The organism is Colwellia sp. BRX10-4 (genome assembly GCF_014077465.1).
GTDB lineage: Bacteria > Pseudomonadota > Gammaproteobacteria > Enterobacterales > Alteromonadaceae > Colwellia_A.
In genome coordinates this window covers 1-57,671 of sequence record NZ_JACGVZ010000022.1, presented here as the reverse complement: position 1 = coordinate 57,671, position 57,671 = coordinate 1, and the positions used below count along the sequence as shown (strand labels likewise).

Here is a 57,671-nt window from a genome sequence, read left to right as displayed (position 1 = left end):
AAGCAAAGGAGTGAACCTTTGGCCACCAAGCTTCAGCTAAGTCATTATCTTCAATACGGCGAGCAGCAAATTTTTGCGTAATAGCTGATATTAGCGATGAATCTAAACCACCCGATAATAAAACACCATAAGGTACATCAGTCATTAAATGACTTTTAACCGACTCTTCTAGCGCTTCACGAATTTTTGTTTTACTGGTGGTATTATCTTTAATCGCAGAATATTGTTGCCAGTTACGTTTATAATACTTTTGTAATTCGCCAACACGACTGTCAAGAATATGGCCAGGAGGAAACTCACTCACTGTTTTACAAATTGGCATCAATGCTTTCATTTCAGAGGCAACATAAAAGTTACCGTCTTCATCATAGCCAGTGTAAAGTGGGATAATACCGATATGATCGCGTGCTATAAGGTAAGAGTTATTAGTTTCGTTGTATAAACAAAAAGCAAACATGCCTTGAAGTTTATCAATAAATTCAACACCAAATTCTTTGTATAGTGGCAGGATAACTTCACAATCTGAGCCAGTTTGAAATTGGTAATCTACCGTTAAGTTTGCTGCTAGGGCTTTATGGTTATAAATTTCACCATTTACAGCAAGAATGTTTGTTTTGTCTTCGTTATATAATGGTTGAGCACCGTGCTCAGTATCAACAATTGATAAACGTTCATGCACTAAAATAGCATGTTCGCTGCTGTAAATACCGGACCAATCAGGACCACGGTGACGTAATAAACGAGAATATTCTAGGGCTTTCGGACGAAGTGCGTCTGCACCTGTTTTTATATCTAATATACCAAAGATCGAACACATTGAAGCGCTACTCCTTTAAATTATTAACAAATTGTGAGGTACGTATAAAATTAATCGCTCATACGATAGGCCACTGTGACAGCTATAAAAATATTATCAAGTGCTATTTTGCTGAATAACTTAGATATGGTTATAAAGAGTCGTTTTTAATGTAAAAAAACGCTAAAGACTGCAGTCAATAGCGTTTTATTAATCATCAAATGTTATTGATTAAATATTGTTAGTCACATCAACCGACAATTTTATCATTTGACCAGGTTGTAAATATTTTTTGCGATTTAAACTGTTCCAGCGTTCGATATCACTAATTGAGACCCTAAATTTATTGGCAATACGTGCGAAAGAATCACCAGGTCTTACCTTGTAGGTGATATTTCGCATGATTGCCTGCTCTGGCGGCTGGTAAGACGTTGTGCTGGCTAAATTGTCTTCAGCCACAGCGGTTTTCTGCCAAATAACCAGTTTTTGGCCAAGCTTTAAAACATCGCGTGGCGCCATACCGTTCCATTTTGCAATACTTCGGCTACTGACCTTATAGGTTTGTCCTATATCCCATAAAGTATCGCCTGCTACGACAAGGTGTGTTGTTTTCTCTCCACTTCGTTGACGGTTTTTAGTTGTCGCCGTCCGTTGCTTTTGAGAAAAGACATAACTGTCGAGCGACTGAGTCGCCACAGGAATTAATAAGTGTTTGCCCGCACGAATTTGTGTGCCTCTAATATTATTAACCTGTTTAATTAACTTGATATCAGTATTAAATTTATGGGCAATTTCACCTAAGTTATCACCATCTTTAATTTTATAACGCTGCCATGCTAAACGATCTTCCTGGGGAAGTTCAGCAAGCTTCTTCACAAAATTAGCGACTTTATGGTTAGGTATCAATAAACTGTGAGGGCCATCAGGGTCAGTTGCCCAACGATTAAATCCAGGGTTTAAGCGTTGTAGTTCAGCCAAAGATAAATCAGCTAATTTAGCCGCTTTTGCTAAATCTAACTGCGATCCTATATCAATATTGGTGATCTGACTCTTGTTTTCAATTTCGTAAAGTTTAATATTGAAATCTTCAGGACGTTTTATTACATCGGCCAACGCAAGTAATTTTGGTACGTAAGCTCTAGTTTCTCTGGGTAAATCTAAAGACCAAAAATCTGTTGGTAGATTCTTACGAGCATTTTTTTTCATTGCGCGTTTTACACGACCTTCACCAGAATTATATGCAGCGAGCGCTAATAACCAATCACCATCAAAAAATTTGTTTAAATATTTTAAATATTGAATCGCACCTTGTGTTGATGCAATGACATCACGGCGTCCATCATACCACCAGTTCTGCTTCATATTGAATCGCTTGCCGGTTCCTGGAACGAATTGCCACATACCTGAAGCACGACCATGTGAGTATGCAAAGGGATCAAAAGCACTTTCAACGATAGGTAAAAGCGCTATTTCTAGCGGCATATCATTTTTTTCAAGTTCTTGCACAATATAAAAAATAAAGGGCTCAGCACGTTTTGCTACACGGTCAAGATATTCAGGATGTTTTACAAACCAATTGCGTTGCTGCGTGAGGCGTTTATCTTCTGGAATTTTAAAGGTAAATTTAGTGCGTATACGTTGCCAGATATCATCGGATACATAAATATCATCAACAATTTCTGGGTCAGTTAAGGTAAATTCTACATCCGCAACCGGATGAATAATATCAATGTTTTCATCGGCTAATATCGCCTGATTAATTTCAGCAGTGCTAGCTATCATCCGTTGGTCAATATCTGTTGCTTGAGCGCCATTACTACTTTGCACTGACGTCGCTTGACAACCCATTAGCATGACCGAGAAAGCAAGAGAAAATGATAGTGGTAGAGCTTTTGCAAAAGTATATTTTTTAGCAGGTGATTTGTTTGATGTTTTTAAGATAAATTTCATGTAGGCACTATATTATTTTACTTAAGGTTAGTTTCACTTATTTAGCCTGCTTATTCAAGCGTGGCTATTATATTAGTCAAAGTGTTCTTGGCTTAGAATTCATTCTTCCACTGCCTAATAACGGTGAAGGTTGCTAAGGTATTTATTGAATTTTTACCACTATAATCAACAGCGCTTTCGATGATTTCTTGTTGTTGGCAACGTAAAAACGGATTAATTTTTTTCTCAAGTAAAATAGAACTAGGGATGGTGGGAATATTTTTTGCTCGTCGTTCTAGTACCTGATTATAATAGTGAACGAGTTCAGTGTTATTTGGCTCAACCGCTAAAGCAAACTTTAAATTGGCTAAAGTGTATTCGTGCGCGCAGTAAACATGTGTTCGATCGGGTAAGTCGGTTAAACGGGTTAAAGCGCTCAACATCTGTTTGGGTGAGCCTTCAAATATCCGTCCACAGCCGCCTGAGAATAAAGTATCACCACAAAAAACAGCATCACCAGTATAATAACCAATATGATCTAAGGTGTGCCCAGCAAGGTCAATGACTTCAAAAGAAGTTTCAAGCGCAGGAATCTCGATGATTTGCTTTGCTATTACCCGCACATCAACATTGGTTATCTTTTCATTTTCAGGCGCGTAAACAGTAAGAGACCAGTTCTTATTTTTACAATAGTTCTTTAACTCAGCAACACCACCGGTATGATCAGCATGATGATGGGTAATTAAAATAGCGCAAAGCTGTAAATTATTTTCCTCTAAATATTTAATACAAGGCTTAGCATCTCCGGGATCGACCAGAGCAACCGGTTTTAGCGTTTCATTATCGGTCACGTTTACGTCATGCGAGGTTATAGCCCAAAAATAATTGTCAGTAAAAGCGGGGATTGCCGTTATCAAAATTGGCTTTAGTGTTTGACTTTCCACGTTAAATCGTCCTCAATGAAGGTAGAGTAAGTAGTATACCCGTAAACGAACTAAAAAGGCGTATCTAACTGATGAAACCTGCTTTGGGCTATCGACAACCCCATTACCCAAAATCTTGGCAAGCTTTACCAAATGGCGAGGTGATAGTTAAAGAAATTGAACAAGTGTTAGCGCCGTGGTGGCCAAAACTTTTTGGTTATCATCTATTAAAAATTGGTGCACTCAGTGGTTATATTGACAGTTCAGATTGTACAATTAAACATCAAATGAATTTAGTCGAGCGTAAACAAACCGGCGATATTATTGCTGATGTAGATGATTTACCCTTTTTAGAACATAGCATTGATGTTTGTTTACTTAGCCATGCCTTAGAATTTTCACTTGACCCTCATCACGTAGTACGAGAAGCAAACCGAGTATTGATCCCTAATGGGTACCTAGTTATTACTGGTTTTAACCCTTTTAGTTTAGCGGGACTTAATAAATTTATTCCTTATCGTAAACATAGCACCCCGTGGAACGAACGTTTTTTTTCGGCAATGCGAGTGAAAGATTGGCTACACTTAATGGGCTATGAAATATTAGTTGATGAAAAAGTTATTTATTCTTCTTTATCGGGACGGTTAAGCCAAGGTAAAATTGTTCAAATTTGGCAAAAAATCGCCAGTGACTTTTTACCTAATTTAGGGTCTATCTATGTATTAGTGGCCAAAAAACGTGTTCACCCGTTAACGCCTATTAAGCCTAAATGGAAGATAAGTCCGAAGTTTAAGCAAGTAGAAGTGCCCAGTATGAATTCATCACATAAAATTAACTAACTTTTAAGTTCCTAACAAAGAGAATACAGTAATGATCCATCGTAATGATTTAGAGCAGCACCTAAATGCCTTGCTAAAGCCTGAACAGATTAAAGATTTTTGCCCTAATGGTTTACAAGTTCAGGGCAGTGATCAAATCCATAAAATTGTCACGGGTGTAACCGCAACACAAGCGTTAATTGCCAAAGCTATTGATGAAAAAGCAGATGCTTTAGTGGTACACCATGGTTTTTTTTGGAAAAATGAATCTTATGTTATTCGTGGCATGAAATATCAACGAATTAAGGCGTTGCTTGATCACAATATAAGTTTATTTGCTTACCATTTGCCACTTGATATTCATCCGGTATTAGGAAATAACGCTCAGCTTGCTCAATTATTTGAAATAAATAATGTCCAACCTCTAGAAGTAGGCAATCCTTTAAGTGTCGCTGTACGTGGTGAGTTCTCTCACCATATTTCAGGTGATGAACTGAGTACACGTATCTCCCAGCAACTAGCGAGAGATTGCTTGCATATTACACCACCGTCTAATAAAAAAATAAAGACAGTTGCTTGGTGCAGTGGTGGCGGACAAAATTATATCGAGCTTGCTGCAGAGCAGGGCATTGACGCGTTTATTAGTGGCGAAATTTCAGAGCAAACGACCCATGTTGCAACCGAAATGGATATTCATTTTTTTGCAGCTGGCCATCATGCAACCGAGCGTTATGGCGCTAAAGCATTGGCAAAACATCTTGAAAAAGAATTATCAATACCGACAGTTTTTATTGATATTGATAACCCTGCGTAGAGAATATACCCAGCCGAAATGCTTAACCCAAATGTCATCCTTAATACGGCCCATCCGTCATATGAGCCCCCCATCCGTCATCCTGAATTTATTTCAGGATCTCGTACTTCATAAGACAAAGACCAGATACTGAAACGAGTCCAGCATGACGGGGAAGAATGCAAAGGACAGATACTGAATACCCCCCATCCGGCATCCTGAATTTATTTCAGGATCTCGTATTTTATAGGACAAAGACCAGATACTGAAACGAGTCCAGCATTACGGCGAAGAATACAAATACCGGATACTGATTGCCCCCCGTCCGTCATCCTGAATTTATTTCAGGATCTCGTCGTTCATAACACAAAGACCGGACACTGAAACCGTCATGCTGAATTTATTTCAGTATCAACATTACAACAATATAAGCCGCTGCTAGCTCTTTAACCACTGAACTAAGCGGCCTATGCTCTCATACCAGGCATGAGTCGTTTGTTCTAATCTTTTTGGCTTAGGGATATAATCTTGCCAATGCTTTTCGTCATTCATTCCTTTGGTCCATTTACCTGCGGGGGCGGGGGTGGGGTTAATGCCTTCTCGTTGGAAGTACTTAATTGCACGGGGCATGTGGTCAGAATTTGTTACTAAGACAACGTTTTTTCCACTGACCCTTGGCGCCATTAATTGTGCTTCTTCTTCGGTATCTTGCGCAAATCCCTCAACAATTATTTTTCTTTCAGCAACACCCAATAGCATCGCGGCTTGCTTAACTTTCTCGGCATTACTTGTTTCGTCATTGCCGGCATAACCTGAGGTAATTAAGTGCGCTTCAGGGTGAATACGCAGGATACGCATCGCTTCAACGAGTCGTTGCAACGAACAAATACCTAGTTCGCTAGTCGCTGGTAATTGAGCATCGGTGGTGTGCTTACAGCCTAAAATAATAATATAATCAACAGGTTTACTTGAACGTGTGAACGCGGAGTATTGGCTTTCTAGCGGCGCCATAACGAGATTAGCAACTGGACCTAATGAACCTAGCGTTAATAATAAGGTCGCCAAGATTAAGCAGCTATAACTGAATCTCTTTTTATATTGATAAAAAATAATAGCTAATACCAATAATAGTATGACGATACTTAACGGCATGATAAGCGCGCTAATAATTTTTTTAAGTAAAAATAGATCCATAGTAATTAATCTTAGCTCGTTGTATATTTGAAAAATTATTCGAGATTATAATCATCATTGATGGATATACCAAGTGAAGTCATTGATTGATCACCTAGTGAGAGTTTAGATGTCATATTGTTATGAGGTTGCCGTATTTTCTGTTAGTAAAGAAAATCAACAAAGAGTGATTGAATTAAGTCAGTTATTGTTTGAAGAAATGAACAAGGAAAGAGCTGTCTTAATATCACATAGTATATTAAGTAAGACCGATAATGATGAAGAAATTTGTTGGCAATTAGTTTGGTTAGATGAAGCCGCGGTTGAGGAAAATGCTAAGAAGTGGGCTACTTTTCCTAGCAGTGTAGAATTAGAGTCACTGGTTGGATCACGGCTTTATTACGGACATTTTTTAGCGATTTAAATTTAGGGTAAGCGACGAATAAAAGCGAAGCAAGTTATGCTTCGCTTCGTTATTATTTAAATTAATGTTGTTAACATTTCGGCATTGTATTCAACTAAACCTTCGCCCGCTCGCACTTTAGCGACGTAATCAGCATTAGCAATAAAAGGTCGTCCGATTGCGACTAAATCAAACTTATTATTGGCAATGGCAGCACTGGCAGTATCGGGAGTATAACTGCCTACACCCACCAATGTTTTAGTATAGTTGGCACGAATGTAACTTGATGCTTGGCCATCTAAATAATCAAAGACCATAGAATCATCAAAAATACCTAAATGTAAAAATGCCAGATCACGCTGCTCAAGTTCGTTAAGTAAGTGATCAAATACTTGGCGGTCCCTTACATCCCCAGACATGAAGAAATGGGCACCTGGGCTTATCCTTAATGCTGTTTTATTCTTACCAATGCTGGCAATAACCGCATCAACAACCGCTAACGGGAAACGTGACATGTTTTCTGGTGTTTCGCCATATTCATCGGTGCGACGGTTACTGTCGTAATGAAGGAACTGGTCAATTAAATAGCCGTTAGCACCATGAATCTCGACACCGTCAAAACCTGCTTCAATAGCATTTTTTGCCGCTTGAACGAAATCTGCTATTAATTGCTTAATCTCTTGATGAGTAACAGCTTTTGGCACTTGATAGTTTAAATTGCGCATTCTCGGTACCGTGCCTTCAACACCTACCGCTGATGGCGCTAAAACGTCACTAGAGCCATTATTATTGTGTTCAAAGAAGTGAGGATGAGCAACTCGGCCAGTGTGCCAAAGTTGAGCAAATATTTTACCACCCTTATCATGAACTGTTTTGGTGACAAATTTCCAAGCATTGACTTGTTCTTGGGTAAATAACCCCGGTGTATTTGGATTACCTTGACCATCAGGACGGATTATCGTTGCTTCAGAAATGATTAAACCGGCTTCTGCTCTGCGGCCATAATATTCGGCCATTGCTATCGTAGGCACTAAGTTATCATCAGCCATACAGCGGGTTAATGGTGCCATTAATATGCGGTTATTTAAAGTTATGGTGTTATTTAGTGCATAAGCTTGGAATAAATTATCAGTCATTAATTATCTCTATTAATTGATTTCTTTCTTGAATATGCGTTCAAGATAACGTTATTTGAACGATCATTCAAGTATTATTTTTGAATGATCGTTCAAAATTAAGTATCATGTCGATATCTTGCAGATAAATGAAAAGTGATGATCATGAGAAATGCTGAGTTCGACCGAGAAAAAGTACTAAGGGCAGCGATGAGCTTATTTATGGATAAAGGCTATAGCAAGACAAGTATGCCTGATTTAAAAGAAGTGACAGGTTTACACCCAGGTTCAATTTATTGTGCATTTGAGAATAAACGCGGTTTACTGCTAGCTGCTATCGAGCAGTATAAAGCTGACCGTAATGTCGAATTTTCACAGTTTTTTTTAAGTGACGAAACAATTCTTGCACAATTAAAAAAATATTTAGACCATATGGTCACTGAGTGTGTTAGCGGTGATCCCGCGAAAGGCTGCTTATTTATTAAAACCCTTTACGAATCAACAGAAGAAGATCAAGAAGTGCAAGCTGTTATTGCCGACAATGTTTTGCAATGGGAACAATCACTAGCTGATAAGTTTTCGCAAGCGCAGGCAGCGAAAGAATTATCATTAAATAAAAAGAGTGAACACTTAGCACAATTTTTAATCATGGGGATTTATGGTTTACGCACTTTTGCTCAATCAAATCCAGATCAAGAGACATTGAAAGCATTAGCGGAGCAATTATTTAATAGTATTAATAATTAACCTGTCGTTAACTTTAAAGCCGCTATAATAGCTTTATTATTGCAGTTTTTTTCATGGAGTTTTGTATGCGTTTATTTTTATTAGCTTTTTCTTTTATCACGGTACTCTCAGGGTGTGGTAAAGAAGAGCAGCCTTTTGAAGAAGTTATTCGCCCTATTGCATGGCAAGAAGTTCAGCAAACCTCATTTGACCAAGTGCGTCGTTTGTCTGGCACTATTTACCCGGTTGAAGAAGCTAATTTAAGTTTTGAGGTTGGTGGAAAAATACAATGGATAAAAGTAAAACTCGGTGATGAAGTTAATCGAGGTGATGCCCTAGCGCGTTTAGACCAACGAAACTTTAATTTGAGTCGTCAATCTGCACAAGCAAACCTACAAAAAAGCTATGCTGCACTGTCTGAAACTGAAAATGAATATAAACGTTACGCCGAGCTATCTGCCAAAGGTTTAGTGTCAAAATCTGGCTTTGATAATGCCAAAGCAGCTTTTGAATCAGCAAGTAGTGCCGTAAACATTGCTAAAACTCAACTTGATATCGCCAATAAAGATTTAAGTGATTCAATATTAACGGCTCCTTACAATGGTAAAATAACGAAACGTCTTAGCGAACCTTCTATGCAAATTTCTCCGGGCCAAGCCATTTTTCAAATTGAAGGTGATGATGGTTTAGAGGTGCAAGTAGTGGTCCCTGAAACGATGATCAGAGATTTATCTAAAGGAAGCGAAATTGATATTCATTATCCGGCGTTTCCCGGCTTAAACAGTAAAGGCACTATCGCAGAAATTAGTTCGCGCGCCGCTGCAGCTAATGCATTTCCAGTGACTATTCTTATTAATTCTGAAACAAAAAATTTACGAGCAGGCATGACTGCGGAAGTTGACTTTACCTTTCAAGGTATTGGACGAACGGGTTATCAAGGTAAAGCTTTTCGTCTCCCTATTGCAGCACTGGCCGCAGATGAAGGACAAAAGTCGTATGTATTTGTTTATAACGTTGAACAACAAATTTTACAAAAACGTATGGTACAAACAGAAAGTATTTTAAACAATGAAGTCTTGGTTTCTGCTGGCTTATCGTCAGGAGAAATTATTGCGATTGCCGGTGTCTCGTTTTTACGTGATGGCCAATCGGTTCGGTTGCTTGATAAGCATGTAAAGCGTTTTAATTAATCACGTTCCCGTATAACTTGAAATTTAGAGACTTTTATGAATTTAACTAAAATTGCTTTTACCTACCGAAAGTCCATTTTAATGGTACTTGCCTTATTATTGATCAACGGTGTTTTTGCTTATTTAACCTTACCAGCACAAGAAAACCCAACAATAACCATACGCAAAGCCATTGTTACCACTTCATACCCTGGCATGGCCCCTGAACGTGTTGAACAATTAATCACGCGTGCCATTGAAAAAGAAATTAGAAAAATCCCTGAAGTTGAAAAACTTACATCGACCTCTATGACTGGGCAATCGGTCATTCACGTCGAAATTTACGATCGCTATTTTAATTTAGATAATATTTGGCAAGACTTACGTAATAAAGTTAAACAAGCGCAATTGAATTTGCCAGAAGGGACTAGTCCCCCTTTTGTTAATGACTCATTTGGTGACGTTTCTGTTGTCACTTTAGCCTTAACCGCTGACGGTTTTGACTTAGGTGAGATGTATGATATTTCTAAACATATTCGTGACAATTTATACAGTGTTGCCGGGACTAAAAAAGTTGATATCATTGGCGTACAAGCTGAACGAATATACCTTGAAGCAAAAACAGCTAAACTCGCTCAATTGGGTATTTCACCGCGTAGCATTATTAGTGAACTGCAAAATCAAAATATTATTAGTCCAGGTGGACAGATTGATACGGGTTTACGTTCCATTGTGGTTGAGCCAACAGGTAATTTTTCTTCACTGGAAGAAATAGGTAACACTCATATCAGAATCACTGGGACTGACGATACCATCGCGCTAAAAGATATCGTTAGCCTGCGCCGAGGCTTTATCGATCCGCCAGATAAACCCGCCTACTTCAATGGTGAGCCCGCTATTATGTTTGGGGTTTCCATGCTGCAAAAATATAACTTATTGGAATATGCGCCAAGAGTTAAAAATATGGTCACCAATATTGAAAATACTTTACCAATAGGTTACAAAATCAATATTGCTACCTATCAAGCGGATCAAGTACAGAAATCTATTGAAGGGGTTTCAATCAATGTAATACAAACACTGGTGATTGTATTATTGGTTGTTATTTACTTTTTAGGTTTACGTACCGGTTTAATTGTTGGCTCAATTGTACCTTTTGTGATGTTAACCACATTAGCTATTATGAAATTCTCTGGTATGACGTTAGAGAAAATGAGCTTAGCAACACTGATCATTGCCTTGGGTTTATTGGTTGATAATGGCATTGTTATCGCTGAAGACTTTAAACGAAGAATTGAACAAGGCATAGACCGCTTTGATGCTATGTGCCAGGGCGGTAAAGAACTTGCCATGCCATTACTCAGTTCATCGGTAACCACGATTTTATTTTTCTTACCCTTAATGCTTGCCGAGCATGTAGCGGGTGAATTCACTCGCTCGGTTTCCTTAGTTATACTGATAACGTTAATGACCAGTTGGGTTTTAGCTTTATGTGTAACTCCAACGCTTTGTTATTTCTTTATCAAAGCTGATAACAAGGGGTCGGCGGCAACAGATAAACCCACTGAAAATTCAACAAAATTTTATCAAATATATGAAAAATTCCTTCATTGGGTTTTAGCACATAAAACAATTTTTATGACCTTGATGGTCGTCACCTTAATCGTATCTTTAAGTGGTTTCGGCTTGCTAAAAAAACAATTTTTTCCCGACTCTGACCGAACTCAGGTGATGATGTACATTGACCTACCTAATGGGACTTCGGCAAGAGAAACTAATCGTCAAATGCAAGAGGTGTTTACTTGGTTAGATGATAAGACGAGTTTTCCTGAGATCAGTAACTATTCGGGGTATTCTGGTTTTAACGGCCCGCGTTTTGTATTAACACTTAATCCAGAAGATCCCGCTAATAATAAGGGGTTTGTCGTCATTAATGTTAAAGATGAGACACAAATTAATACTTTTGTTAATAAACTGCATAACGGTATTATTGAAAACTTCCCCAATGTGTCTGGACGCGTTAAGCGGATGTTTGCTGGTCCTTCAGATTCAAGCACGATAAGTATTCAAGTAAAAGGTCCCGATAAAGACATTTTATATGAAAAAGCTAAAGAAATTATGAGCGTTTTACAAGCGGTCCCTTATACTAAAAATGTGCGTACAGATTGGGAAAATCGTATTGTTAAGATGCAAGTTAAAATTGATCAACATCGTGCCCGTCGAGCTGGTGTTACTTCTTCTGACGTAGCTACGGCCTTACAAGGATATTTTAGCGGCGCTAATGTTACTGAATATCGTGATGGCGATGATATTATTCCTGTGGTTTTTCGCGCAGAAGAAGAAGAGCGTTTTAATCTAGATAGGTTGCGTACGGTATCAATATTTTCTAATCAAACCGGGTCCTCAGTGCCCTTATTTCAAGTGGCAGATTTTATTCCTGTTAATCAGTATGCAAAAATTCAACGCGAGAATATGTTTACGACTATCACGATTGAAGCCAGTAATACTCAAATGACAGCCGAAGATTTGCAGGTTGTTATTGACAGCGACATTCAAGCATTAAAAAAAGATTTACCCGTTAACCATTTAATTGAATACGATGGTGTTATTGTCCAGTCCAAAGAAGCACAACAAGCTCTTGGGGCGAGTATGCCGATGGTTATTGGTTTGGTGCTCATTTTATTGGTTATGCAATTTAATTCATTCCGCCGAGCGTCAATTATTGTACTGACTATTCCCTTATCACTAATAGGGACGGTTGTTGGCCTGTTAGTCATGAATGCACCTTTTGGATTTATGGTCACCTTAGGTATTTATAGTTTGGCAGGTATTATTATTAATAATGCGATTGTCTTAATTGACCGAATTGAAATTGAACGAGCCACAGGGCAAAGTGACTATCAAGCCATTGTTAATTCGTGTTTAACACGATTACGCCCAATAACGATGACAACTGTGACCACCATCATGGGGTTATTACCGTTATTGATAGACCCAATGTCAATGTTTTATGGTATGGCAACCGTATTAGCATTCGGCTTAGGTGTTGGTACGATTTTAACTTTAGCAGTCGTGCCCGTTTTATATGCTAGTTTCTTTAAGATCAGTCGATGCTAGTTCATATACTATTAGTTGAAGATGATCTTGATTTAGCAACGACAATTATTGATTATCTTGAATTAGAAGGCATAACCTGTGATCACGCAGCCAATGGTATTGCTGGCTTAGAATTACTCAGTAATCACCACTTTGATGTGATGATTCTCGACGTGAATATGCCGCGCATGGATGGTTTAACCGTCTGTAAAAAAATGCGTGAGCAAGGAAATAGTACGGCGATTTTGATGTTGACCGCTCGAGATACCTTAGATGACAAACTGGCTGGCTTTGCGGCAGGATCAGATGATTACTTGGTTAAACCATTTGAAATGAGAGAACTTATTGCCCGTATTCAGGTGTTAGCAAATCGCCGCAGTGGTCAAACGAACCAACTATCACTCTTCGGTCTTGACGTTGATTTTGGCGCTAAAACATTAAAACGGCAACAACGTACATTACAATTGTCACCAACAGGTTGGAAAATCCTTGAAGTACTGATGCGAAAATCGCCTGAGGTTGTTTCAAAAAAACAACTGTTGCAAGCTGTTTGGGGAAATGAACTCCCAGACAGTGATAGTTTGAAAGTCCATTTATTTAAATTGAGACAACAAATCGATACCATCAATGAAAGTAAGCTTATTCATACGGTAGCGGGACAAGGTTTTGTTTTTCGTGCATGATGAGATTAATGAACATTATAATAGCGACTTTATAGTTAATAATTGATATGAGTAAATCTAAGAAAAAACCACAAACCCTGCGTCGATACGTTTTAAAAGTACAAAGCATGATTGCCTTAATTATCGTGCTCAGTTACACCTTAGTGATTAACTTTTATTTTATTCATGGGCTTGATGAAGCTAACTTTCAGGATCTTCATTTAGAAAGTAACGATTTTGCACGTCAATATCAAAAAAATATCGACCACCCACTGCCTAATAACATTCACTTTCAAGGTTTCTTAGATTGGAAAAGTCTTCCCATCGAAATACGAGAGCACTTTGCTGCCTTTGAAAATGTTAAAAAAATGGCGATGGATAACATTCGACTATTCAGTGAAGACACTTTTATTTCATGGCCAGAGCAAGCTATTTTTGTTATTGCACAGCCATTATTTGATGGTAAAACTTTTTATTTAGTTCGAAAAATAAATATTAAACAATATGATGCCTTAAGCCAAATGGGTATCAGCAAAATGTTCCAGCTAACGTGGCCAATCGCATTAATTTTTTTATTAGTAATGCATTTCTCTGTCCAGTTATTGCTCAAACGAACGTTAAGACCCTTTTACCGTATTGGTGATTGGGTTGAAAGTTTAACCCTTGAAAATGTTGAGCAAGACATACCAAATTTTGAATTCTATGAGTTAACGGCGATTGCAGTTCAACAGCAAAAAGCGCTATTAAGGCTCAGTGCTATGCTTGATAAAGAACAAGATTTTTTACGCCATGCAAGCCATGAGTTACGAACCCCGATAGCGGTTGTTAAAAGTAACAGTGAATTATTAACCCGAATATTCTCTAGCGAAAATAATAAAGACAAAGGTGAACAGTCTTTAGCCCGTATCAGTAGGGCAGCACTCAATATGCAACACACCACAGAAACACTATTATGGCTTAGCCAGGAAAACTCTATAGAGCAAAGTAATCAACAAACATTAGCTTTAGTCGAAATAGACTTAAATTTGATGATTAACAACTTGGTTGAAGACAATGCGTACTTATTACAAAGTAAAAAAGTTAAAATAACACTTAAATTGACGCCTACCCATATTAAGGTACTTGAAACACCTTGTCGCTTGATCCTCAACAATTTAATTCGCAATGCATTTCAATATACAGCAGCAGGCGAAGTTATTATTCAATGTAGCCAAGGCCTCGTTATTGTTGAAAATATTAATATAAGTGAAGGTGACTTTGATCACAGTGGTGCTGATTACGGTTATGGTTTAGGTTTAAGGTTAGTTGATAAAATCGTCAATAAAATGCATTGGTCATATCAAAATAATGATGCAAGTGGTGGTCGTAAAGCGACTGTTGATTTTCGACACCCTATTTAATTTAACTAACTTCATCTTTATCAAGATGGGTTAATATCTTAGCGTTGTAGATAAAGCTCCTCTAGGGAAAGTCACACAAACTTATCACACCCTATTTATCGCGGAATTGATGACTAGACAATAACATCGATACCGACTAACTATGATCAATTGAAACTAACATAAAGTAGCATTAATACAGTAATTACCTAATGCCAATACGACTTAAACAACTCATTTACTTGCCTTTACTGCTCTACAACCATCTTTCATCTGTTATCTGCTAACATTTATTGCCGTAATCACTATACAAGTTCTTCACCATCAATGAGTTGAGTTAGCTCATCGACTAAATAATATCAGTAAAAGATTGTTATTAAGCGATCAGTGACTATAATTTTATAGATGTCTTTTATAGGATTAACTTAATGAAAAAACATTTAATATTGGTAACAACTTTACTTACCATGTCTTCATCTGCGTTCGCTGACTGGTCATCAACCGTTACAGTAGCAAGTGATTATCTTTTTAATGGTGTTAGCCAAACAGATGAGGGCCCAGCACTTCAAGGAAGTCTTGACTGGTCTGGTGCGGTTGGTTGGTATGCGGGGGGGTGGGCATCAAATGTTGATTTTGGTGATGATACGAATATAGAAGCAGATGTTTATCTCGGTTATTACACGGCGGTAAATGATACCGTTAATCTTGATATTGGCGTTGCTCAATATACTTATAACGGCGCAAGCTATAGTTCTGACGGTAACTATACTGAGATATATACTAAATGGAATTTCGGCGCTACCGATTTAAACTTTTGGTATGCTTGGGATTACTTTGGAACAGGGGCAGGTCATTACATTGTTATGTTAAATCATACCTTTACTATTAATGATGAATTAACTTTATTAGTGGGTATTGATAGGTCGAGTAGTTTAGATGATGACAAATGGCAATGGGAGCCCGGTAGTGACAGTTATAATCACTGGCAAGTCACCAGTAACTTTAGTACCAATGGTTTTGATTTTTCACTAGGGCTGCATGGCACTGACTTAGATACTTATGGCGATACCACACTATTGCTTTCCGTTGCTCGTACATTTCAGTTTTAGGAGATAGCCATGTTTAATAAAGTCATAAAGTTTATATTAATTTTGTCTTTTAGCACACCCGCATTTAGCGACACAGTTTACCTAACCTCGTTAACTTGGCCGCCATATTCAGGAAAGGCTTTAAATGAACAAGGTGCTTCAGTTGCTTTAGCTAAAGCTGCGTTTAAGGCGATGGGACATGAGTTGAAGGTTGATTTTTTCCCTTGGAGCCGTGCTGTAAAACATGCATCGCAACCAGACTCAAAATATGCAGGTTACTTTCCTGAGTATTACTATGAGTCAAATGAGTTTTCATTTTCTAATCCGATGGGGAAGGGGCCTTTAGGATTAATTGAAAACAAGAAAAAACCCATAGTATGGTCTGCAGTTAAAGATTTAACGCAATATAAAATTGGCGTAGTGCAAGATTATGTTAATACGGCTGAAGTTGATGCATTAATTGCTAGTGGCGAAATAAAAGCGCAAACCGCTACCTCTGATGAAACCAACATTCGTAAAGTTGCGGGTGGTCGAATCGATGCTGCTGTTATCGATACCAATGTTTTTAGTTACTTACTAGCGAATAGCAAAGACTTAGAAAAAGCGCAAGAACAAGTGCAAATTAATGCTAAATTGTTGACAGAAAAGGAATTATTTGTAGCCTTTAAAAATAGTACCGAAGGTAAAAAATGGTTAGCTATCTATAATGAAGGTTTAAAGAAGATTGATATTACGGCGGTGATGAAAAAATATTTGAATGAATAGGACTTTATGTTAATTATACATAAAGAATAGTTTTTTAGGCTAACACAATAGATTGTTGTATTTACGCACTTTGTTCTTAATGAATATGATAACCCTTGATTAAGAGCAGGTGTGCGTAATTCACTCAACTATACACTTAACAAGGTTAATACGATGAAACTGATTATTGGTTTACTTACTATCATCATTTCACTGCCAGCATCTGCAGCGACAGTTACTATTCGTGCGGACGACTGGTTTCCGATGAATGGCGATCCAAGTGGTGACAAGCAAGGTTATATGATTGATATGGCTACTGCAATTTTTACAGCAGCAGGACATACTGTTGATTATAAGGTAATGCCATGGGAAAGGGCGGTAAACTCGGTTCGTGAAGGTAAGTTTGACTGCGTTGTGGGAGCGTATCCTGAAGATGCACCCGACTTTATTTTTCCTTCCGTGCACTGGGGAATGGATGGTACAGGATATTATGTTAATAATGCATCAACTTGGAAGTTTACCGGTTTTGATTCGCTATTAACTCAGAAAGTAGGTGTTATTAGTGGTTATGCTTATGGCAAAGAGTTTGATGCGTTAATAAAAAGTCGACCAGATGTTTTTAAAGATGTTTCAGGAACCGATGCTTTGGAGAAAAACTTTAAAAAACTTGTTAACAACCGAATTGATGTTGTCGTTGAATCGGTTCCAGTAGCGAATGCAAAATTAAAAGAACTTGGTTTTAATAAAGCACTAAAAAGCGCAGGGACTAACACTGAGAAAGCACCTATTTATATTGCTTGTTCACCTGTAAAACCGAGCAGTAAAATGTACATTGAATTAATCGAGAAAGGTACAGAAACACTTAGAGAATCTGGACAGTTAAAAGATATTCTAGATAAATATGGTCTACAAGACTGGCAGTAAAAAGGTATAAAAATAATATGAACGTTACTAAATCTATATCATTTAAACTTATTTTTTCAGCATTGATTATTGTCACCACACTCGTCATTTCTTTTGGTGTGTATGATTATATGGCACAAAGTAATCTACTGAAAAATAAGCAAATAAATCAACTTTCTTTGGTCGAATCTCGATTAAAACTTAATTTGCCTTCTGCTGTTTGGAATTATGAAGAAGATCAAATGATGGGTATTTTAAACTCTGAGCAACAATCAGAAGATATCGCTTTAATAGAAATAACCAATGAAGATAAAAAAACAATATCTCAATCAAAAGGAAAGAAAACAAACGAAGCGATCACTTTTAAGTTACAACATATTGAAGACGGTCAAAGTACCAGTGTTGGTAATGTTACTTTGTTTATTGATAGTTCTTCGATAGATGTCGAGTTGTCATCTTTGGCTTCTCGTATCATTGTTAAAGGGGTCTTGCTTGATGTATTTTTAATTTCAGCGATCTACTTTTTATTTGCTAAACTAGTGACGCAGCCTTTAAGTGAAGTTGCCAATGCTTTAGAGAATATTGCACGCGGTGAAGGCGACCTAACGCAGCGACTACGCGTTAAACGTGAAGATGAAATAGGCCTTGTTGCAGAGTCATTCAACGTCTTTGTAGACAAAATTCAACTGCTTGTACAGTCAATTCAATTATCGGTAAAGCAGACTTCAGAGGTGTCAAAAAATGTATATCAAGCTTCTGAGGCCAGTCGTGGGCATTTAGAGAATCAGCAGTCGGAAACTGACCAAGTAGCGACTGCTATTACAGAAATGTCAGCATCAGCAAAAGAGATTGCCCATAACGTACAATTAACTGCAGGATCAGCAGATCAAGCAAACCAAGATGCACGAGCAGTATCCACTATTATTAAAGAGTCTATTGAGTCGATAAATGGCTTATCTGATCACCTTAATGAAGCCACTAAGGTCGTTGGTGCACTCGAGGATGATGTTAAAGGTATTGTTTCAGTATTAGATGTCATTCGCGGTATTGCTGAACAAACAAACTTATTAGCGTTAAATGCTGCTATTGAAGCAGCTCGTGCAGGAGAGCAAGGGCGTGGTTTTGCTGTGGTTGCAGATGAAGTTAGGGCTTTGGCCAGTCGAACTCAAGAAAGCACTGCACAAATACAGCAGACCATTGAACGTTTACAATCAGGTGCTAAATCAGCGGTTCATGTTATGGAAGATAGCCAGGTTAAAAGTAAGGCATCGGTTGAAAATGCGCTCAGTTCAGGTGAGTCTATTAGTAGCATTTTAAGCTCTACAGAACAAATTACTGAAATGGCAACGCAAATAGCCTCAGCGGTTGAAGAACAAAGTACTGTGGCAGAAGAGTTAAGCAGCAACGTTAATAGAATTGTTAGCGCAGGTCATAGCAGTTTAGAACAATTAAATGCGATGACAAAAAACTCTCAGCTTATGCAAAGTTCTTCAGATGAGCTCAATAAATTAACGCAACAATTTAAAGCTTAACGGTCGGAATTAAATTGTCGGTAACGCAAATTTACCGTTGTGTGACGTTATTACGGATAGACTTTAATCATTTATTTGAAGGGGGTGGGACTTTTAATAACTATGGTGTTCTCCTTCGCTCTTAGAGACCCTTAAATGCTGATTATAATTTGCTAACAACAAATTATAATCAGTTTTTTTTATCTGTTTATTTCAAATACGCTTGATGATTAAAGTGGCTTTATGGATAAAATTTGCAGAGATGTGCTTAATAGACTCAGTTTATAGCTGCTATAGTGCGGCAGCGCTTTTTCAATTAAGTAAAAAACAGAGCTTGTGTTGACTACGGGCTTATTTTCTTGATTGCTTTAAGTGATTAAAGCCGTTAAAGTTTGCCTAATTCCTACCAGAGTAATATCCCTTAATGCGCAGATCTTCCTACTCGTCACCTGAAAATTCCACCATTAATTGGCGAGTGCTAAAATCACTTATTCCTTACTTACTCGAATTTAAAGTGCGCATTGGTTTTGCCTTGTTATGCTTAGTTTTGACTAAGATAGCCAGTGTTTATCTGCCTTTTATCTTAAAAGATATCGTTGACGGACTTGACGCACAACAAGAAAATAATATCTTCATTGTGCCTTTTGCTTTAGTTGCCGCTTATGGTTTGGTGCGTTTAACTATCGTGCTACTGGCAGAAATACGCGACACCTTATTTGGCCGTGTTACTGAACGAGCGATTCGCCGCATTGGTTTGAAAGTTTTCGAGCACTTGCATCAACTTGACTTAGACTTTCATTTGGACCGACAGACAGGTGGACTCTCGCGTGACATTGACCGTGGTACGTCTGGGGTTAACTTCTTAATGCGGTTTATGGTTTTTAATATTGTGCCAACCTTACTCGAAATAATCATGGTTATTACCATATTATGGGTGAATTATGGTATTTGGTTTGCGCTGATCACTGGCGTCTCTATTGCCAGCTATATCGCTTATTCGATTTACGCAACAGAATGGCGCACGCGCTACATTAGAGCCGCAAATAAAGCTGACTCATCAAGTAATACTCGTGCAATAGACAGTCTGTTAAATTATGAAACGGTTAAATATTTTACTAATGAATCATATGAATCAACAGCTTACGATAGTCAGTTAGCTGATTGGGAAAAAGCAAAAATGCAAAACCGTTTGTCATTGTTTGCTTTAAATGGTGGTCAGGCCATTATCGTGTCGCTAGCGATGACGGCAATGTTAGCGTTAGCCGCTTATCAAGTGACTCATCAACAAATGACCTTAGGAGACTTTGTCCTGGTTAATGCTTTTATGATGCAATTGTTTATCCCTTTAAACTTTTTAGGATTTGTTTATCGAGAAATAAAAGGTTCTTTAGCAAATATTGAGCAAATGTTTACCTTGTTGCAAAAAGTACCTAAGGTTGTTGATGCAAAAGATGCCAAAGAATTAGTGATAAGCCATGGTGCTATTAAATTTGATAACGTTAGCTTCTTTTATGATGAGCAAAGACCCATTTTAAAAAATGTATCATTCGAGGTTAAAGCGGGTCAAAAAGTCGCTGTTGTTGGCGAGAGTGGCTCAGGAAAATCGACCTTAGTGAAACTACTTTTTCGTTTTTATGACTGCCAACAAGGCTGTATTAAAATTGACGGAGAAGAAGTTACTGATATTACGCAACATTCATTGAGAAAGAATATTGGCATCGTGCCACAAGATACGGTGTTATTTAATGAAAGTTTATTTGAAAATGTTAAATATGGCAATGTAAACGCGAGTAATGCACAAGTTGAAGAAGCCGCAAGATTATCGCATTTAAGTCACTTTATTACCTCGTTACCAAAAGGTTTTGATACCGTCGTTGGCGAGCGTGGTTTAAAGCTTTCTGGCGGCGAAAAGCAACGGGTTGCCATTGCCCGGACCATTTTGAAAAATCCTGCTATTTTGGTCTTTGATGAAGCAACGTCGTCACTTGATAGTCACTCAGAGCAAGCTATTTTAAAAGCAATCAAAGAGGTGGCTAAAGATCACACTAGCTTAGTGATAGCTCATCGATTATCCACTATTATTGATGCTGATAATATTATTGTCCTGCACAAAGGGGAAATAATAGAGCAGGGTGATCATCAAACGCTACTCACTAAAAAGGGTCATTACGCAACTATGTGGCAACTGCAACAAAATGCCTGATAAACAAATGTATGCCGTTGAAATTTCACAAACTCAGCTGTGGCTAGAAGAAATAATTATTGGTTTGAATTTTTGCCCTTTTGCAAAAAAAGAGTTTGTTAATAACACTATACATTATCAAGTTTGCCCAGCAAAAAAGGTCGAATCGGCTTTAGCAGAATTAACCATAGAATTTGAAAGACTCGTTGCTGACTCCAACATAGAAACGACTTTATTGATTTTTAATGAAGGGTTTAAAGGTTTTGAAAGCTACCTTGATTTACTTGATGAGGCTAATGAATTGTTGTTCACCTTAGGTTACGAAGGCGTCTTTCAACTGGCCAGTTTTCATCCTGATTATTATTTTGAAGGTGAGCCGTTCAACGCAGCCTCTAATTATACCAACCGTTCGCCATTACCCACGCTTCATTTAATACGTGAAGCGAGTATGGAAAAGGTATTATCTGTGTATAAAAATCCACAGCAAATACCTGATAATAATATTGCCTTAGCCCAAGAGAAAGGTGCTCATTACTTTCAAAATATATTAAAACGTATTGCTAAATTACGCCAGTAATTCAGGTGAAAATTTATGCTATTTTCCAATAGCAAATCAACTTGCTATAATGTTGCAAAATTTACACAAAGGTAGTCATTTTCGTGGATGAAAAAAAAGTAGTACAAATCGGTGGTAGCATAGAAAAGTCTTTGCAGGGTGAATATACTATTGATGTTTCTTTAGTATTAAAAGAGGCGTGGCAATTAACACTTCGCTCGCGAATCGCTATTAATTTAGGATTACTTTTTACGCTTATTTTGGGGATTGTTGTTTCATTTTTGATCAGTAATACCATGGGCGGTATTGAACAAGTGATTAAAGACCCACAATCAACAACATTATTAAATATTGTTGTTACTATGGTTATCTATCCTTTTTTAGTTGGTGTCGAGATGATGGGCGTTTTTCATGCCGTTGGCTTAAAAACCAATAGTAAATTAATTTTTGCTTTCTTAAAACGAGGCAGTTGGGTTGCTGTTTGCGCGCTGTTAACGTCAGTATTAATAACTTTAGGTATGAGTTTATTTGTTTTTCCAGGCATTTATTTAGCGGTCGCCCTGTCATTAGTACTGCCGCTTGTAGTAGATAAAAAATTATCACCGATAAAAGCTATTACCTTGAGTTTACAAGTTACACGTTTTCAGTGGTTTAAGTTACTCGCTATTTATAGCTTACTCTTTTTAACTTTATTTTTATCTTTAATCCCCTTAGCCATTCTTGCTAAAACACAATTTTCAGTGATTGGTGTTATGCTTTTCTTAGTCGCATTAACATTTATAGCGCCACTATTTTATAATGTTAAAGGTATTTTATACCGAGAAATTTTTGGTATGCAGTTACAAGCCACTGATGCAATGGGGCAGCAAACGAGTGATACATTTTCAGCGTAAAGTTCTGTGCAAAACCTTATTGTTAACAAAAAGGCTATTATGATTATTCAATATTTGATGAGAACTGTGTTAATAAGTGTATTTTTTCTTGCGCTTATTGCGCCCTTCACTTTTTTAGCGCCAACTTTTGTTCTTCCCACGCCGGAAGTAAAAAACGTTGTTATCGCTCCTGTAGTCAAGGCAAAAGTAAAAGTGGTTGAGCAACCGCTTCATAACGTTAAGATCCCCAACTTTGCTTCTATAAGCGATGTTAAAACGAAAAAACGTCAGTTTTTCCGTTATATTTATCCAGCAATAGCGCAGGAGAATAGCAATATTCTTATGTTAAGGGCAGAAGTCTCCTTGATGATAGAAACACTTTTCCTTGAGGAAAATCTTTTAGCAGATCAACAAGCTTTACTTGAGCGATTAATTAACAAATATAAAGTTAATAAAAAACACTCTCCGCTACAGCAGCTTAATGAACTATTGTTGCGTATTGATATTGTACCTGCTGAATTAGTATTAGTGCAGGCAGCCAATGAATCAGCCTGGGGCACTTCTCGTTTTGCTCGAGTGGGTTTGAACTTTTTTGGAATGTGGTGCTATAAAAAAGGTTGTGGCATGGTGCCAAGAGGAAGAGATTACGGTGCTAAACATGAAGTAGCAGCATTTAATAGTTTAGAGCATGCGGTACAGCGTTATTTACACAATATTAATACCAATCATGCTTATGGTGTTTTTCGTTCAATTAGAGGGCAATTGCGCGCTCAAGAACAACCACTATCGCCACAAATACTAGCAACGGGATTGCTGCGTTATTCTATTAGAGGCACTGATTATGTCTTAGAAATAACAGAAATGATCCGCCATAATAAAGTGTATTTTGATAAAATATTGTCAAAGCCAAAGCCTAAGGTTATTTAGGCGCGGCTTATTCTATTACGCATTAGATAATGATGGCGAGCGATAACATTAATACCTTTTGACTGGTGTTGTTATCGCTTAGATACTTGCTGTTAATTCAGGTAGATATTACTTTATTTCTATAATATTCAGACTGTTACTTAGTGAAGTTTTGGCTATTGAATTCTCTTCAATATTGACGCTGTTTGTTAATTGAGCGGCAATAATAGGTTCATCATCAAAAGCGATATCGCCACCATTGATAATGCCTGAGTCAGCGTTAATCCCTTTAAAATCAAAAAGTTCACTGTCACACAAATGTGATGGAACCACATTGCGAATAGCAGTAAACATAGATTCAATTCGTCCCGGATGATTAACATTCCAGTCCTGTAGCATTTTCTTAATGTTTTGGCGTTGTAAATTAGGTTGAGAGCCACATAAATTACATGGAATAATTGGGAACGCTTTTAGTTGTGCATATTGGATGAGTTCTGCTTCTTTACAAAAAGCTAACGGTCGAATAACAACATGCTCACCATTATCAGAGACCAATTTTGCTGGCATCGATTTTAATTTACCGCCATAAAACATATTTAGCATTAGTGTTTCAACCATATCATCACGATGATGGCCTAGTGCAATTTTAGTTGCGCCTATTTCTGCAGCGACCTTGTACAAAATAGCTCTGCGTAAACGAGAGCATAAACTGCAGGTGGTTTTCCCCTCAGGTATTTTATCTTTAACAATGGAGTAGGTATCTTCTTGCGCAATTTTATATTCAACACCTAAAGCTTCTAAGTATTCGGGAAGGATATGTTCAGGAAAACCGGGTTGTTTTTGATCAAGATTAACGGCAACAATATCAAAATGAATAGGCGCTGATTCTTTTAACAACATTAAAATAGCCAGTAGGGCGTAACTGTCTTTACCACCTGATACGCACACCATTATTTTATCGCCATCTTCTATCATATTATATTGCGCGATAGCTTGGCCAACATGTCGTCTTAAGCGCTTCTCAAGTTTACTCAGCTGTATTTTTTGGCTGGGTGTTAAAGATGTTATTGGTGTCGCTGATTGAGCGCTCATAGTGTTCCCTAGAGATATTTAAAATAAAAAAGTATGAATTTTACGGCGCGTAGTATAGCAAAAAGCCAAGAAAACCCTCGGCTTTTTAATGGATATTTACATATTTCAATATTAAGCTAGTGGAGAGAGGTAACCATCAGGTTTTATCGCTAAAACATCACAGTTAAGGCGGTCAATGACATGCTCTGCAGTATTACCGATAAGTGCTGCTGAAATCCCTGTTCGACCTATAGTGCCTAACACGACTAATTCAGCATCAATGTGCTTAGAAATACTTTGAATAACATCTTCAGGTAAACCTTCTTTAACATGGGTATTTTTGAGTGGAATATTAAAGCTATTAGCATGGTCTTTCATCGCACTTTTGTGATGATTAAACATCGTGTCGTTATATTCAGAGGCGTTAAACTCTGGAATTTCAATGGCAATATTTACTGGTGTACCCGGATAAGAATTCACTAAGTGTACATTGGCTTTAATAAGTGAAGAAAACACTATTGATTCTTGGGTTAACTTATTATTGAGCGCTTTGTGCTCATCATCATCGCTACCAATATTGAGTGCGGTAAGTAAATTACCATTACTTGGCCAACTATGGTCTTTAACCAGTAATACTGGGCAGGGACATTTCCTTAAGATATGCCAATCTGTTGGTGTAAAAATCACCGACTTTAGCTTGTCATGTTGATGGGTGCCTTTGATGACAATATCGAAGTTTTCAGTCAGTACTTTTTTGATGATCTTTTCAAATGGACGATTATGCCAAATAATACAGGTATCTATGGTTATGTCTTCGTGATCAGTTTCTGCAATCTTTTCGTCTAACCATAGTTTACGATCATTAATAACCGATTGACGCATTGCTTCTCGCTCTTCACCAGAAAGCATGGTGGTCATTTCATAAGATAAATCATAAATAGTTAAAAATGCAGTAATCTGTCCGCCACTATGTCGTGCTAATTCAATCGCACGTTTCAACGCTTTTTGATTTTCAGTGGTTGGATCAATAACGGCTAATATTTTTTTATACTTATCCATAATATTTACTCCCTACTTATTAAATAATATTAATAATAGACCATAATTAATAGATATTATTTGCTTTAAATCATAATATTTCAATAAAAAAAATGCTTAACATCTTTAATGTTAAGCATTTATCTATAATTATTTAAAAAAGCGATAAACTATAGCGAAGCACACTCGTTAAGTTTAACCATATCAAGTATTGTAATGAGCTTTCCATCTACTGTGATTAATTCATTTTTTTGGAAACGATTTAACAACCTACTGATGGTTTCAACCGTTAAACCAATATAATTACCAATGTCACTGCGCGTCATCGTTAGGCGAAAATCTGTCAGTGACATACCGCGTGCATGATAGCGACTAGCTAAGGTTGAAATAAAAGTCGCTAAGCGTTGCTCAGCATTTTTGCGGTTAAGTAGCGTTAGCATTTCTTGATCGGCGCGGATCTCGGAACTCATCATGCGAAGAATTTGTTTTTTTAGCTTAGGCATCGTATTCGATAATGAATCTAAAGTATTGTAAGGTATCTCACAGACCATAGATGTTTCTAAGGCTTTTGCAAAACTAGGGTGCTCTGACTCAGCAATAGCATCAAAACCTAATAAATCACCCGCTAAATGAAAACCGGTAATTTGTTCTTCACCTTGTTCATTTACTGTAAATGTTTTGAATGTTCCAGAGCGAATAGCGTATAAAGCTTGCATTTTATCGCCATCTTGGAAAATTTGTTCGCCTTTATGGATAGGGCGTTTACGGTCAATAATACTGTCTAGTGTATCAAGTTCTTTATCATTTAAAGAGAAAGGTAAACACAGCTCGCTGATACTACAGTTTTGACAATGGATATGTTGAGATGTAGAACATGGCTTTTTATACATATTAACCTAAATGATTTATCCCTAATTTATCGATCATATTAAAACAATTGCTGATATGCAAACATTAAACTGTATGTACCATATGTAATTATCATTAGCGCCATTATTTTCTTGAATTTCGTATTAGTTAACAACGACTTTATACCAAAAGAGCCAAGTGAAAGACTTAACAAGGCTGGTAAAGTACCTAAACCAAAACTGGTCATTATTAGAGCGCCACTAAGAGCACTTCCACTGGCTAAGGACCAAGTTAATGTCGAGTAGACTAAACCACAGGGTAACCATCCCCAAATTGCTCCTAATGCTAGCGCTTGTTTAGCATTATTAATGGGAATAAACTTTTTACTTAACGGAGATAGATAGCGCCAAAGGAACTTACCTATTTTTTCAACTTTTGATAACCACATTAACCATTGGCCTAAATACAAGCCTAATAAAATTAAAAATACAGCTGCAAATAACCGAAAAAAACCTAATGGAACGCCAATGTTTTTGATGGCAATAGAACTACTAAATCCAACTATTGCTCCAATTAAGCTATAAGAAAAAATTCGGCCAACATTATATGCACCGACCAGCTTAAATTTATCGCAGCCTTGTTGTTGCGGCGATATAGCAGATGTTAACATCGTTGTTATGCCACCACACATACCGATACAATGTCCCGAACCTAACAAGCCGATGATGAATGCTGATAAATAATCAATACTCAACATGGTTATTATTTACTACCCGTATCATTTTTAGCTGTATTTTCGCTATGGGTTTCAGTGGTCTTTTTTGTGGTAATATTTTCATCTTCATCAAACAAGATACTCATCCCTTGTTTCTCTAAATCATCAAACTGCTCAGTCTTTACTGCCCAGAAAAACAAATAAATAGCGATAGAGGTTAGTATTATCGCTATGGGGATCAAAATATAAATAATGCTCATGGTTTTTATGCTCTATTATAAGTTTTCGTTTACTTTTTCAATAAACGTAATGAGTTAGTGATAACCAATATCGAACTAGCAGACATACCTATAACCGCTATATAGGGGGTAATGTAGCCTGAAACAGCAAGCGGCAATACGATAGCATTATAACCGAATGCCCAAAAATAATTTTGCCAAATAATGCGACGAGTTTTGTTGGCAACCTGTCTTAATGTTGTTATCGACTTTAAACGATTATTGAGTAAGATAACATCTGCACCGCTTTTAGCTATATCTGTGCCACTACCCATAGCAATCGAGACATGGGCTGCGCCAAATACTGGGGTATCATTGACACCATCGCCTACCATAGCAACGGTTGAGTTTTTAGGCTGATTTTTTATTATCTCCATCTTATTAGCCGCAGTCAAAGTACTATGTAACTCGTCTAAATGTAACAATGCCTGAACTTTTTCACAGCCAGCAGGGTTATCACCCGATAGCATGATGGTATAAATATTACTTTTCTTTAAGTCATCTAACAGCGTTTGGGCATCATTACGAATTTCATCGCTTAAATAAAAAGCAGCGACTAATTGGTTGTCTGTTATCAATAGGCAAGAAGCCGTCGCAAATTCTGCCAACATCTTTGTTTCGCTAAGTAACCAATTAGGCTTACCCATTTGAAAGTATTGACCGTTCACTTTCCCCTGAATACCAGCACCTGATTTAATTTCAACGGCTTCAGTGTGGTAGGAGTAATCACGAAAGGCTTTAAACGGTTTGGCTAAAGGATGCTCAGAATAAGACTCAAGCGCTGCTGCTATAGCTAAAACCTGCTGCTCGCTATAGTTAAGCTTTTCATTATTAAAGCGCTTTATTTCATTAATAGAAAAATCACCAGAAGTTAATGTACCTGTTTTATCAAAGGCAATCGTGGTTAATTTTGGTAAAGTTTCCATAACATGTGCAGATTTTATCATGATGCCTTCGCGGTTTAAGCGTGTGGTCGCACAGGTTAATGCTGTGGGGGTTGCCAATGACAAGGCGCAAGGGCAGGTAGCTACTAGTACCGATAAGGTGATCCAAAAAGCTTCTTCAGGTAAATGTTGTTGCCAATAAAATGCAGTACCTACAGCGGTTAGCAAAATAACTGCAACAAAATATTGAGCGATTTTATCTGATAATTTTGCTAATTTGGGTTTATGCGCTTGAGATGATTCACTTAATCTGATCAGTTGGCTTAAAAAAGAATGTTCACTGGCTTGTTTAACTTCAACGTTGATATTACCGTCACCGTTTATGGTGCCAGCAAAGACCGTATCGCCTATTGATTTATTTAATGGTAACTGCTCACCCGACAACATCGCTTCGTTTAATTGGCTGCTGCCTGAAATTATTGTGCCATCAGCGGGAACCACTTCGCCGGGTTTTATTAGTACAATATCGAGAGGACAAAGTTTTTTTGCTGGTAGTATGACTTCTTTTTCTGCTCCTTTATCATCAATGAGTTTTGTCGCTATCATCGGCATTAATTTAAGCAAGTTAGCCGAAACTTCCGCTGCGCGACTTCTTGCTCTAAATTCTAAAAATTTACCAATAAGTAGTAAAAAAGTGAACATTGATACAGACTCAAAATAGACTTCACCTTGCTGAGTGATTGTTGCCCATGCACTGGCCGAAAATGCGAGTGAAATCGCAATAGCAACAGGAACATCCATCGATAAACGCTTCACTCTTAAAGCATTAATAGCTCCCTTATAGAAGGGGAATGCGCCATAGGTAACAATAGGTAAGGTCAAGCATAAGCTTGCATAGCGTAAATAGATTAAGTTGTACTCATCCATACCTGAAAAGGCGCCAAAGTATAAGCCAAAAGCGATCATCATGACTTGCATCATTAAAATACCAGAAATACCTAGGCGTTTAATATAATTATTACTTTGGGTTTTATTAAGCTGCTCGGCGGTACTCGCTTTAAAAGGGAGGGCTTGGTAACCAATATTACTGATATGATTAATAAGCTCACTGAGTTGAACCTCACTATTATTCCATCGAACTGTTGCACGTTGTGTAGTGGCATTTACGTTAATTTTAATTAAGCCATTTATCTTGATAAGTTGCATTTCGATAAGCCAAGCACATGCCGCGCAGCTTATACCGTCAACTGTTAAAATTGCTTCGTTATATTCATCACTTTTATAAGTAAATTCACTTTGTAGGCTGTCATCATCAAGTAACTTGTTACGTTGTAACTGCTCAGGAACTAGTGGTTCACCTTTTTGAGCAGGGGCTGTTCTAAAACGATAATATTCACCTAAACCGTTATCAATAATCGCTTGAGCAACACTTTGACATCCAATACAACACATCGGCTGCATGGTTTTCTCAATTTTTATTGATAAATCTAACCCATTAGGAACAATTTCACTGCAGTGATAACAAAGTGTTTTCATATGTTGAGGCCAAGCAAATAATTGGTTTTTTATAGAGGTGTTGCTTAGGTGAGACTAATCAACACCTAAGCTAATAGAGACTACCGGCGTTTAGTTAGCTTCTCTAACATTAGGAATAATATCGATAAATTCACTTTGAGGTAAGAAAATAGTATTTTGAATTTTCCAGTGATTCTCAAAAGGAGTCATAGTTAAACGCCATTTTCCCTTTACTGGTTCATCAAAGACATGCCTAAAATAGCCATTACCGTCAGGCGTGAGTGCTAAATAGAAATCTTTATCAGCAAGAGTAGGGTGATAAAAGTTAAGATTTAACACTGGGAATATTTTATCAATACCGGTAGGTTTGATAATTAATTCGTTATCTTGCAGTTTTAATGCAAAGCGCATTCCTAATTTTTGGGCAAGCTTTACTTTAGAGACTTCTAAGTTAATTGCTTTACCTTTTTTATAGTAATCACCAACGACTAATGGGTCGGGATTATGGTTAGCAATAAAGTAAGTCGAAATACCAGCAACAACTGCGGTAGCAGGGAGAATAAAAACAAACCAAGCCCAAGGCTCTTTATACCAAGATATTTTCATGTTAAAAGTTCAGTCAATAAAGGTAGGCATATTATACGACTTTTTTCTATTGGGAACTATTAAAAAACCATCAATTTACTAACTATTCTTGGCTTGGAATATATAAAAAAGCCTTGCGGTAATAATACAGCAAGGCTTTTAAATTGAGACTAATTAAGCGCAGTTATTTTTGCGATAAACTATACACATAGGCACTAACAAGATGTATTTTTTGTTCACCTAAAATGTCCTTCCATGCGGGCATTACACCAGCTCGACCATTTTTAATAGATGACTCAACGGCACGTGGAGAGCCGCCATACAACCAGATGTTGTCAGTTAAGTTAGGCGCTCCTAAATCAATACCCATAGCTAAACTACCTTTACCGTCAGCACCATGGCAACTTGCACATAGAGCGAACTTTTCTTTACCGGCAGCAGCACTTGCAACGTCAACTTCACGACCACTTAAACTCAATACATAGGCGGTAACATCCTTAACGCCTTGATCACCTAATGCTGAGCCCCAAGCGATCATACCATTAGCATTACGGCCATATAAAAGTGTATGCTTAATCGATTGTGGGTCCCCACCGTATAACCAGTCATTATCGGTTAGGTTGGGGAAGCCGGTAAGACCACTTGCATTTGAACCATGACACTGAGAACAATTTTGTAAATATAGGCGTTGACCTACTTTTAAAGCTTCTACATCAGTAGCTAAGTCTTTAATAGTACGTGCAGCATAGGCATCAAAAATTGGACCATATTTCAAATCAGCGGCTTCAATTTCACGATCATACTGTACTAAATAACCATTTTCTTTTGCGGCTAGTATCTGTTCTCTAGATTCAGCAAGATTCAAAATTCCTTGGTTAGAGCTTTTCCAACCAATAAATCCAGTCCAATTACCTAAACCATAGAGTGCTAAATAACCGAATGCCCAGATGATCGTTAATAAAAAGAATGTACTCCACCATTGCGGCAGTGGATTATTCAATTCCTCGATGCCATCAAAAGTGTGTCCCATTGACTCACCTTCAGGAACACCTGCAAAGTTCTTTAAACAATAGCGAAGTAGTAAAAAACAACCGACTAAAGTTCCCAGGGTTAAAACCCAAATCCATATATTCCAGAAGCTAGACATTTTTATTAGTCTCCTGTTTGCCATTCACGTCATTAAGCTCAGTCTTTTCTTTATCTTCTTCGAAGATAGAGTTTGCAGCTTCATCAAAAGCACTTTTACGCTTTTTAGAATAAGACCAAACCACAATAATAATAAATAGTGCCAATATTAGTAAAGCTATTAACCCTCTAAGGGTGCCATAATCTATCATCATTATTTCAACGCATGACCAAGAGATTGCAAATAAGCAATAAGAGCTTCCATTTCCGTTTTATCTTTAACAGCCTCTTTAGCACCGGCTAAATCTGCAGCTGAATATAACGGGATACGATTACCTTCTTCATCTTTATGGCTGCGATTACGCGTTAAGAAATTAAAAGTAGCTAATTTCTTCTCGGTTAACTTGCCATCTAACTTGTTTTCAGCTAACCAGCTAAACGAAGGCATATTTGACTCGGGAACTACTGAGCGAGGGTCAAGTAAATGTGCACGATGCCAATCATCACTATAACGACCACCAACACGAGCTAAGTCAGGACCTGTGCGTTTAGAACCCCACAAGAATGGATGTTCCCATACGCCTTCACCAGCAACTGAATAGTGCCCATATCGCTCTGTTTCAGCGCGAAAAGGTCGTATCATTTGGCTATGACATACATTACAACCTTCACGGATATAAATATCACGACCCTCCATTTCTAAAGCGGTATAAGGTCTGAGGTTGTCAACCGGTGTTGTCGTTGCTTTTTGAAAGAACAACGGTGTTATTTCAACTAAGCCGCCAATACTTATTGCGAGAATAGTGAAAATAGCAAACAAACCAACATTTGTTTCAAATTTTTCATGTTTATTTTTCATCGTTAGCCTCCTAATCTATGGCTACGGGCTTTAGACTTTCGTCTTCAGCATAGATAGTTTTGAACATGTTGTAAGCCATCAATAAGAAACCAGCCACAACGAATAGACCACCAACAAAACGCATAAAGTAGAATGGATATGATGCAGTTAAACTTTCTACAAAGCTATAAGTTAACGTACCATCGGTATTAACCGCTCTCCACATTAACCCTTGCATGACACCTGAAATCCACATAGCAACTATGTAGAGAACAATACCTGTTGTGTGTAGCCAGAAATGTACGTTGATCAATTTGATACTGTACATGCGACCTTGATTAAATAGCACCGGAATCAAATGGTACATAGCGCCAATTGACACCATAGCAACCCAGCCCAAAGCACCAGAATGCACATGGCCAATAGTCCAGTCAGTGTAATGAGAAAGTGCATTTACAGATTTAATTGCCATCATAGGACCTTCAAAGGTAGACATACCATAGAAAGACAATGAAACAATTAAGAAACGAAGGATCGGGTCATGGCGAAGTTTGTGCCATGCGCCAGAAAGCGTCATAATACCGTTAATCATCCCCCCCCAAGAAGGCAGGAATAATACGATAGACATCACCATACCAACAGACTGAGCCCAATCAGGTAGTGCCGTGTAATGCAAGTGATGTGGGCCAGCCCAAATGTATAAAGAAACTAATGCCCAAAAATGCACAATAGATAAACGATAAGAATAAACTGGACGTTCAGCTTGTTTGGGCACGAAGTAATACATCATACCTAGGAAACCAGCGGTTAATAGGAAGCCAACGGCGTTATGTCCGTACCACCACTGCATCATCGCATCAATAGCGCCTGAGTAGATAGAGTAAGACTTCATCATAGAAACAGGAATTACCATTGAATTACCAATGTGTAATACCGCAACAGTTAGTATAAAACCACCAAAGAACCAGTTAGCAACATAAATATGCGATGTTTTACGTTTAACGAGTGTCCCAAAGAAGACTATAGCGTAGCTTATCCATACAATGGCAATTAAAATATCAACTGGCCATTCTAATTCAGCATATTCTTTACTTGAGGTGTAGCCCATAGGAAGCGTGATAACAGCGAGCACAATAACTGATTGCCAGCCCCAAAAGGTAAATGAAACAAGTTTGCCACCAAACAATGCTGTTTTGCAGGTTCTTTGAACCACATAATAAGAGGTAGCAAATAAGGCACTTGTACCAAATGCAAAAATAACTACATTAGTGTGAAGTGGACGAAGACGGGAGTAGGTTAACCAAGGTGTTTCGAAATTCAACGCAGGCCAAATTAATTGAGCTGCAATTAGAACACCAACAAGGGTACCGAAAATTCCCCATATTACTGTCATTACAGTAAATTGACGTACAACATCAAAATTGTAGTCTACTGATGACGCATTACTTTGAGACATGTTATGGTTTCCGCAGTTATAATTGTTAACGTAAAACGATTTTTTATGATTAAAAAAACTAAGCGCAAATGATAAGTTACAATTGAAAATATAAACTTCATCTAGCGATAAAAAATCTCACGTATATAGTAATAATATTGCATCGAAAAGTCATTAGAATATGCAGTGAAATTTGTTGTAGATCAATAATATTTTAAAGCTTAGTACGATTAATATACATAAAGCATCAAAGAGAGACTGTCCCATTAAAAATTTAAATTATAAAAGGCTATTTATCGCTTTTTTTTTAGTCAGCATTGTCAGCTGTGACGCCCCAAAAAAGTCTCAACAAGTGAGTTTGCCATTTGAATGTTTAACTTCGCAAAGCATCTGTGAAGCGAAAACCATTTTTGGCAAGATTTCAGTTAAGTTTAATGTTGGGAAAGTGCTAACAGAACACCCTTTTAGTATACGGGTTGAACTTAAAAAAGATCATTTGCTTAATGATAACTTTTCCCCTAAAGATTTATATAGTGTCGTTGGCTACATGGAAGGAAAAACAATGTTTATGGGTAAAATACCCTTGTTCTTTAGTAAAGACATCACCACTGAGCAAAATTATTTTGTTGCAGAAACAATGTTAGGTAGCTGCTCTGAAAATAATATGGTTTGGCGGTTATGGCTAACAGTAGAAAAAAAATCAGAGAATAATGATAAACAACAAACAAGCTTTTTTATCGATTTTCAGTCGAGTCGCTTTTAGTTCAATTATATCTTCTGATAAGCTATGCCAAACTTTACTTAAATAATTACCCTGATGATTGATTACACCACTTTAGTTATATTTATACCAACATTCTTCTTTGTCAGTATTACCCCTGGTATGTGTATGACATTAGCCCTAACACTCGGCATGAGTATTGGTGTAAAAAGAACCTTGTGGATGATGCTTGGAGAACTGATTGGTGTTGCTGCTGTCGCTATTGCAGCGGTTGTTGGTGTTGCTTCAGTCATGCTTAAATATCCTGATGTCTTTGCTGTAGTAAAATATATCGGCGGAGCCTATTTGGTTTATGTTGGTGTTCAAATGTGGTTATCAAAGGGGCGAATGTCGCTAAGCAGTGCCCAAGAGCCTGCGAATATAGGTCGACTTACCTTATTTAATCAAGGTTTGTTCACCGCTATTTCAAATCCTAAAGGGTGGGCTTTTATGGTTTCACTTCTACCACCGTTTATTAATACTCAATTGGCAATAACTCCTCAGTTAATGGTTTTAGTTGGTGTGATCATGGTTTCAGAATTTACTTGTATGATGTTATATGCAAGTGGTGGTAAAACGCTGAGAATTTTTCTCTCGAAGGGAGATAACGTCAAACTTATGAATCGAATAGCAGGAACACTTATGGCCGGGGTAGGGTTTTGGTTAGCACTAGGTTAGTCTTTGTCAAAAAGAGCATCATCACTTTTGGAACTATTTAGCCCTATTTATTAGGGCACTGTTTTTATTATCCAGCTCCAAACAAACCTTATCCTTTAATCTTAGGGGCATTGACTAAACTTTTATCACGTAAAATAAACAATCATTTAAAGCGATGTTTTTATTTTCTGTTGCCATAAAAATGCGTAAATCAACGGCACAGCTTAAAATGTTTTTACGACAGCTAAAATGGCCATCAATAACATTATTTCCATGTTCGTCAATGAGAACAAAATTATCAAGTCCTTTGTCATCAACCCAGCCTAACATTTGATCTTTTCGAGAAATACCATAGTTAAGTTGTTCAATATTTGATTTTATACAAACACCACTAAAGCCCTCATCGTGATCGCCGTAAGTTAAAGGGGTGTGTGGTTTTAACTCCAAGCGTAATGGTCGATAAATAATATCAACCGCTCTATTTTGTTGAAAGGTTTTAGCTTGTTTATTTAAGGTCAGCTGTTTTAAACCTTGGTAAGCAACATGATGGGACTGTTCGTCCTTACTACCGCCACATTTTACCGTGATCATTGGACAATCAAACTTTCGTTCCATTAATGTTCCCAATTGCAAACCCGATAATATAAGGGTCTGGCAAAAATAAGACGTTATTGATAATACTTCTGGCGTTATCATCGGTGCTACAGCAAAAGCAGGTCCAGACCCAGCACAATTATGCAAGTCAACGAGAAGTTTTGGATTCACCTCCTTTATAGCTTTCTCTATTAGTAAAGCTCGCTGACAAAAGCCACAATCTGGAATTTTATCACCAGAAAAACAGCGATTAATGTCTTTACCGCCATCAAGGTAACGCCGACTAAATAACGGCGAAATATTAGCGGCCTCAACCGAACAAATAATAAAGCGGACATTGGTTGTTGGCACAGGGAGTTGCTCATTAGCCGTTAACCAACGATGTATGGCAATTAACCCAGAAGGTTCATTGCCATGCAATAGTGTGGTAAATACCCGAAATTTACCTTGATCGCTGCCGGTAATATCAATCACTGTAGGCCCGGTCAATGTCATTAAAAACTGTATACAATCGGCTTTTAGTAAAAGAGAACCTGGATTTTTTAAATAGGTGATTTCGTCAAAATCTATGTCCATTAGCTATGCCCAATATCCTGTTTGTGTAAGTGGTAGTCAGTAGAGATATCTAACTTTGTCAGAAAAGTTTCTATCTAAGGCGGTACAATGAATTAGCATGTCACAACTTGGGGTAAGTCTTTGTTGATTAAGGTCAATAATGATAAGGAAAACATCAAATATTTTTATGGAAAGTGTTTATTTAAGGCAAACTAATAAAAGTTAATCGTTTATATGTTTGTTGAAAGGCATTTTTTTAACTAATCTTAATGTATGACTTCATTTGAGTATTTGGCTATGGGAAATTTTCATATACCGAGTAAATCGAATTTCGACATGGCAAAGTTTGCCGCGGTGATCAGTTACTTTACCGTTATTGGTTGGTGTATTGCGATACTGCTGTATAGTGGTAATCGGTCAAGTTTTTCTACTTTTCATTTAAAACAATCTTTAGGCCTAGTGTTAACTTTTACGCTTTTGTCTTTTATTCCTCTTATAGGTTGGGCAGTCAGCATTTTTGTATTTGTTATCTGGTTAATGGCTATCTATTATGCAATATTAGGTGAAAAATATTCAGTGCCTTTTTTAGGTGAATATTTTCAAAGGCATCTAGACTTTATTCAATAAAAATAGCTGTTTTACCACAATAACTTAGCTGTTTTTTATAGCTTTATTGGTATTGTTATGCTTAAATTTAGGCAGAAAATATTGCACCTAAGGCTTTCATATTGTTCTATCTTTATCCGGCTAATAAAATGGAAAGTTTATTAGCACTTCTCGATAAAATCCAACAGGTTTCACCACTTCCTATTTTCAGCCAAGAAATGATTGTTGTGCAAAATGCCGGTATGCAGCATTGGCTTAATATGTCGTTAGCCCAGCAACGCGGTATCAGCATGAATATCAGTTATGCCTTGCCGTCACAGTTTTTATGGAAACTGGTCAGAAGCATGGCCAGCGATGAAGATGTACCCGACCAATCGCCGTTCTCTCGTGAAGTGCTTTCATGGCGAATAGATCAATTACTTGGCAGTGCTGTTGTTATACAAGACCCTGATTTTTCCAGTGCAAGCCAATACTGGTTAGGGGCAACTATTGATGAAGATGATTTAGCTAATAGATCTGTTGGTGAATCTGAAAAAATAAAGCAAGACAAGCCAAGAATCTTTACCGAACAGCAAACCTTAAAACGCTATCAACTTGCTTGTCAATTAGCTGATTTATATGAGCAATATTTGATTTTTAGGCCGCAGTGGATTAATGATTGGCATCAAGGTAAGAGCAGCCAAAGTTTTGTTAACAAAGAACAAGCGTTAGCCGTTGAAAAATGGCAAGCAAAATTATGGCAATTGTTAACGCAAGAGCAAAGTTATAATCCACTTGAGTTAGTCAATAAAGCCATTAAAAATATTGTTAGCAAAAAGCACTTATTGCCACCGCGCTTATCTTTTTTTGGTATCAATGCGATGGCGCCAATGTGGTTATCATTTATTGAAGCGATAAGTGAACATCTTGATGTACATTTTTTCCATCTTAATCCCTGTTTTGATTATTGGGGCGATATACAATCAGAAAAACAAGCGATTAATTTACTCTCAAAATGGGTCGTCGGGCACGATGACATTACCGTAAATGTTGGTAACCCTTTGCTGGCTAATTTAGGTCAACAGGGCCGCGAGTTTATGGCCTTGCTTAACGATTATTCAACGGTAAATATTGAAGTTTTTGATGCGGTTGAACAAAGTGATGGAGCAGCAAATATATCGGTTTTGCAGCAAGTTCAACAAGACATTTTGACGTTAACTGATCAAAGAAGCACCGCCAAAAACCAACAAGATAACTCGATTGTTTTTACCAGCGCACACAGCGCATTACGTGAAGTGCAAGGCTTGCACGACTGGTTACTGCATCAGTTCAATGATGATAAAACCTTAACCCCCAAAGATGTATTAGTGATGTGCCCACAAGTTGAACAATACGCCCCTTATGTTAGTGCTGTATTTGCACGAGGCTGGCAAGACTTAGCGGATAAAATCCCGCCATTACCTTGTTCTATTGCCGACCGGGTCAGCAAAGATGCAGAGCCCGTTGTGGCCGCTTTTACCCAATTACTGAGTTTACCCGATAGTCGTTTTCAAGTTTCCCAAATCATTGGCATGTTACGTTTACCTGCCATGCAAAATAAATTTTCAATCAGTCTTGAAGAGCTAGACAAAATGTCTGCTTGGCTTGAGCAAGCTTGTGTGCACTGGGGCGTTGACCAGCAACATAAGCAACAGGTCTTGCATAGCCTCGAAGTTAATAATGCTTTTACCTGGCAACAAGGTTTGTCGCGATTAATGCGTGGCTTTGCTTTTTCTGACCGTTCAATATACGTAGATGAACAGCTGTATTTACCCCATGTCGAGGGCAACGATGCCATTTTACTGGGTAAGTTAATGTTGATTATCGAGCAATTACAGTATTTTTCTCAGCAACTTGGCCAAGATAAATCAGCCAATCAGTGGCAACAATTTTTATTAACGATGTTAAATAGTCTTTTTGAAGTAACCGACGAAATGGCCTTTAACGTTATTGACCAAGCAATTGGCTCTTTGGCCGAATACTGTCAACATGCTAATTATCAGCCCAATATCAGTTTGAGTGTGGTACGTGACTTTCTGACAAATCATTTTAGTCAGCCCGATCCCGGTCGGCAATTTATGGTTGGGCAAATCACCTTTTGCTCGATGTTACCGATGCGCAGTATTCCCTTTAAAGTGATTGCTATTTTAGGCTTGAACGATGGCGAATTTCCTCGACAACGCCAACCGCTAGGTTTTGATCTTATGGCGAGTAGTAAAAGCGAATTGGGTGACAGATCGCGTCGTGGTGACGACAGATACTTGTTTTTAGAAGCCATTATATCAGCGCGAAAGGCATTATATTTAAGCTATCAAGGCCGTAATATTCGTAATAATAATGAAAAACAGCCTTCGGTTGTCCTCAAAGAATTGATGGAATATTTAGAAGCAGGCTATGGCTGGCAATTACATAATGCTGAGGTTGGCAATGAAGAAAATGATAATGGTGATCGATCTTCAGATATTAAACAATTACCGATGCAAGCATTCAGCGAGTATAATTATTTAGGCAAATTTAAAAGCTTTGACCCTAATTGGTTGAAACTTAAATCAGCTAAAAAAAACCAACAAAGCGATGTTTTATTGTTGCCACATACGAGCATTGTTGATGATGAGCCGCAAGTTGTCGATATTAATGAACTGATCCGCTTTTTTCAGCATCCGGCAAAAGCCTTTGCTCAACGACACTTACAGTTGTTCTTTGAAAACCACGAAACACAACTTGATGATACTGAGCCATTCAGTGAAAACTTCTTGCAGAGTTATTTGTTACGCCAACAGCTGTTAGCACTTTATCTCGTGGGTAGCAGCGAAGATGAGATCTCTTCTGCGGTAAGTGCGGCAGGGGTGAGTGGCGTTTTTCCTGATTTACCCAGTACCCATGATAGTCTAGAGCGCTGGCGTGATGACAGTGAAACCTTTAGTGAGTTCATTCAAAGTCAAAGCCAATTAACCAACGACAGCTTACCGATAACGTTTATCAATACCGAGCTTGATGTGGTGCTTACCAATAACAGTCATTTTACCCTCAGTGCTAATTTCCCGGTGCAAGCGGACAGCTTAATGTTTTATCGCAGCTCTTCGGCAAAAGGCAAAGACTTGTTTGGCCTTTATCTACATCAAATTATTATGCAGTGCTGGCAAGCAAATACCTCGAACTTAAATGCGGCTCATTTAACCGAAGAGCAAAATATGCTTGCGCAGGTGAATGTCACTAAAGGTTTTTATTTTGATACCAAAAATCAAAAACCAACACAGTACCGTTTTAGTAAAATAGACAATGCCCACGTACAACTCGCTTTTATTGTTGAGACCTATATTAAAGGGCAACAGCAAGCTTTATTACTTAATACTGAATTGATTGAAAAATTCTTTAAAGCTAAAGCTTTTACGCAAAGTAGTTTTGAAAAAATATGGTCTGACAGTGGCAGTATGCTTAGCGTGGTAAAACCCCTAGGACAAGACCCTTATATGCACTATTTCTGGCAGCAATGTCCTGAATTTTCCGAGTACCAATCAACATTCATCGCACTTTATCAACCGATGTGGCAAGCTCAGGAGCAAATAAAATGAAGATGAATAATCTTATTGCTCATCAGATCCCGTTGCAGGGTAAGCACTTAATTGAAGCCAGTGCCGGTACCGGTAAAACCTTTAATATCACTCGCTTGTATTTACGGCTATTACTCGAAAAGCAATTACCCGTTGAACAAATACTGGTAATGACCTTTACCAAAGATGCGACCGAAGAACTACGTGGCCGTATCGATAGTTTTATTCGCCAAGCGCTTAACCATTGGGACGAGTTAATTGTCAGCGATGAGTTCTTTAGCGCGATAAGTCAGCACATTGATGAAAAGTCGGCAAAGATACGTTTGCGCCAAGCATTGTTATATTTAGATGAAGCGGCAATATTAACCATACATGGTTTTTGTAAACGGGTATTAAGCCAACATGCCTTTGCTAGTGGTGTCGCCTTTAACGCGCAAATGGAAACTAATTGCCAAGATTTAGTGCTACAAGCTTGCCAAGATTGGTATCGAGTATTGGCAAAAGATAGCCCTGAACACTTCAAGCAAGTGATGCAGTTTTGGCCAAATCCGTTAAATTTTCTCAGCCAATTTTCTAAAGCCATTAGTAAACATAATGCGCTTGATGTCGTCAATGTTGCTGCAATAGAGCAGTTATTTACCGAATTAGTACAGCAAGCGGTTTATAACCTTGAGAACAACATACCACTGCTGACTCAGTACCTTATTGATGTTAAAAAAGGCAGTGAACGTGAAAAACGTCAACAAGAGCTTGACTCATTAATTCAATGGTTACATCGACTTGCTAAAGATCTGCGTGTTGCTGATGAAAAAATGCCAGATGGTTTTATTGATGGCAAGCGTTACGCGCGCTCGGTAGGTAAAATTGAACTGTTAGCGGTATTTGAACCCGTAAAAATGGTTAAAGCTGAATTGAAATCCCTGGCTAAAAAGATTGAAAAAGCCAAGGCACTGGTTATTGTCCGCGAAGGTATTTATCAAATACGTGCCAATATCACAGAACAAAAAAGCACCGCCAATATTTTAAGTTTTGACGATCTTATTTCAACCTTGGCCAATTGCTTACAAGCGAAAAGCAATAACGCACAAGTCCTAGCACAAACCCTATTTGAACAATATCCGGTGGCGTTAGTCGATGAATTCCAAGATACCGATCCCTTACAATTTTCGATACTAGAAGCCATATATTATCACCAAAGTACGGCCGCTTTATACATGATAGGCGACCCCAAGCAAGCGATTTATGGTTTTCGAGGGGGCGATGTTTTTGCATATTTATCTGCCCGAAAAGATTGTGACCACCAGTGGTTAATGGATACGAATTGGCGGTCAACACCAGCGATGATCGCTGGCTATAACCGCTTATTTTACGGCGAAGCGATCACTGATAAAGTTGATGTTACTCAAGGGAATAGTCGGGTGTTTGGTTACGATATTCCCTATGTTCCGGTAAAAGCTTCACCGCCAGCACTTATTAAATATAAAACAGTTACCGATAACGCCTTACAATTTGTGCATTTTGTTGATGAAGAAGCAAAAAAATCGGTTGCTCAAAGTTTTCGCCCAGTGATGGCCACTTGGTGTGCCAATGAAATTATCAATTTACTTGCCGCGCCTACAAACGAAAATAACGATAAATTAAGCTCAAAAGATATTGCTATTTTAGTGCGTGATGGCGCTGAAGCACGTGATATAAAACAAGCATTAGAACAGGCTAATTTAGCGTCAGTCTTTATGAGTAATCGCGCTAACTTAATGAAAAGTGAGCAAACAGAGCAATTAATACAGCTGCTAAAAGGGATCTTGTTTGTTGAAAATGAACGCTACTTTAGTGCTGCCATTGCCTGTGATTTACTCGACTATCATCCTGAAAAATATCGTGAATTACAAGAAAATGAACTAGCTTGGCAAGCATTGAAATTTGATTTTGAGCAACTACGTAATGAATGGTTGTATAAAGGTTTTATTTCGATGGCATTAAAATTAATGCATGATCATTTTTGTATCGCCGATGAAAACCAAGATCGCATTTTAACCAATTTATTGCATTTATTTGAAATACTGCAAACAGCCAGTCAACGACACCGTCAACCACAAGAATTACTTTATTGGCTTGAACAACAAAGTCGGGTTGACGACCCAGAAATTGAAGCCGAGTTACGTTTAGAAAGTGATGATAATTTAATACGCATTATTACCCAGCATGGCTCAAAAGGTTTAGAATACCCTGTGGTGTTTGTTCCTTTTGCCACCCGTCATAAAGACCCACTTAAGTTCGGTGCAAGCTCGGTGACCTTTATTGAGTATCATGATGAAAACCACCAGCTCAAATTAAGTTTAGACGGCTCAGACCATGCTAAGGAGTCAATGGCTAATGAGGCTTACGCTGAAGCAATTCGGCTATTATACGTTGCGGTAACCCGAGCAGAAAAACGTTGTTATATCTTAACAACCGCTTTTGATAAAGCCGAGCATTCGCCATTGGGCAGGGCATTAAAGTGGCAAAGTCAGCAAGATATAGAAGAAAACTTACGCCAGCTTGTTAATGATGAACCTAACAACATCAGTTTAGTGACCCTATCATCATTAGAAAACGCCAGTGAGCTTATTGCTCAACAAGCGCCATTAGCTGAAGTTAGTGATAAAACCGGCCAAGTCGCTCAATTTAACGGTAAAATAGAACGCGATTGGTGGCTAAGTTCATTTTCAGCCTTAAGTCGAAATTTACGTCACGGCGGTGTCTCTTCGCCTGATCGTGATAACCCACTCGAAAAAAATAGCATGACTGACCTTCAGTCTAGTGCAATGCAAGCGAGTAGTTTATTACGCTTTAATTTAGCAAAAGGGGCTCATACAGGTAATTTATTGCATGATATTTTAGAACATACTGATTTTAATGCCCCCGACTGGCAAGAAGCTATGCATTGGCCCTTGCAAAAGTATGGAGAACTAACCGCGGGTTATCAAGCTGAAGATCTGCAGAGTTGGTTAGCGCAAATGATTAATTCGCCATTGGGTAATCGCGCATTAGATATTGATAATAGCGAGCCTTTTAGCTTAGCTGACCTAAAGCAAACAAAAACACTGCGAGAAAGTGAATTTTATTATCCAATGTGCTCAGCGAGTACTGATAAATTAACGCAGATATTGTCAAAACATCGTAATACGCACAGTCAATCAACACAGCAATCAATTGTTCGCTTACCGGCATACCAGCAGCTAAAAGGTATGATGCACGGCTTTATTGATTTGATTTTTGAGCATAATAATAAATATTATATCTGTGATTATAAGTCCAGCCACTTAGGCAATGATTTTAGTGACTATAACCAGCAAGCAATGAAAGAGAATATTGAAAAAAATCACTATGACTTACAATACCTGATTTATGCGTTAGCCTTACACCGTTATTTAAGTCACAGCTTAGATAATTATGATGTAGAACAGCATTTTGGTGGCACTTACTATTTATATTTACGCGGTATGACCGACCAAGTTGAACACATCAATTATGGTGTTTACTATCGAAAAATTGAGGCGCACGAACTTGCCGCACTTGATCAATTGTTTTTAGGAGTTGAATAAGCATATGGCAGTGTTATATAAGCAGTTCAGTCATGCTCAACAGCAGCTTAATAATATTGAAGCGGTTGACTACTTTTTTGCAAAAGAAATTCAACAAAGCCTAGTTAATCGCGACAAGCATAATAATAATGACAACCAACAACTTTTTCACTTACTGCTTGCCCTCAGTGAAAGCCTTAGGGCAGGGCATAGTTGTTTACCTTTAGCCACTATCTCGAGTACGCGCTTTGGGTATAGCTGCGATAAACAAGGTATTGTTACTCATAACGGCTTTACCTTTGCCGAGCAACCACAGTTAGTCAGTCTATGTGAACACTTGTCTATTATGGCTGAAGATAACCACGCGATTGTTTTTTATGAAAATAATCTGTATCTACGTCGTTATTACCATTTTGAGCAAGAGCTACTGACTTTTATTTCAGCAAAAAGTGCTCAAGCCAAGGATTTAAATGTACAAACATTTAACGTCGTTGATATTAAAAGCTGCTTAGCAACACTCTTTCCACAGCAAAAGTCAGCAGATGATAACGATGAAATAGATTGGCAAATGGTTGCGGTTGCCAATGCTATTAATAAAAAATTGAGTATTATTGCTGGCGGGCCAGGTACAGGTAAAACCTATACGGTGACTAAGTTGTTAGCAGCTTTGGTGATGTTAAACTCAAGTTCAAGCTCAAATGAAAAGCCCAATGCAGATTTAAAGATAGCCTTGGTAGCGCCAACGGGTAAGGCGGCTCAGCGTTTATCTGAATCAGTTACTAATGCTTTACAAGGATTTACAGGACAAATAAGTGCAACGGTTTTATCAAAAATACCGCAAGAGGCACAAACGCTGCATCGACTCTTAGGTGTTATTCCTAACAGTGTTAATTTTCGCCACCACCAAGATAATTTGCTTAATATTGATGTGCTGTTAATTGATGAAGTGTCAATGGTCGATTTGGCGTTAATGGTAAGAGTTTTTAGAGCTTTGCCTAGCCATTGCCAAATCATACTTTTAGGCGATGCGGATCAACTGCCATCCGTTGCTGCTGGAAGTGTACTTAACGATTTAGCACCTAAGCCACATCGTGGCTACAGCCCTGAGAATCATCAATATTTAAGCCAAGTTAGCCAATGTGTAAATTTACCTCAGTGGAAAAAATCGCCAAAATCATCAGGGTTGACCCTCGCCGCAGATCACGTGGTGTTTCTAGACAAAAGTAGACGTTTTGATGGTGAAGGTGGGATCGGAAAAATAGCGAGCCATGTTATTAATGGCCGCTTTAGCGAAAGTTGGCAATTATTAACAGAAAAACTAGTCATAGATAATAACCACCAAGACGTGCTTCAGTCTGGCGATACCTTATGCTTACTCGAAGGTAAAGCCAGTTCTTGGTTAGCAGCATTCGTTAGTGAGTATTACGCGCCCATTTTTGCGCAAAAAACAGTGTCTGCTGCCTTTAAACAATTACAAAAATTTCGTATCTTATGCGCAACACGTGTTGGTGAGCAGGGAGTTGAGTCGTTAAACGAACAAGTACAAAATATACTGATTAAACGCGGTGATATTAATGCTTTTGAGACTCTCTATTGCGGGCAACCTATTATGATCAATGTTAATAATTATTCACTAGGTTTATACAACGGCGACATTGGTTTGTTGTGGAAAAATGAGTCGGGCCATTTAATGGCTGTTTTTGAGCAAGCAAACAACGAATATAAGTGGGTGAATCCGGCGCGTTTACCTCAGCATGAAACCGTTTATGCGATGACCATTCATAAAACTCAAGGCAGTGAGTTCGAGCATGTTGTGATGGTCTTACCGGAACAATCTGATAATAAATTACTTTCTAGGGAATTAATGTATACCGCTATTACTCGGGCTAAGCAAAAACTGAGTATCGCTACCTTAGCGAATGTTTGGCGACAAGGAGCCACAACAAAAACAACACGCTATTCAGGTATCGACCTCTATAAAAAATAAAGCTAGAGAATAGGGTTTACTGAAAGAAATTACGTTAGAATAACCTTTTAATTTTAGTAACCCATTAATTAAGTTGTAGCATGACGTTAAAAGACATAGATAAAAAAGCTTATCGCAGTAAGCTTAATCAAGTGATTGTTGGTTTTATTGTTACCTTCGCAATATTAGCCATTGCTTTTGGTGGTATATTGATTGCAGTATTTGCAGAGCCCTTAGCGCTTGATACCATAGCTCAAACGAGTATTAATACCGCGATAGAGTCGGGCCAGCAAACCAGTAATTTTCGTTATAACTTTTTAGGCGTCATTCTGGCATTGTTAACGTGTGCTGGGATACTAAGACAATTAAAAAACACCCCGTTTTTTAATGAAATTTATTATGTTTGGCAACTTAAACAAACACAGAATATTATTTATCGTCGTTTGAAAAAAATTAAACAAGCGAGTATTAATGGTGATGAAAATGCATTAATTATTTTGAAATTTTATTATGCTAGCCTAAAGCAGCTTTATTTATTAGATGACAATACACTCACTATGTCGTCGTTAGAGGCTGATATTACTCATCTTGAGGGGTTAATCACTCAACATGGAAAAGAAATTACTACCGAGCATTTTACCAAAGTGTTACTTTCAAGCTATAAATAACGAATCGACCTTGATGGCAGTAAATTAAATGCCTTTTACTTTGATATAAAGCCACAATAAAAGAAGCCCAATGAAAAAACCTAAAAAGTTAAAAAATGAAACTGCTTTATTAAAAAAAGCGATTGAAGTTGGCGAAAAATATGCGATGAACCGAGGTTATAATGGTTTTTCTGCTACCAATGCTTCAAAAGACAAGGTTGAAAGCTTGTACCGTCTATTGGTTAATGACAAACTTATTCAAGCTTCGCCCGCTGATGGCGAAGACTTGCTCAGTATGAAACACCGATTAGCAATGTGGATAGCAAAGCAATTACCTGAAGACCATCCATTACTTAAGTAATAAATGCCTATTTTAATGATAGGGACTGTGCGTTAAATAACGCTTTATAAATTTAAATATAGAAAAATAAAATGAACCGTAAGAAAAAAATAAACGCCGCGTTAAAAAGTAAGCAGAAAAAAGCCAATGCTAAATTACATACCAGTAACAAGCCCCGTTATGTTTCAATAGCTGAACGAGCGCTTTTAGAAGGAAAAGAAGCGGCTGTTCAAACAACTGATGAACCGCAACTTACTGAGTAATTATTGGTTATGCTAGCTAAACTATTAAATATTATAAAACCAGCGAGTAAAATTGATGTAAGTGATGCCATTGATCAAGATAGTCATCAATGGATCCTAGATACTTTTTCTTGGGCGCTTACACATTTTGATGTTGCAGAGTTTAAAAATAATAGTCAGCTTGTATTACCTAATAATCAATTTTATCAAGGTAGTGTAACGAGTGTTCATGAAATGGCACTGAGTATTTTTAAACAAACAACCACTTATGCCGGTATGCAGCAGTGGCCCATTATATTGATCACACCAGAGCAGTTTTTTGCGGGTACTAAGCAAATAACCATTCCACCGTTTAATATGGTTGACCATTGTCGTGGTAACAATACGCCCTTTGCTAAGTTAAGTGAAGAAGATACAGCGAAGCTTCAACAACAGCCGATCATGCTTTCTTATGGCGAAAATCAAGTTAATCAGCCACAAGATCTTATTTCGTCCATTGTACAAAACCTTGCGAATATTCTGATTGTCCAACAAACTAGTTTACCACCAGGTGGCAAAGAGTTTATTCCTCAAGCCGTTGATGTTATCGCTTGTTTTATGGGCTTTGGTATCATATTTAGTAACACAGCTTATCAATTTAGAGGCGGCTGTGGCTCGTGTAATAACCCTAATGCAAACCGTCAGTCGGCATTGCCAGAAAATGAAACAGTGCATGCTTTAGCGCTATTTTGTTTGCTTAAAGCGATAAGACCTAACGCGGTAAAACCTCATTTAAAATCACATTTACGAAAACAGTTTTCGCTTTCCTATCATGCTTTAACAAACACCATAAAAAATTCTCCGGATCCCGTTTTACTGTCTTTACTTTAATCAAGCGATGTTTATTAAAAATAAAATCTATTTTCACTAAATTCATGATTTATTAAATAAAAGCGTCTACAGTTATTTTTATTGGTTGGGCATTTTATTTTTGATTTTAGTGAGGTAATAACTATGTTGAGTATCCAAGTAAAAGACTATATGAACCACTATCCAGTTACTTTTACTTCAGAAATGGTGGTTGAAGAGGCGGCGTTGCGCTTTTTAAAAACAAAGCAAATTGGTGGCCCAGTGATCGATGGTAATAATCGTGTTATTGGTTTTCTCTCTGAAAGTGATGTTTTAGCAACAATGCTACAGACTATTTATCATAATGAACATGTAAGTGATGTTGCCGCATTGATGCGCAAAGAAGTATTATCAGTTAAGCCCTCTGACAGTGTCATAGAACTTGCGCAAAGCATGTTACAGAATAAACCTAAAGTTTATCCAGTGGTAGACGAAGATGGTATTTTACTGGGTACTATATGTCGTAATGATGTTCTATACGGTATTGATCAATATACTCGAAGTACCTTTAAACCTTAGTCAGCCCAGTTAATCTTACTCTGTCTATTTGTACCACTTGATTGAAGTGGTACAGACTTAATAAAGCTGGTAAAATTATTTTTTGCTATTTTGTTTGGGTCAACCTTGTCTTCTGAAAAATCTATTACTACCTCTTCTGAATCTCAGCGCAGCCAGGTTATTAACATTGATAAGCTTTTTAGCCGCCTTGGATTGTGTTTTAAATCTGATCAGTTTCGTTTGAAAAAACGCTTAATGTCGAGCAAGAAAATCACTGATAGTGACAAAAAGCAAAAATCACTCAGTCAAATTTCTGCCCATATTGATGAGTCAATCGAAAAAAAGCAGCGTAAAATTCAGAATGTTCCAAAAATCACCTATCCAGAAGATTTGCCGGTATCACAAAATTCTGACGTCATCGCTAAAGCGATAACTGAAAATCAAGTGATTATTATTGCGGGTGAAACAGGCTCGGGCAAAACGACTCAAATTCCAAAAATATGTCTTGCTTTAGGTCGTGGTATCGACGGCATGATTGGTCATACTCAGCCACGTCGTATTGCGGCGCGGACAGTTGCTACACGTATTGCTGATGAATTATCGACAACATTAGGCGACGCGGTTGGTTATAAAGTCCGTTTTAATGACTTGGTGAGTGAAAATAGCTATATAAAATTAATGACCGACGGTATTTTATTGGCAGAAATGCAACATGACCGTTTACTGCGAAAATACGATACGATTATTATTGATGAAGCGCATGAACGTAGTTTAAATATAGACTTTTTATTGGGGTATTTGCGCGAAATATTACCTAAACGTCCTGATTTAAAAATCATTATTACTTCGGCAACCATCGACCCAGAAAGATTTTCACAGCATTTTGCTTCAGCGGACGGCAAACCCGCACCTATTATTGAAGTATCGGGGCGAACGTTCCCTGTTGAAATCCTCTATCGTCCGCTTAATGGCGAAAATAACGATGAAACAGAAGAAGTAAGTAGTAGCGATATCATTAGTGGTATTTTGCAAGCCGTTGACGAACTTGGCCATATTAGCCAAGGCGACATTCTTATTTTTCTCAATGGTGAGCGCGAAATACGAGACGCTGCATTAGCTTTAGAAAGAGCAAATTTACGATACACCCAAGTGTTGCCTTTATATTCACGGTTAACGGTACAAGAACAAAATAGAATTTTTAAACCACACAGTGGCCGTAATATTGTGCTTGCCACTAACGTTGCAGAAACCAGCTTAACCGTACCAGGTATCAAATATGTTATTGACCCGGGCACCGCACGTATTTCTCGTTATAGTTACCGCACTAAAGTACAGCGTTTGCCTATAGAAGCTATTTCTCAAGCCAGTGCTAATCAAAGAGCAGGGCGTTGTGGTCGTGTTTCAGCGGGTATATGTTTACGTTTATACAGTGAAGAGGACTTTCTTGGTCGCCCTGAATTTACTGATCCTGAAATATTGCGTACTAATTTAGCGACAGTTATTTTACAAATGCTGGCGCTTGATCTCGGCGAAATCAGTGACTTTCCTTTTGTTCAGCCACCGGACAGTCGAAATATTAATGACGGTGTTTCATTACTTGAAGAATTAGCGGCGATAGAAAAACAGCAAAACAAAGTGGTATTAACCAAAGCGGGGCGGCTGCTAGCAAAATTCCCCACCGACCCACGTTTATCAAAAATGATTCTGTCTGCTATTGATTTGGGTTGCATTGAGCAAATTTTTATTATTGTTAGTGCGGTAAGTATTCAAGACCCGCGTGAACGTCCCCATGAAAAACAGCAAGCGGCAGATGAAAAACATAATCGCTTTAAAGATAAAGAGTCTGACTTTATCAGCTTGCTTAATTTGTGGCACTACATTCAACAGCAACAAAAAGCGCTGACTAATAACCAATTTCGAAACATGTGTAAAAAAGAGTTTTTAGCTTATATGCGTATTCGTGAATGGCAAGACATTTTTAGTCAGCTTAAATATACACTGCGCGATTTAAACATTCCGATGAGCCGAGTGGAATATACTCCGCCATCGTTAGATGCTAATAATACCGATGTGAGTAAAAAAACTGAGCCAGTAGAAAGTAATAATAACAATATTATTCACCAAGCTATTTTGTCAGGTTTACTCAGTCATTTAGGGCAACTTGACGAAAACAGAGAATATAAGGGTGCACGCAATAGCCGATTCTTCATATTTCCGGGGTCGGGTGTCGCAAAGAAATCACCTAAGTGGATAATGGCAACTGAATTGGTTGAAACCAGCCGTTTGTTTGCTCGTATGGTAGCAAAGATAGATCCACAGTGGATAGAGCCTTTAGCCGAACATCTTATTAAGCGCAATTATAGCGAACCGCACTGGGAGAAAAAGCAAGGTGCGGTAATGGCTTTTGAACAAGTGATGCTATATGGCCTGACCATAGTTGCAAAAAGAAAGATCAGCTTTAATCATATTGAACCTCATACGTGCCGTGAGATATTTATTCGTGAAGCATTAGTCAATGGTGATAGCACCCTTAATGAAAAATTCTATCAGCAAAATCATCAACGAGTTGCGAGCATTGAGAAGTTAGAGCAAAAAGCTCGCCGTAAAGACTTTTTAGTAGATGAAGAACGTTTAGTTGAGTTCTATGACGAAAAGTTGCCAGAAACCATTATTTGCCAACGTAGTTTTTTGTCGTGGTGGAAAAAGTCTAAACAAAAAAATGCTCAGTTACTTAATTTTACCGAAGCTTTTTTATTAAACGAAACGGCTAAAGTATTATCAGCCAGCGATTATCCTGATGTTTGGCATCAAGGTAATTTGACCTTGCCGCTAAGTTATCATTTTACTCCAGGTGACATAGATGACGGGATAAGCTTACATATTCCTGTTGGTATTTTGAATCAAATTAAAAATCGGGATTTTGATTGGTTAATTCCAGCGTTGCGACTAGAACTTATTATTGCTTTGATCAGAGGCTTACCTAAACCTTTAAGACGAAATTTTGTACCAGCTCCTAATTATGCAGAAGCTTGTTTGTCAGCGATTAGTGAGGAAGACGGTAAGTTAGTTGCTGCTATTGAAAAACATTTGTTAAGAATGACGGGTGTGCGTTTACCCGAAAATATTTGGCAAGATGTTGAATTGCCTATTCACTTGACGATGAATTTTAAGGTGATTGACGAAAAAGGTGTGCTTATTAATCAAAGTCGTAATTTTGAGCAGTTACAAGCGTCTTTGCAAGGAAAAGTAAAAGCATCAATTAAGAAAGTGGCTGATAAAGGAATAGAGCGTGAACAAATTACTAGCTGGGATTTCAACAACATTCCCAAAGGCTATGAAAAAAATATTGCTAATATCACCATAAAAGCTTTTCCAGCTTTAGTTGATAAAAATAAAACGGTTGCTATAGAATTATTTGAACAAGAAAGTCTTGCTGAGCAAGCGATGGTTAATGGTGTGAGTCGTTTAATTTTATTAAATATACCTTCTCCAGTTAAATACCTACAACAAAACTTGCCTAATAAAGCCAAGTTAAGCCTATATTTTAACCCTTTTGGTTCAATACCTGATTTATTAGACGATTGTATACTCGCTGCTTGCCAGCACTTGGTGAAAGAGCATGGCGACATACCACGTAACCAAAATGATTTTGAAAAAGCTAAAGACCATGTTCGTGCTGAACTTGCCGACTGTGTGCTCGTGTCAGCGTTAAAAGTAGAAAAAGTATTAACCTTAACCCATGACATAGGGAAAAAACTAAAAGGTCGAATGTCTTTAGAGGTTATTCAAGCACAAGCCGACATTAAAGAACAACTTGGCTTACTGGTGTTCAAAGGTTTTGTGACCGCCTCTGGTCATCAACGATTAGAAGACATTGCGCGCTACTTACAAGCGATGTTAAGACGTATGGAAAAGCTGCCGGTTGATCCCAACCAAGACCGATTGAAAATGTTAGAGGTTGCGAAAGTAAATGATGTTTATTTAGCGTTGCTTGCCAAACAGAGCAAAGGCAAGCCTATTGCTGATGACGTTTTAGCGGTGCGCTGGATGATAGAAGAATTTCGTGTTTCTATATTTGCGCAAAATTTAAAGACGGCTTATCCGGTCTCTGCAAAGCGAATTTTAAATCATTTGAAAGAAATTTCAGCAGATTAAGTCGATTTAATCAACAATTCAAGTTTGAAATTTGACACTAAACACTACAATGGGTATAAAAGAGACAATAAAAATTTAAATAATAATATGGAGTAATAATGGTTAACTTTGATGATAAACGAGATTTCTATCGGATGATGTTAAATAGTGATGTAACCGTGACCATTATCGACGATGAAGCGAACAGTCAAATATTAGCGACTTGTCGAGACTTAAGTGCAACGGGTATGGCGATTGAAATGACGCATCCTTTAGAGCTTAATACCCATGTTAAAATTAGTGTGCGGTCTGCGAGCAGCAATGTTCAACCGTTGGAAGTTTCAGGGAAAATAGTACGCGTCACCGAAGAGGGTGAAGAGTGCTTTTTAATTGGAATTAATATTGCCGAAATAGATTAAAGACTGAGCCTTAACTAGGTAATAAACAAACTCATAAAAAACGAGCACTAAGTGCTCGTTTTTTATTTTAAGACAGTCACAAAGAGTGAACTAACTTACTTGGCAGACTAGGCCTTTCAAATAATAACCTTCAGGGTAATTACTCGATATTGGATGATCACCAGCTTGTTGCAAGCGCTCAACAAAATGCACCTCGCGACGAGCATCAAGAGCGGCATCAGCAACTACTTTTTGAAATAGGCTTGCTTCCATTAAACCAGAGCAAGAAAAGGTCAGTAATATACCGTTTGGCTTTAGTAATTGCATAGCAAGCATATTAATGTCTTTGTAACCACGACATGCACCAGTTAGTTGTGCTTTTGATTCAACAAATTTAGGTGGGTCTAAAATTATCATATCAAACTGACGTTTTTCTTCGCGATATTGTCTGAGTAACTTAAATACATCGGCTTTAACAAAAGAAACATTCTTGTCTTGCAGGTTATTAAGGGCAATATTTTCTTCGGCTAAGTCGAGTGCCGATTGAGAAACATCAACATTGATGACTTCTTTAGCGTCATTTGCTGCACAATGTAAGGCGAATGTTCCGGTATAAGAAAAACAATTAAGGACTGATTTATTTTTAGCATATCGACCTGCAGTCACACGAGAATCACGTTGATCTAAATAAAAACCTGTTTTATGGCCTTTTGCGATATCAACATTAATCGATAAACCATGCTCTTTAATCACACATGCGGTTGACTCAAGTGGCTCTGTTAACCAACCTGTGATTGGCTCTAATCCTTCTTTTTTACGTACGTCAACGTCAGAGCGTTCGTAGATGCTACATTGAGGATAGAGCTCTTTAATTACTTCAACTAAGGTATAACGTTGAAAGTCGGCACCAGCACTTAATAGTTGGCAAACAATTAAGTTATCGTATTTATCAATAGTTATACCGGGTAAACCGTCAGATTCACCCGCAATTAAACGATAACCGGTTAAACCGCCTTGTTTGATAAACCATTCACGTCTAGATTGAGCACTTATTAATTTTTTACGAAAAAATTCACTGTCAATTTCTTCATTTTCATTAAAGCTCCAAACTCTAACTCGAATCTGTGATTCTGGCGAGTAAGCACCGCGAGCAAGCCATTTTTCCTTGTGATCAAAGACATCAACGGTATCGCCTAACATCGGATTTCCCTTGATTTTATTAATCGCTTGAGAAAATATCCAAGGATGTTTTCGTAATAAAGACTTCTCTCGGCTTACTTTTAAATAAATTCTTGCTGACATGTGACTATACTTAATGAATTGGTAAATGAAATTGCGCAGAGTGTAGTCAATGCCAAGCTCGGGTGCAATCTTCACGTTAAGTTATTTCAGTCTACGTTAAGGAACAATAAGTATGAATGTTAGTTATATCGCCCATGTTAGCGGAAAAGTACAAGGGGTTTATTTTCGTGCGTCTAGCCAACAAGTCGCTATTGATTATGGTTTAAGTGGTTATGCAAAAAATTTGGAAGATGGGGATGTAGAAATTTTAATATGCGGTGAAGAAAAAGACGTAGATAAAATGTTAGCATGGCTCGCGTACGGACCACCAGAAGCTGAAGTGGTAAGTATGGAGAAAAAACAAGTTAAATGGCAACAACATAACTTTTTCGCGATTAGCTAATCTACCGTTTAGATAATCACCCGAAAAACAAACAAGCGTTTAACAATTTAGAGGTTTATTTGAAATATATCAACGTAACAAGCGATGAGCAGTTAACTTTTGCTGAAACACCCGTACCTGATTTTTCAGGTGATGAATGCTTAATTCGTGTAAAAGCTATTGGCGTAAACCGAGCCGATATTTTACAGCGACAAGGAAATTACCCAGCCCCTAAAGGCGAGTCTACTATTTTAGGATTGGAGGTTTGTGGTGAAATTGTTGCTTGTGGTAGTGCGGTAAATAACTGGAAAACTAATGACAAAGTTTTTGGTTTGGTTGCTGGCGGTGGTTACGCAGAATATGTTGTTATAAAGTCTAGCCAGTTATTTTATCTGCCTGCTACTTTTACTTTTGAACAAGGTGCAGCTTGCGCAGAAACGTTTCTAACGGCCTACCAAAGTCTATTCTTAATTGCTCAGTTACAACCTAAACAATCAGTGTTGATACATGCTGGTGCCAGTGGTGTTGGCTGTGCTGCTATTACACTTGCCAAAGCAAAAGACTGTTTTGTTGTTGTGACCGCTGGCAGTGAAGAAAAATGCCAAGCGTGTTTAAAATTAGGTGCAGATGTTGCAATTAACTACCATCAAAACTCCTTTGAACAATGGAAAAAAGCAAACGTTCCCGATGGCTTTAATGTCATTATTGATGTGGTGGGTGGAGATTACTTACAGAGAAATATAAATGTCGCCGCAGTGGATAGTCACATTGTTATTCTGTCTATTTTACAAGGCCGCTATTGCGAAAAAATTGACATAGGCAAGATGCTTTCAAAACGAATCACTATTACAGCTTCAACGTTACGAAACAGGAGCAATGATTATAAAGCTGAATTAGTGGCTAACTTTAAAGAAGACTTTGGCAAGTTACTTTGCGCAGGGCAGTTATTACCGGTAATTGATACTTGCTATTCATGGGTAAATGCCAATAAAGCCCATCATCGTATGTTGGAAAATGGTAATATCGGCAAGTTAGTATTAATAGTTGAGTTAACAGCGTGAATGCCAATAAGAGTATTTTCTGATAAATTGATTATAATAAAGACAGTTTATTTAACTATAAAAACGTTAAAACACTATCAGTATAAGTAGAAAATAGTACTCATTTAAAGTAAATTAAAAATTACTAACGTTATAGTAAATCAGATAAAGGGCTACGAACACCATTAGCTCCATGCTCAAGTACATGGGTATAAATTTGAGTTGTACGTAAATCGCTGTGCCCTAGTTGTTCTTGAACTGTTCTTATATCAGCGCCTCTTTGCAATAAATGCGTAGCAAATGAATGCCTTAAAGTATGACAAGTTATTATCTTATTTAACTTCAATTGATTTGCTGCTTTTTTGACTGACTTTTGAATACTACTTTCATTGAGATGATGCCGACTAAGGTATTTGAATTCTGGTTCAATACTTAATCGAGCAGAAGGAAATAAATATTGCCACTTGAATTCTTTTGCGGCATTGGGGTATTTGCGATTAAGAGCATTTGGTATCCAGACACCTCTATAGTCAATATTTTCTATATCGCTAGTATGATATTTATTAGTCCTTTGAATTTGGTGGTAAAGTTCAGGTATAAGCTCAGTGGCGAGGGTTACTCGACGATGTTTGTTCCCTTTACCGTTCCAAACTGCGATACAGTGATAATTGAAGTCTATATCTTGTACCCTTAAGCGAATAGCTTCCATTAGCCTTAAACCACTACCATATAAGAGGCTTACTAATAAATGATGTTGTGAGGGTATTTTTGATAGAAGTTTCATAACTTCTGTAGGTGTAAGCACATCAGGTAATTTTCTAGGCCGGCGGCTTAAGTTAAAGTTTAGCTTTAAACTTAATTCGTTTTTTAAAATTTCTTTGTACAAAAAAGCTAATGCATTGAGTGCAAGTGACTGGGTAGCTGTTGAAACGTTTTGTTGATTAACTAAATAACTGAGAAATCTCTCAACTTCGATATCCCCCATGAGTGCAGGGTGAGTTTTATTTGAGTAATTTATAAAATACTTTATCCAATGAATATAAGTTTCTATGGTTCTTTTTGCGTATCTTAAGTTACGCATATGCTCTTCGATACTCATTAAAAAAGGTGATTTAGCGTCCATAATATAAAATCCATATACTGTTGTTATATACAGCTTAGCTGGTGTTCGGTTCTTTTGCCAATATGCCGAAAGATTCGTTGTTGCCCCTTTTGAAATATTTAATAACAATAAAATGTTAGTGTTGTTATTATGTTGTAAAGTATGATGACTATAATTTTAAATAAACAAGGAATGCTAAGTGTTATATATTGCTTAGTTTTTCGGTCTAATAAGCTGTTAGGTTAATAAGGAGGATTCACATTGAAGTGTCCACATTGCGATAAAAAAATAAGTCTATTTTCTAAAACTTTGAATAAATTTGGCAAAGTTAAAGTATGCCCTCATTGCTCTGAACAATTTAAATCATTTATA

General features: G+C 37.7%; 51 protein-coding genes (1 of these 51 running past the window's edge). 31 read left to right on the top strand and 20 right to left on the bottom strand.

Annotated elements, in window-relative coordinates; all coding sequences use genetic code 11:
- The 3 genes from asnB to gloB all read right to left on the bottom strand — a co-directional run.
- Nucleotides 1-817, bottom strand: the 5' end (the start) of a protein-coding gene (gene asnB, locus H4J67_RS15585) for an asparagine synthase B (protein ID WP_182204267.1). Its footprint begins 848 nt before the window's first position; the window shows 817 of its 1,665 coding nt (coding positions 1-817); the start codon lies at nt 815-817; the stop codon falls past the left edge of the window.
- A 210-nt stretch (nt 818-1,027) separates the two neighbouring features.
- Nucleotides 1,028-2,746: a LysM peptidoglycan-binding domain-containing protein gene (locus tag H4J67_RS15580; RefSeq protein WP_182204265.1), complete on the bottom strand. Its 1,719-nt coding sequence runs from the start codon at nt 2,744-2,746 to the stop codon at nt 1,028-1,030.
- Nucleotides 2,747-2,838: 92 nt separating this feature from the next.
- On the bottom strand, nt 2,839-3,669 hold the full coding sequence (gene gloB, locus H4J67_RS15575; RefSeq protein WP_310650618.1) for a hydroxyacylglutathione hydrolase: 831 nt from the start codon (nt 3,667-3,669) through the stop codon (nt 2,839-2,841).
- A 71-nt stretch (nt 3,670-3,740) separates the two neighbouring features.
- Here gloB and H4J67_RS15570 point away from each other — a divergent pair, with 71 nt between their 5' ends.
- Nucleotides 3,741-4,487 carry a class I SAM-dependent methyltransferase gene (locus tag H4J67_RS15570; protein WP_182170610.1) on the top strand — a complete coding sequence of 249 codons (747 nt, stop codon included), beginning with the start codon at nt 3,741-3,743 and terminating at the stop codon, nt 4,485-4,487.
- A 31-nt stretch (nt 4,488-4,518) separates the two neighbouring features.
- The gene (locus H4J67_RS15565; RefSeq protein WP_220463188.1) at nt 4,519-5,280 is read left to right on the top strand and encodes a Nif3-like dinuclear metal center hexameric protein; all 762 of its coding nucleotides are present in this window, start codon (nt 4,519-4,521) and stop codon (nt 5,278-5,280) included.
- A 417-nt stretch (nt 5,281-5,697) separates the two neighbouring features.
- Here H4J67_RS15565 and H4J67_RS15560 read toward each other — a convergent pair whose 3' ends face one another.
- A complete protein-coding gene (locus tag H4J67_RS15560) occupies nt 5,698-6,453 on the bottom strand; it encodes an ElyC/SanA/YdcF family protein (protein ID WP_182170613.1) in 756 nt (251 codons plus the stop codon).
- A gap of 109 nt (nt 6,454-6,562) precedes the next feature.
- Here H4J67_RS15560 and H4J67_RS15555 point away from each other — a divergent pair, with 109 nt between their 5' ends.
- A complete protein-coding gene (locus tag H4J67_RS15555) occupies nt 6,563-6,856 on the top strand; it encodes a hypothetical protein (protein ID WP_182170616.1) in 294 nt (97 codons plus the stop codon).
- Between the two features lie 56 nt (nt 6,857-6,912).
- Here the strand turns inward: H4J67_RS15555 and H4J67_RS15550 are convergent, their stop codons facing one another.
- Nucleotides 6,913-7,971: an alkene reductase gene (locus tag H4J67_RS15550; RefSeq protein ID WP_182170619.1), complete on the bottom strand. Its 1,059-nt coding sequence runs from the start codon at nt 7,969-7,971 to the stop codon at nt 6,913-6,915.
- Between the two features lie 144 nt (nt 7,972-8,115).
- On the opposite strand from H4J67_RS15550, the gene H4J67_RS15545 reads away from it, so the two are divergent.
- The 13 genes from H4J67_RS15545 to H4J67_RS15485 all read left to right on the top strand — a co-directional run bounded on the left by H4J67_RS15545 (nt 8,116) and on the right by H4J67_RS15485 (nt 23,765).
- Nucleotides 8,116-8,697 (top strand): TetR/AcrR family transcriptional regulator, encoded by a 582-nt coding sequence (locus tag H4J67_RS15545; RefSeq protein ID WP_182170622.1) that lies wholly within the window; start codon nt 8,116-8,118, stop codon nt 8,695-8,697.
- Between the two features lie 65 nt (nt 8,698-8,762).
- A complete protein-coding gene (locus H4J67_RS15540) occupies nt 8,763-9,866 on the top strand; it encodes an efflux RND transporter periplasmic adaptor subunit (protein ID WP_182170624.1) in 1,104 nt (367 codons plus the stop codon).
- Nucleotides 9,867-9,902: 36 nt separating this feature from the next.
- Entirely contained in the window at nt 9,903-12,962 is a 3,060-nt protein-coding gene (locus tag H4J67_RS15535) for an efflux RND transporter permease subunit (protein ID WP_182204263.1), read from the top strand.
- Nucleotides 12,956-13,624, top strand: coding sequence for a response regulator transcription factor (locus H4J67_RS15530; RefSeq protein WP_182204261.1), 669 nt, complete (start codon nt 12,956-12,958; stop codon nt 13,622-13,624). Before H4J67_RS15535 ends, H4J67_RS15530 begins: the two co-directional genes overlap by 7 nt.
- A gap of 47 nt (nt 13,625-13,671) precedes the next feature.
- Nucleotides 13,672-15,003, top strand: coding sequence for a HAMP domain-containing sensor histidine kinase (locus H4J67_RS15525; protein ID WP_182204259.1), 1,332 nt, complete (start codon nt 13,672-13,674; stop codon nt 15,001-15,003).
- Between the two features lie 407 nt (nt 15,004-15,410).
- Nucleotides 15,411-16,091 (top strand): TorF family putative porin, encoded by a 681-nt coding sequence (locus H4J67_RS15520; RefSeq protein WP_182204257.1) that lies wholly within the window; start codon nt 15,411-15,413, stop codon nt 16,089-16,091.
- Between the two features lie 9 nt (nt 16,092-16,100).
- Nucleotides 16,101-16,835 (top strand): ABC transporter substrate-binding protein, encoded by a 735-nt coding sequence (locus H4J67_RS15515; protein ID WP_182170638.1) that lies wholly within the window; start codon nt 16,101-16,103, stop codon nt 16,833-16,835.
- A gap of 153 nt (nt 16,836-16,988) precedes the next feature.
- Complete coding sequence (locus H4J67_RS15510) at nt 16,989-17,738, top strand: ABC transporter substrate-binding protein (protein ID WP_182170641.1); 750 nt, start codon at nt 16,989-16,991, stop codon at nt 17,736-17,738.
- A gap of 17 nt (nt 17,739-17,755) precedes the next feature.
- Nucleotides 17,756-19,249, top strand: a complete 1,494-nt coding sequence (locus tag H4J67_RS15505; protein WP_182170643.1) for a methyl-accepting chemotaxis protein — start codon at nt 17,756-17,758, stop codon at nt 19,247-19,249.
- A 403-nt stretch (nt 19,250-19,652) separates the two neighbouring features.
- Complete coding sequence (locus H4J67_RS15500; protein WP_182204255.1) at nt 19,653-21,431, top strand: ABC transporter ATP-binding protein/permease; 1,779 nt, start codon at nt 19,653-19,655, stop codon at nt 21,429-21,431.
- Nucleotides 21,424-21,987 (top strand): DUF1415 domain-containing protein, encoded by a 564-nt coding sequence (locus tag H4J67_RS15495; RefSeq protein ID WP_220471666.1) that lies wholly within the window; start codon nt 21,424-21,426, stop codon nt 21,985-21,987. Before H4J67_RS15500 ends, H4J67_RS15495 begins: the two co-directional genes overlap by 8 nt.
- Nucleotides 21,988-22,070: 83 nt before the next feature.
- Nucleotides 22,071-22,859, top strand: a complete 789-nt coding sequence (locus tag H4J67_RS15490; protein ID WP_182204254.1) for a hypothetical protein — start codon at nt 22,071-22,073, stop codon at nt 22,857-22,859.
- Between the two features lie 57 nt (nt 22,860-22,916).
- Complete coding sequence (locus H4J67_RS15485; protein ID WP_259368636.1) at nt 22,917-23,765, top strand: glucosaminidase domain-containing protein; 849 nt, start codon at nt 22,917-22,919, stop codon at nt 23,763-23,765.
- A gap of 108 nt (nt 23,766-23,873) precedes the next feature.
- Here the strand turns inward: H4J67_RS15485 and ttcA are convergent, their stop codons facing one another.
- The 11 genes from ttcA to ccoN all read right to left on the bottom strand — a co-directional run bounded on the left by ttcA (nt 23,874) and on the right by ccoN (nt 34,098).
- A complete protein-coding gene (ttcA, locus tag H4J67_RS15480) occupies nt 23,874-24,836 on the bottom strand; it encodes a tRNA 2-thiocytidine(32) synthetase TtcA (RefSeq protein ID WP_182170655.1) in 963 nt (320 codons plus the stop codon).
- Between the two features lie 111 nt (nt 24,837-24,947).
- Nucleotides 24,948-25,874 carry a universal stress protein UspE gene (gene uspE, locus H4J67_RS15475; protein WP_070376706.1) on the bottom strand — a complete coding sequence of 309 codons (927 nt, stop codon included), beginning with the start codon at nt 25,872-25,874 and terminating at the stop codon, nt 24,948-24,950.
- A gap of 149 nt (nt 25,875-26,023) precedes the next feature.
- A complete protein-coding gene (gene fnr / locus H4J67_RS15470) occupies nt 26,024-26,743 on the bottom strand; it encodes a fumarate/nitrate reduction transcriptional regulator Fnr (RefSeq protein WP_070376707.1) in 720 nt (239 codons plus the stop codon).
- A gap of 38 nt (nt 26,744-26,781) precedes the next feature.
- Nucleotides 26,782-27,459 carry a sulfite exporter TauE/SafE family protein gene (locus tag H4J67_RS15465; protein WP_259368634.1) on the bottom strand — a complete coding sequence of 226 codons (678 nt, stop codon included), beginning with the start codon at nt 27,457-27,459 and terminating at the stop codon, nt 26,782-26,784.
- 5 nt (nt 27,460-27,464) lie between these two features.
- Nucleotides 27,465-27,677 (bottom strand): cbb3-type cytochrome oxidase assembly protein CcoS, encoded by a 213-nt coding sequence (ccoS, locus tag H4J67_RS15460; protein WP_182170658.1) that lies wholly within the window; start codon nt 27,675-27,677, stop codon nt 27,465-27,467.
- A gap of 29 nt (nt 27,678-27,706) precedes the next feature.
- Nucleotides 27,707-30,115: a heavy metal translocating P-type ATPase gene (locus tag H4J67_RS15455; RefSeq protein ID WP_182204253.1), complete on the bottom strand. Its 2,409-nt coding sequence runs from the start codon at nt 30,113-30,115 to the stop codon at nt 27,707-27,709.
- Nucleotides 30,116-30,205: 90 nt separating this feature from the next.
- Complete coding sequence (locus H4J67_RS15450) at nt 30,206-30,700, bottom strand: FixH family protein (RefSeq protein ID WP_182170663.1); 495 nt, start codon at nt 30,698-30,700, stop codon at nt 30,206-30,208.
- A gap of 163 nt (nt 30,701-30,863) precedes the next feature.
- Entirely contained in the window at nt 30,864-31,826 is a 963-nt protein-coding gene (gene ccoP / locus H4J67_RS15445) for a cytochrome-c oxidase, cbb3-type subunit III (RefSeq protein WP_182170666.1), read from the bottom strand.
- Nucleotides 31,819-32,013, bottom strand: coding sequence for a CcoQ/FixQ family Cbb3-type cytochrome c oxidase assembly chaperone (locus H4J67_RS15440; RefSeq protein WP_070377255.1), 195 nt, complete (start codon nt 32,011-32,013; stop codon nt 31,819-31,821). Before H4J67_RS15440 ends, ccoP begins: the two co-directional genes overlap by 8 nt.
- A gap of 5 nt (nt 32,014-32,018) precedes the next feature.
- Nucleotides 32,019-32,663 (bottom strand): cytochrome-c oxidase, cbb3-type subunit II, encoded by a 645-nt coding sequence (ccoO, locus tag H4J67_RS15435; RefSeq protein ID WP_182170669.1) that lies wholly within the window; start codon nt 32,661-32,663, stop codon nt 32,019-32,021.
- A 10-nt stretch (nt 32,664-32,673) separates the two neighbouring features.
- Nucleotides 32,674-34,098: a cytochrome-c oxidase, cbb3-type subunit I gene (gene ccoN, locus H4J67_RS15430; protein ID WP_182170672.1), complete on the bottom strand. Its 1,425-nt coding sequence runs from the start codon at nt 34,096-34,098 to the stop codon at nt 32,674-32,676.
- 331 nt (nt 34,099-34,429) lie between these two features.
- Between ccoN and H4J67_RS15425 the strand changes: the two genes are divergently transcribed.
- Both H4J67_RS15425 and H4J67_RS15420 read left to right on the top strand, forming a co-directional pair.
- A complete protein-coding gene (locus tag H4J67_RS15425) occupies nt 34,430-34,840 on the top strand; it encodes a hypothetical protein (RefSeq protein ID WP_182170675.1) in 411 nt (136 codons plus the stop codon).
- A gap of 54 nt (nt 34,841-34,894) precedes the next feature.
- Nucleotides 34,895-35,515 carry a LysE family translocator gene (locus tag H4J67_RS15420; protein WP_182170678.1) on the top strand — a complete coding sequence of 207 codons (621 nt, stop codon included), beginning with the start codon at nt 34,895-34,897 and terminating at the stop codon, nt 35,513-35,515.
- A gap of 114 nt (nt 35,516-35,629) precedes the next feature.
- Here the strand turns inward: H4J67_RS15420 and H4J67_RS15415 are convergent, their stop codons facing one another.
- Nucleotides 35,630-36,664 (bottom strand): succinylglutamate desuccinylase/aspartoacylase family protein, encoded by a 1,035-nt coding sequence (locus H4J67_RS15415; RefSeq protein ID WP_182204252.1) that lies wholly within the window; start codon nt 36,662-36,664, stop codon nt 35,630-35,632.
- Nucleotides 36,665-36,940: 276 nt separating this feature from the next.
- Between H4J67_RS15415 and H4J67_RS15410 the strand changes: the two genes are divergently transcribed.
- The 11 genes from H4J67_RS15410 (at nt 36,941) to H4J67_RS15360 (ending at nt 53,515) form a co-directional block, all read left to right on the top strand.
- On the top strand, nt 36,941-37,270 hold the full coding sequence (locus H4J67_RS15410; RefSeq protein WP_182170684.1) for a hypothetical protein: 330 nt from the start codon (nt 36,941-36,943) through the stop codon (nt 37,268-37,270).
- Nucleotides 37,271-37,371: 101 nt separating this feature from the next.
- Complete coding sequence (recC, locus tag H4J67_RS15405; RefSeq protein ID WP_259368632.1) at nt 37,372-40,839, top strand: exodeoxyribonuclease V subunit gamma; 3,468 nt, start codon at nt 37,372-37,374, stop codon at nt 40,837-40,839.
- Nucleotides 40,836-44,402, top strand: a complete 3,567-nt coding sequence (gene recB, locus H4J67_RS15400) for an exodeoxyribonuclease V subunit beta (RefSeq protein ID WP_182204251.1) — start codon at nt 40,836-40,838, stop codon at nt 44,400-44,402. The genes recC and recB overlap by 4 nt, the downstream gene beginning before the upstream one ends.
- Nucleotides 44,403-44,406: 4 nt before the next feature.
- Nucleotides 44,407-46,368: an exodeoxyribonuclease V subunit alpha gene (recD, locus tag H4J67_RS15395; RefSeq protein ID WP_182204250.1), complete on the top strand. Its 1,962-nt coding sequence runs from the start codon at nt 44,407-44,409 to the stop codon at nt 46,366-46,368.
- 80 nt (nt 46,369-46,448) lie between these two features.
- Entirely contained in the window at nt 46,449-47,015 is a 567-nt protein-coding gene (locus tag H4J67_RS15390) for a DUF3087 family protein (RefSeq protein WP_182204249.1), read from the top strand.
- Nucleotides 47,016-47,085: 70 nt separating this feature from the next.
- Nucleotides 47,086-47,355 carry a DUF5062 family protein gene (locus tag H4J67_RS15385; RefSeq protein WP_070376721.1) on the top strand — a complete coding sequence of 90 codons (270 nt, stop codon included), beginning with the start codon at nt 47,086-47,088 and terminating at the stop codon, nt 47,353-47,355.
- Between the two features lie 71 nt (nt 47,356-47,426).
- Nucleotides 47,427-47,597, top strand: coding sequence for a DUF2986 domain-containing protein (locus tag H4J67_RS15380; RefSeq protein WP_182204248.1), 171 nt, complete (start codon nt 47,427-47,429; stop codon nt 47,595-47,597).
- Nucleotides 47,598-47,606: 9 nt separating this feature from the next.
- Entirely contained in the window at nt 47,607-48,446 is an 840-nt protein-coding gene (locus H4J67_RS15375; protein WP_182204245.1) for a hypothetical protein, read from the top strand.
- 123 nt (nt 48,447-48,569) lie between these two features.
- A complete protein-coding gene (locus H4J67_RS15370) occupies nt 48,570-48,983 on the top strand; it encodes a CBS domain-containing protein (RefSeq protein WP_070376723.1) in 414 nt (137 codons plus the stop codon).
- A gap of 159 nt (nt 48,984-49,142) precedes the next feature.
- Entirely contained in the window at nt 49,143-53,117 is a 3,975-nt protein-coding gene (gene hrpA / locus H4J67_RS15365) for an ATP-dependent RNA helicase HrpA (protein WP_182204275.1), read from the top strand.
- 98 nt (nt 53,118-53,215) lie between these two features.
- A complete protein-coding gene (locus H4J67_RS15360) occupies nt 53,216-53,515 on the top strand; it encodes a PilZ domain-containing protein (protein ID WP_182204243.1) in 300 nt (99 codons plus the stop codon).
- Here the strand turns inward: H4J67_RS15360 and H4J67_RS21295 are convergent.
- A complete protein-coding gene (locus H4J67_RS21295; protein WP_404842802.1) occupies nt 53,483-53,563 on the bottom strand; it encodes a hypothetical protein in 81 nt (26 codons plus the stop codon). The two genes, H4J67_RS15360 and H4J67_RS21295, sit on opposite strands and share 33 nt — an antisense overlap.
- A 42-nt stretch (nt 53,564-53,605) precedes the next feature.
- Nucleotides 53,606-54,796 carry a class I SAM-dependent methyltransferase gene (locus tag H4J67_RS15355; protein ID WP_182204241.1) on the bottom strand — a complete coding sequence of 397 codons (1,191 nt, stop codon included), beginning with the start codon at nt 54,794-54,796 and terminating at the stop codon, nt 53,606-53,608.
- A 112-nt stretch (nt 54,797-54,908) separates the two neighbouring features.
- Here H4J67_RS15355 and H4J67_RS15350 point away from each other — a divergent pair, with 112 nt between their 5' ends.
- Nucleotides 54,909-55,178, top strand: coding sequence for an acylphosphatase (locus H4J67_RS15350; RefSeq protein WP_182170708.1), 270 nt, complete (start codon nt 54,909-54,911; stop codon nt 55,176-55,178).
- Nucleotides 55,179-55,237: 59 nt separating this feature from the next.
- Nucleotides 55,238-56,218 carry an NAD(P)H-quinone oxidoreductase gene (locus tag H4J67_RS15345; protein WP_182170711.1) on the top strand — a complete coding sequence of 327 codons (981 nt, stop codon included), beginning with the start codon at nt 55,238-55,240 and terminating at the stop codon, nt 56,216-56,218.
- A 130-nt stretch (nt 56,219-56,348) separates the two neighbouring features.
- Here the strand turns inward: H4J67_RS15345 and H4J67_RS15340 are convergent, their stop codons facing one another.
- Nucleotides 56,349-57,320 carry an integron integrase gene (locus H4J67_RS15340; protein WP_182204273.1) on the bottom strand — a complete coding sequence of 324 codons (972 nt, stop codon included), beginning with the start codon at nt 57,318-57,320 and terminating at the stop codon, nt 56,349-56,351.
- Between the last annotated feature and the right edge of the window lie 351 nt (nt 57,321-57,671).

Bases quoted from the DNA above. Each gene is read 5' to 3' on its own strand.
- H4J67_RS15415 (WP_182204252.1), bottom strand. From the start codon at position 36,664: ATGGACATAGATTTTGACGAAATCACCTATTTAAAAAATCCAGGTTCT.
- H4J67_RS15380 (WP_182204248.1), top strand. From the start codon at position 47,427: ATGAACCGTAAGAAAAAAATAAACGCCGCGTTAAAAAGTAAGCAGAAA.
- H4J67_RS15550 (WP_182170619.1), bottom strand. From the start codon at position 7,971: ATGACTGATAATTTATTCCAAGCTTATGCACTAAATAACACCATAACT.
- ccoN (WP_182170672.1), bottom strand. From the start codon at position 34,098: ATGTCTCAAAGTAATGCGTCATCAGTAGACTACAATTTTGATGTTGTA.
- H4J67_RS15560 (WP_182170613.1), bottom strand. From the start codon at position 6,453: ATGGATCTATTTTTACTTAAAAAAATTATTAGCGCGCTTATCATGCCG.
- H4J67_RS15495 (WP_220471666.1), top strand. From the start codon at position 21,424: ATGCCTGATAAACAAATGTATGCCGTTGAAATTTCACAAACTCAGCTG.
- H4J67_RS15500 (WP_182204255.1), top strand. From the start codon at position 19,653: ATGCGCAGATCTTCCTACTCGTCACCTGAAAATTCCACCATTAATTGG.
- recD (WP_182204250.1), top strand. From the start codon at position 44,407: ATGGCAGTGTTATATAAGCAGTTCAGTCATGCTCAACAGCAGCTTAAT.
- H4J67_RS15450 (WP_182170663.1), bottom strand. From the start codon at position 30,700: ATGAAAATATCTTGGTATAAAGAGCCTTGGGCTTGGTTTGTTTTTATT.
- H4J67_RS15370 (WP_070376723.1), top strand. From the start codon at position 48,570: ATGTTGAGTATCCAAGTAAAAGACTATATGAACCACTATCCAGTTACT.
- H4J67_RS15510 (WP_182170641.1), top strand. From the start codon at position 16,989: ATGAAACTGATTATTGGTTTACTTACTATCATCATTTCACTGCCAGCA.
- H4J67_RS15340 (WP_182204273.1), bottom strand. From the start codon at position 57,320: ATGGACGCTAAATCACCTTTTTTAATGAGTATCGAAGAGCATATGCGT.
- H4J67_RS15420 (WP_182170678.1), top strand. From the start codon at position 34,895: ATGATTGATTACACCACTTTAGTTATATTTATACCAACATTCTTCTTT.
- H4J67_RS15565 (WP_220463188.1), top strand. From the start codon at position 4,519: ATGATCCATCGTAATGATTTAGAGCAGCACCTAAATGCCTTGCTAAAG.
- H4J67_RS15355 (WP_182204241.1), bottom strand. From the start codon at position 54,796: ATGTCAGCAAGAATTTATTTAAAAGTAAGCCGAGAGAAGTCTTTATTA.
- H4J67_RS15385 (WP_070376721.1), top strand. From the start codon at position 47,086: ATGAAAAAACCTAAAAAGTTAAAAAATGAAACTGCTTTATTAAAAAAA.
- H4J67_RS15390 (WP_182204249.1), top strand. From the start codon at position 46,449: ATGACGTTAAAAGACATAGATAAAAAAGCTTATCGCAGTAAGCTTAAT.
- H4J67_RS15580 (WP_182204265.1), bottom strand. From the start codon at position 2,746: ATGAAATTTATCTTAAAAACATCAAACAAATCACCTGCTAAAAAATAT.
- recB (WP_182204251.1), top strand. From the start codon at position 40,836: ATGAAGATGAATAATCTTATTGCTCATCAGATCCCGTTGCAGGGTAAG.
- H4J67_RS15455 (WP_182204253.1), bottom strand. From the start codon at position 30,115: ATGAAAACACTTTGTTATCACTGCAGTGAAATTGTTCCTAATGGGTTA.
- H4J67_RS15465 (WP_259368634.1), bottom strand. From the start codon at position 27,459: ATGTTGAGTATTGATTATTTATCAGCATTCATCATCGGCTTGTTAGGT.
- ccoO (WP_182170669.1), bottom strand. From the start codon at position 32,663: ATGAAAAATAAACATGAAAAATTTGAAACAAATGTTGGTTTGTTTGCT.
- H4J67_RS15540 (WP_182170624.1), top strand. From the start codon at position 8,763: ATGCGTTTATTTTTATTAGCTTTTTCTTTTATCACGGTACTCTCAGGG.
- ttcA (WP_182170655.1), bottom strand. From the start codon at position 24,836: ATGAGCGCTCAATCAGCGACACCAATAACATCTTTAACACCCAGCCAA.
- H4J67_RS15515 (WP_182170638.1), top strand. From the start codon at position 16,101: ATGTTTAATAAAGTCATAAAGTTTATATTAATTTTGTCTTTTAGCACA.
- H4J67_RS15505 (WP_182170643.1), top strand. From the start codon at position 17,756: ATGAACGTTACTAAATCTATATCATTTAAACTTATTTTTTCAGCATTG.
- uspE (WP_070376706.1), bottom strand. From the start codon at position 25,874: ATGGATAAGTATAAAAAAATATTAGCCGTTATTGATCCAACCACTGAA.
- H4J67_RS15530 (WP_182204261.1), top strand. From the start codon at position 12,956: ATGCTAGTTCATATACTATTAGTTGAAGATGATCTTGATTTAGCAACG.
- H4J67_RS15410 (WP_182170684.1), top strand. From the start codon at position 36,941: ATGGGAAATTTTCATATACCGAGTAAATCGAATTTCGACATGGCAAAG.
- ccoS (WP_182170658.1), bottom strand. From the start codon at position 27,677: ATGAGCATTATTTATATTTTGATCCCCATAGCGATAATACTAACCTCT.
- H4J67_RS15525 (WP_182204259.1), top strand. From the start codon at position 13,672: ATGAGTAAATCTAAGAAAAAACCACAAACCCTGCGTCGATACGTTTTA.
- H4J67_RS15360 (WP_182204243.1), top strand. From the start codon at position 53,216: ATGGTTAACTTTGATGATAAACGAGATTTCTATCGGATGATGTTAAAT.
- fnr (WP_070376707.1), bottom strand. From the start codon at position 26,743: ATGTATAAAAAGCCATGTTCTACATCTCAACATATCCATTGTCAAAAC.
- H4J67_RS15545 (WP_182170622.1), top strand. From the start codon at position 8,116: ATGAGAAATGCTGAGTTCGACCGAGAAAAAGTACTAAGGGCAGCGATG.
- ccoP (WP_182170666.1), bottom strand. From the start codon at position 31,826: ATGTCTAGCTTCTGGAATATATGGATTTGGGTTTTAACCCTGGGAACT.
- H4J67_RS15535 (WP_182204263.1), top strand. From the start codon at position 9,903: ATGAATTTAACTAAAATTGCTTTTACCTACCGAAAGTCCATTTTAATG.
- H4J67_RS15375 (WP_182204245.1), top strand. From the start codon at position 47,607: ATGCTAGCTAAACTATTAAATATTATAAAACCAGCGAGTAAAATTGAT.
- H4J67_RS15570 (WP_182170610.1), top strand. From the start codon at position 3,741: ATGAAACCTGCTTTGGGCTATCGACAACCCCATTACCCAAAATCTTGG.
- H4J67_RS15485 (WP_259368636.1), top strand. From the start codon at position 22,917: ATGAGAACTGTGTTAATAAGTGTATTTTTTCTTGCGCTTATTGCGCCC.
- H4J67_RS15555 (WP_182170616.1), top strand. From the start codon at position 6,563: ATGTCATATTGTTATGAGGTTGCCGTATTTTCTGTTAGTAAAGAAAAT.
- H4J67_RS15350 (WP_182170708.1), top strand. From the start codon at position 54,909: ATGAATGTTAGTTATATCGCCCATGTTAGCGGAAAAGTACAAGGGGTT.
- H4J67_RS15520 (WP_182204257.1), top strand. From the start codon at position 15,411: ATGAAAAAACATTTAATATTGGTAACAACTTTACTTACCATGTCTTCA.